The organism is Streptomyces sp. NPDC050121, assembly GCF_044460385.1.
Classification (GTDB): domain Bacteria; phylum Actinomycetota; class Actinomycetes; order Streptomycetales; family Streptomycetaceae; genus Streptomyces; species Streptomyces soliscabiei.
In genome coordinates this window covers 459122-516215 of sequence record NZ_JBITJV010000003.1, presented here as the reverse complement: position 1 = coordinate 516215, position 57094 = coordinate 459122, and the positions used below count along the sequence as shown (strand labels likewise).

The following is a 57094-nucleotide window of genomic DNA, read 5'->3' as shown; positions in this document are numbered from 1 at the left end:
GCGGCGACGGTCTCGGCTCGGGAGACGGTGTTGAGGATCCAGGCCGTGGTGTTGCGCAGGTACGTCGTGGTGGTGCACTTCTCGTCACCGACCGCCGTCTCACTTCCGGTCTTGGCGGTGTCGCCGTGTTCGGAGACCTGGGTGACCATGCCATAGGCGTCGAAGCCACGGGTGGTCTTCGTGATGCGGGTGCCGCCGGTGACAGTGGTGCGGGTCTCCTCCGCCGCGGTGCCCGTGTGGTAGGCCTCCAGGGCCGGAAGTTCTGCCTCTTTACGATCTCTGGTCGCGACCGCGGCCGAGCGCCACGGGGTGTAGGAGGTGGCCGAGACCAGCGGGCCTCCGTCTCCGTTGTATGTCGCGCTTTCACGGACCGCGCCGGCGAACTGTTCCCTGTCGGTGACAGCGACGCCCGCCGAGTCCTTCACCTCAGCACCGTCGATACCCCGGAAGTAGCGGGTCTCGGTCAGGGTTCTGGCATCCGAGCCGGCGCCCTTGCGGGTCTGTACGCGCTCATAGCCGCGGGAGACGGAGTAGGTGCGGTCCTTGGGCTTGGTGAACTCGTCCGTGCTCTTGGCCCACTTGGCACCGCCGACGTACGTGTACTCAGTGATGATGTCGGGGGATTCCTCAAGGTTGTCGTTTTCGACGACCTTCTTCACCGGGTAGGTGTTGAACCAGTCCTGCTTGGCGTCATCGCCTTCGAAAGGCCACTTGACCCCGTAGCAACGGGTGGTGTTGGTGCTGTCGGTCGGCGGCAGGGCGGTGTTGGTGCAGTCGGGGTCGTAGTAGTAGACGCCGATGGCACCACCGGTTTCGGTGATGATCTTCGACATGCGCAGCCGAACGAATGGGGCCAGGCTGTCGTGGAGCTTGTCGACCCGGTTCGGCTTCTGCTCTCCCTCGAAGGTGACTGCGGGCAGTGCCACGCTGCTGCCGGCCTTCCCCGTGTGCTGGATCGACTTGAGCCACATCGGGGTCGAGATGCCGTCACCGGCGGCCGGGAAGTTCTGGTCGAGAGTCCAGGTGTCGACGTCCTTGTAGGCGCCGCCGGTCAAGATCTTGGTGGTAATGGAGGTCAGGCGCTTCTGGGACCAGAACGTCGGGGAGTACTTGTCCTTGCACTCGGTGGAGCCGTCCTTGCAGTACTGGTCGTACGGGACGTCCGGCCAGTTGACGGCGTTGGCGTCGTCGAAGGTGCAGTTGGTCAGACACCGGGAGGTCACGCCGAACTGGACCTGGCCCGCGGCCTTGCCCGAGTAGACCTTGTCGTCGCGCAGGCCGTAGTCGATGCGCTCCAACCAGCCGCCGCGCACGTATGGGGTGACGGTGGCCTTGCCGGTGGTCTCGGAGACGTTCCGGCCGTAGTTGTTGGACTCTTTGGACCAGTAGTAGGCCATCGCGTTGCCGCGCGGGTCGACGACGTAGTCCAGCTGCCAGCGCCAGGCCTGCTGGCACCAGGCAGAGGCGAAGGAGGAGTTGTAGCAGGGCTCGCCCGAGTGGTTGCCGAAGACCGGTGCCGTCCAAGTCGAGTTGGTCACCGGGTCGTCGGCGGCGGTGCCGTTGTCGCTCCAACCCGGGAGCTTGTTACGGCCGAAGAAATACTGGGTGCCGTCGGCCGTGGTGACCTTCCAGTACTCGCCCTTGCCGTCGACGCCGTCCGTGCCGTCGTCGCCGTTCGCGGCGCCGGTGAGCTTCTCGATCTTCTCACCGTCGTCCGAGACCGCGTGCCAGCCTTCGTTCTTGTTTTTGAAGACGAGGTCGATGGTCTTGCCGCCCAAAGACATCACGGCGTTGTCGTTGTACCAGCACTGGTCGCCGACCTTGGTGGTGTTGGTGGCGCCGGCCTTGTCCTTGTCGTCCTCGCAGGACTTGTAGCGGCGTTCCACGTAGCCGGGCTGCCAGTCCCAGCCGTCGCCGATCCAGGAGGGCTGGTTGTTGGATGCCGAGGTGCGGCCGTCGACGGCCTTGGAGTCGTAGCCCAGTGACACGTTGGGCTTCAGGCCGCCCGGTACGGCCGGCGTGTCGATCGGGTACGACCAGGAGAACCCGCCGGTCGAACCGCCCGCCGTCCAGGAGCCGGAGGCTTGTAGGGAGGTCGCCTTGTAGTCGCCGCTGGCGCCTGACGCCTGGGCGGTGGCCGCCAGCACCGTCGCCGCGGACAGAGTCGCCGACTTGGCGGCCGTGGACGTACTCGTGGACGAACTGGACGTACTCGAGGCCGCGGACAGGGGGGCGTTCGCGGTCAGGGTGCCGGTCTTGGTGTTGTTCGTCGTGGGCAGGGGCTTGCCGACCCGGCAGGCAGGCTTGTCCGGGGTGGTCAGCGCGCAGGCGGGCAGTTGCACCAGGCGCAGGCGGGACGCCCAGTCGCCGCCGTAGGCGCCCCTGAAGGAGTTGTAGTCCACCTGCACCGAGGCGGCGCCGGCTGCGGTGCTGCCGTCCGCGCGAGCCAAGGAGAACAGCAGGCCGTCGACGCCGGCCCTGCGGGCGGTCTTCTGGTCGGCGAGCGTGACGGTCGCCTTGGTGGGTGTCGTGGCAGCAGTCCGCTGCTTGACGAGAGGGGCCGCCAGAGCGAGGGGAAGCGAACCCGCTCTCTGCGCACCGAACTTGGCGGTCACGGAGTTCAACTTCACCGTGGCCGAGCCAGGTTCGGGCCAGGCGACCTTCGGTACCTTCCAGGGGCGCGCCTCGTCATGGCGCTCGTCCGTGCTGCCGACAGCCATCGGCTTCACCGCCACAGTCGGCGGCTGCTTCGGCTCGGGAACACTGGCTCCCTTACCGGACGATGTCGCTGCCACGCTGTTCGCAGGAAGCATTCCCAGTATGAGGGCAGCAGAAATAAGGCCGCCCCATCTACGCGCGCCGTACCGGCTCACGCCCCACCCCTCGTGAAGGTAAACAAAGCCTCCAGAAGGTAACAGGAAGATCGGCCGCGAGAAATAGGTTTCCCGCCTTGATGTGCACCGAAACAACTAGAAATCACGACCCCTCGACGTCACATTTGAGCGACTTGTGAGTTTTCTATGGATCGGTAAAGTCGCAGTTCAGGCCACTGCAGCGAGTTTTGGCCATGATGGCGATTTGCCCACCTTCACATCGAATACGCACGTTCTCCACGTTTTCCTGTTGCTGCCAGACCGTGCAGCCGTGTGAAATACCTGGACGCGCCGCCGATAGAGTTGCGCGAAATCAGGGCGCAGGGATTGGGGATTGAAGTCGTGTCCAGAGAACACGAGGGTGGGGCACTTTTCCGAAGGCGTAGATTCCGCTTGCTGACCGGAATCCTGACCGCCGGTATTCTGGTGCCGATACTGCCTGCCAATGCGTCCGCAGCTGCACCGGAGGGGCCCGCCAAGGCGCTTACCGCAGCGTCCGACCCGGTCGCCGACGGCTCGATGACCGAGGAGGACAAGGCCCTCGCCGATGCGCAGGCCTCCGGTCAGCCGGTCGAAGTGGTCTCCGCCCGCACCGAGTCGAGTGACACGTGGGCCAAGCCGGACGGTTCGGTGTCGGTGCAGCAGTACGGCAGTGCCGTGCGGGTGTGGCGGAACGGGGCATGGGTCGGGACCGACCCTACTCTGGCGTTCGCTTCCGACGGTTCCGTGGTGCCAAAGGCTGCCGCGGTCTCCGTCCGGTTCTCGGGCGGTGGCACCGGTCCCATGCTCACCGGGAACCGTGACGGCCGCACGCTGTCGCTGACCTGGCCCAAGGCGTTGCCCAAGCCCACGCTGGCAGGGAACGTCGCCATCTATGCCGAGGTGCTGCCTGGCGTGGACCTGCAACTGAAGGCCGAGGTGGAGGGGTTCTCCCAGCTGCTGGTGGTCAAGAACGCGGAGGCCGCGAAGAACCCGGAGCTGGCCCAACTCCAGTTCACCATCGGCACCGTGGGCCTCGGTGTGTCCAAGGACAGCGAGACCGGGGCCCTGGAGGCGACCGACCCGGCGGGCCAGACCGTGTTCACCAGCCCCACCCCGATGATGTGGGACTCAAGCCGGCCCACCACCGCCCAGGCGAAGCAGCTGCTCTCCTCCCTGACCGCGACCGCCTCCACCACGCAGGGGACCTTCGACCCCGGAGCCGGAGCCAAGGACGCGGCCATGGCCACAGCCGTGAGCGGCGACACGCTGACGATCACCCCGGAGCAGGGTCTGCTGACCGGCGCCGGGACCACCTACCCCGTCTACATCGACCCCACCTGGTCCAGCAACGTCCGCACCCACTGGACGAGGGTCTATCAGGCCTACCCCAACACGTCGTTCTGGGATGCCAAAGAGGTGGTACGGGTCGGCTACGAGGCCGAGACCGGCGGTCGCGACCGCATATCGCGCTCCTTCTTCCAGATGGACACCAGCGCCGCTCAGGGGGCGCAGGTCAAGTCCGCGACCTTCCGGATCCGCAACACCTGGTCCTGGTCCTGCCAGGCCCGCGAGGTCCAGTTGTTCGAGGTCGGCGGCATCTCCGACAAGACCACATGGAAGAACCAGCCCGGCAAGGTCGGCTCGGCGCCGCTGGACACCGTCAACGCCGCCAAGGGATGGAGCAGTGACTGCCCGGCCGGCAACCTGGAGTTCAACGCCACCGGCGTCGTCCGCAAGGCGGCTGCCAACGACGCTGCCAACGTCACTTTGGGCATGTACGCCGCCGACGAGACCGACACCTTCGGCTGGAAGAAGTTCGACCCCAAGACCGCAGTCCTGGAGATCGTCTACAACAACCCGCCGAAGACCCCGACCGAACTGGGCACCTACCCGAGTACCAGTTGCACCGCGGGCGGCACCATCGGCAACACCTCGGTCAGCCTGCACGCGAAGGTCGACGACCCCGATCCTGGAAACCTGACCGCCGAGTTCCAGCTCTTCGCGGCCGGTTCAACCACCCCTGTCTACCTAAGCAGCGTCCCGGCGGTGCGCGGACGCGTCCCCACCGTCGTGCTGCCTGCGGACAAGACCCCGAGCGGGACGTACACCTGGAAGGTTCGGGCCAAGGACTCGGACGGCGCGTTGTCGCCGTACAGCAAGACCTGCACGTTCACTATCGACCGCGTCCGTCCCAGCAAACCGCCTGTCATCACCTCCCAGGACAACAAGTACCCCTCAGGAGACAAGGGCTGGCCGGAGCTGACCGGTCCGGCCCGTGCCACCGCACGCTTCCAGTTCGCCCCGAACGGCGTGACGGACGTGAAGGCCTACTTCTGGTGGACGGACACCAAGCCTGATCTCGAGGACGTACCGCCGGACGCCGCCTGGGCGCAGTTCACGGTTCCTTCCTACGGTCCGCACCTGGTGTACGCCTACAGCGTGGACTCGGCCGGCAACCGCTCCGACACCGCCGTCTACCTGTACTACGCCACGCGCGCCACGGACCGCGACGAGCCCGGTGACCTGAACGGAGACAAGTTCAAGGACATCTGGAGCACCGACGCGAACGGCACTCTCCTCACCCACGCCGGCCAGGAAGGCGGCCACTTCTACGCCGCCACCAACGCGGGCGGCACCTTCCCCGGCCGACAGGTCGGTCTCTCCGGCGACTGGGGCCGGGACGGCTACAACGATCTCGTCTCCCTCGAGTACGCGGAGAACGAGCAGAGGAACAAGTTGCGCGTCTACGTCAACAACGGCCAGGGAAGTATCGACAGGGACCGACCGCAGACCCTGAAGGTGAGCTCAGGCAGCGACGATCACTGGTTCAACGCCGAGCAGGTCAGCGCAGGCGGCGATGTCAACGGAGACGACCGCCCCGACGTCTTGGTCAGGCAGGGCGGAAGCCTCTGGGTCTACTACGGCAACCGCACGGACCGCCTCGACCGGGTAGAGCTCCACCCACCCCTCGCCGGCGGAACCGACTGGAGCAAATACACCGTGATCGCCCCCGGTGACCTGAACGCCGACACCGTCCCCGATCTGATCCTCCGCGAGGACGCCACCGGCAAGGTCTTCCGCTCCTACGGGACAAAGAATCCGGACACCGGCAAGCTCAACCTCGCCACTTGGGGAGCCTCACTCACCCAGATCGCCACCGGCTTCAAAAAAGCCGACTACCCCACCCTCGGCACCTCCGGTGACCTCACCGGGGACGGTGTCCTCGACCTCTGGACCCGCAAGGCCGACAACACCATGACCGGCTGGCCCGGCAAGGCAACCAACGGTCAACTCACGGGCCTCAGTGCCGCGTTCAACATCGACGGCATCACCGGCGGCGCCCGTATCGCGGCCGGCACCCAGCTCGCCTCCGGGCAGTCCGTCACGTCGAACTCCGCCACCCTGACCATGAAGGGCGACGGCAACCTCACAGTCACCAACAAGGCGGGGAACGTCGTGTGGTCGTCCAAGACCTCGGGCAACCCGAACGCCACCGCCCGCGTCGAGGCGGACGGAAACCTCGCCGTCTACAGCGCCGACGGTCAGGACCCGCTCTGGAGTACAGGGCTGACCGCCATGAACACCCCCAACCTCACCGGCGAGGGCTACGTCCTGCTCCAGGACAAGGGCAACCTGGTCGTCTACAACGCCAAGAGCCAGGCCCTGTGGTCCAACGGCTCCGGGGTGCGTCACGACTACAACGGCGACGGCCGCAGCGACCTGGCCTGGTGGAACGACTTCGACGCCGGCAGCGACGCCGCCTACAGTCTGCTGACCAACTCCGACGGCTCTTTCAAGGAACCCCTGAAGTCCTACGCCGCTGCGGCCGGTCTGTACGAGGCCAAGTACATGAAGTTCGTGACCGGCGACTTCAACGGCGACGGGCGCGGCGACATCGCGGCCCTGCACCCGCAGAGCGACACCAGCATCAAGATGCTGACGTTCCTGGGACAGGCGGGCGGAGGCTTCGCCGCGCCGTTCTCCTCCTGGAAGGTGGGGGCCAACGTCATGCACGGCACCTACATGACCCCGGAGGCCGGCGACTTCAACGGCGACGGCCGGGACGACGTCGCGATCTGGTACGCCTACCCCGACGGCACCACCAAGCTGTTCACCCTCACCGCGGACGTCCGCGGCGGCTTCAACAACCACTTCGAGTCGTGGTCGGCACCCTCCGGCACCTGGCTGCGCAGCCGCTGCAAGTTCACCACCGGCGACTTCAACGCGGACGGCCGCGACGACATCGCCGTCTTCTACGGCCAGGGCGACGACACGATCCGCACGTACACCTTCCTCGCCAACGTCACGGGAGGCTTCGAGAAGCCGACGTCCTGGTGGTACACCGCTTCCCTCGACTGGGACCAGGCCACCCCGCACGCGGGTGACTTCAGCGGCGACGGCCGCGACGACATCATGATCTGGTACGACTACGCCGACGGCAGCGACAAGGTCTCCACCATGTTCGCCGAGTCCCTCAAGGGCAACCAGTTCGGCTCGGCGAAGGTCACCCTTGACGGAAAGAAGAGCTGGGACATCAACGCGACGCAGCTCGCCACCGGCGACTTCAACGGTGACGGATACGACGATCTGGCCGCCCTGCGCAAGCAGGACTCCAGCATCCAGACCTGGACCTGGAACTGGTCTGCCGCGGACTCGACCTTCAAGGGCGGCCTCGCCGGCTGGACCGCTCCCACCAGCACCTATCCCTACGAGCCCATGAAGCTCGTCACCCCCTACAACTGACGTCAACGCAGCAAAGCAGGGCGGGGCACGCGGTACCTCCGTGTGCCCCGTACGTCCGAAGCAGTACTCGTCGGTTCTGCTTGATCTACGATGACGCGGTGAAGTTCGTCATGGTGCCGGGCGGCTGGCAAGGCGGGTGGGTGTTCGACTCGGTGGCTGCTGAGCTGCACCGAGACGGTCACCACGTCGAGGCGGTGACCCTTTCGGGGTTGGAGCCGGACGGCCCAGTCGATGTGGACCGTCCGCCGAACCTCGACACCCATATTGCCCAGGTAGCCGAGGTCATTGACCGTGGCGATGGAACGCCCGTCGCACTGTGCGGGCACAGCTACGGCGGGATGGTGATCGCCGGTGTCGCGGATCGGCTCAGCGACCGCCTCGATCAGCTCGTCTTCATCGACGCCTACGTCCCGGACGACGGGGATTCGTGTTGGTCTTTGACCAGCGACAGCTTCCGGGAGTTGTTCATAGCCGGCGCCCGCGCCGACGGTCGATGGGTCGCAGTCCCCGAAGGACTCGACCCTCGCGCGCGACCGCACCCACTGGCGAGCTTCGTCCAGTCGATCAGGCTGGGAGGCAAACCCAGCCGCGAGCTCGGCCGAACGTTCATCAGCGGAGGCGCGTGGCCTGGTAGCCCGTTCGTGGGCCTGACCGAACGGTTGCGCAACGACTCAGGCTGGCGGGTTCACGAGATCCCCGTCGGCCACAACATCGCCCGCCGCGACCCGCATGGCCTCGCAGCCGTTCTCGGCGCGTTGCCGCCCGACTCCGCCTGACGGACAGCCGTTCACCATGCGAAGTTTCAGCGGGCGCCGGGCGCCTTGTCGTCCGGGGCCGCCCGCTCGCGGAATGTGCGCGAGGTGCGCTGGCCGTTCAAGCGCGCCTGCGGCGGCGCTCCACGCCCGCCTCCGGCCGCCTTGGACAGTCCGTCCCGCCTCTGGACCTGACCGGCTGACACCATGTGTGCCGCCGGGTGAGAACTCTTGCCGTGCGCGGGCTGGTGGGGCTTCAGAACGGGCGATCAGTCGTGCCCAGGACGACGAGTTCGGTGCTGTCGAGCACCTCCGCGAGCGCCTGCGGCGCGCCGCGCATGTGGAAGTAGTCCCACTGCGCGCGGCGGATCACCTGGTCCGGGTGGCTGAGCGCGCGCAGCACGTCCCAGTGCAGGGCCTGGGCCCAGACGTAGCCCGGTTCGCCGTCGACGTCCATGTCCTGCGCATCGATCGGGGTGTCCGCGAGCGCGGAGGCCAAGCGGTGGCTGTCCACGGGCCCGACCGCGAAGTCCAGGAACGCAGTGGGGTCGGCGCCCAGGGGCGCATCGTCGGCGCTCTCGTCGTCCCGGGCCGGCCATGAGTCGTAGCGGTGGGCCCGCACTCCGTCCCGCCAGACCTCCAACTCCAGTCGGTCGCCGTCGTACTGGAAGGCAGCCAGCACTGGTACGCCCAACCCGGCGCTGATCGGCCCGGCGAGCGCGAAGACACTGTTGTCGTCGAGGGACCGGTCCGGATGGACGAGGCAGAATCTCGGCCCGGCGGGGATCGCATAGCCAGCCGCACACACCTCGCTCAGGACGGGGGCCGCCTGTTCGAGCGGCACGGGAATCAGAATCGTGCCGTACGTGGTCACGGCCTCACCTCCTGGAACGCGGTGACCCTACGCGGCGGTGAAGCTGCGAAGCAAAAGAAATGGGCGACCCTTGCCTTGCGGCATCCGTCCCCAGGCCAAGAGCCGCATAGAGGTGTCGAGGTCTCCCGAGGAAGGGGGCCGAAGGCCGCTCCAAGCAGGCCCTACGAGCCCGTGAAGGTCGTCATCCCCTACAACTGACGTCAACTCAGCAAAGGCAGGGCGGGGCATGCGGTGCCTCCGTGTGCCCCGTACGCTCTCCCCTCGATGACCTCGATGACCTCGATGACCTCGATGACCTCCATACCCGCCCCCGGTCGTGACCGGCTGCCTTCCCTGACCGGGCTGCGTTTCTGGGCGGCGCTGCTTGTCGTGCTGTATCACCTGTCCCGGCAGGTGGGGACCGTGCCCGGGGTCAGTGACGCCGTCTGGTACGGGCGTAGTGGGGTCACGTTCTTCTTTGTGCTGTCGGGCGTCGTTCTCGCCTGGACCTATGACGGCGCCGGCGTTCCCGCCCGGGTGTTCCTGTGGCGGCGGTTCGCTCGTATCTGGCCGATGCTTGCCGTCAGCGTCGCGGGGTCCGTCGCAGTGTGGGGCGTCATGGATCGTGCCGTGTCGCTCAAGGCCGTCGTCGCGACGTTGCTGCTGGTGCACGCGTGGTTTCCGCAGCCGGTCATCTTCACCGGCGGCAATCCGGCCGCCTGGTCGCTCAGCGACGAGGCCTTCTTCTATCTGACCTTTCCCGTGCTGCTGGCGCTGCTCGCCGGGCGGCGGGCCAGGGTCTGGGGCTGGACGGCCGTCGCGGTCAGTTGTGCCGCCCTCCTGCTGTGGCCCGCTGTGTCCGGGCTGTCGCCCACCGACCGGACCTGGGCACTCGACTATCTTCCGCTGACCCGGTTCCTGCAGTTCGTGCTCGGTGTGGTCGCCGGGCTCGCGCTCAAGCGCGGCTGGCGGCCTCCCGTGTCGCTGCCCCTCGCCGTCGGGCTCGTCGTCGGCTGGCATCTCGTCCTGATTCCCTGGTCGAACCGGGTGCCGGACGCCCTCTGGTACAGCCCTTACTCCGCCTCGCAGTTGCTCTCCGCGCCCCTCTTCGCGGCCCTGATCTGCGCCGCCGCCCGCGCCGACCTGGACGGCAGGCGGACCGGGCTGGGCGGGGCCTGGATGATCAGGCTGGGACACTGGTCGTTCGCCTGGTATCTCATCCATGAGGTCGTGATCCGCGCGGCGGTCTTCAAGTGGGGCAAGCCCGGCCCCGGCAGCGGCAGCGGCAGCGGCGAGACGCTCTTGTTCTGGGCGGGCGTGGTGGTCGTCAGTCTCACCCTCGCGGCGCTGGCCTATCAGTGGGTGGAGCGTCCTGCGGAGCGGTGGCTGCGAGGTCGGGTGGGCCGGCCGTCGGCCGTTCACGCGGCCGGTAACGCGCGACCGTCAGCACGACGGCCGCGATCAGGCTCCCCACGGTGATGAGCGCCAGACAGACCAGCGTGGGGTTGATCCAGAACGGAACGAGGTCGTACGACGCGTTGCACTTGTTGTGCAGAGGGAACGCACGCGACGGCTCACGCCAGTGCTCGGTGCGGTAGGCGTCATCGTAGACCTGGCCTTTCATGAGCTCGCAGGTCTCCTCTGGATCCAGGCCGCCGGAGAACGCTCCCCAGAGCCAGACGAGGGGGATTCCGGCGCCGGACAGCGCGGACAGCAGGAGCCAGAACAACGGCCGTCGCCGCCTGCGGTTCAGGACAGCCTTCCCGATCATGATCTGGTCTCCCCCGTCCGTCCCCGACAGATCAGCCGCTCGGCGTGCGTTGCTTGCCCTCCACCGACTCGACCGAGTCCACCGACTCGACCGAGTCCGCCGACGTCGGCGCATCCGCCGACTTGGTGCTCGCCGTCGCCGTCGCGAGCCGCGCTCTCGGGCCCATCAGCAGATACGACAAGCCGAAGCCGCCGCCCACCACCACCGCGCCGCCGACCGCGTCCAGGACCCAGTGGTTGCCGGTGGCCACGATCGCCGAGACCGTGAAGAAGGGGTGGAGCAGGCCCAGGGCCTTCATCCACCACTTCGGGGCGACGATCGCGATGACCAGGCCGCACCACAGGGACCAGCCGAAGTGCAGGGACGGCATCGCCGCGTACTGGTTGGTGAGGGCCGTCAGCGTGCCGTAGTCCGGCTTGGAGAAGTCCTGGGCGCCATGGACGGTGTCGATGACGCCCAGGTTCGGCATCAGGCGGGGCGGGGCCAGCGGGTAGAGCCAGAAGCCGACGAGGGCCAGCAGGGTCGCGAAGCCGAGCGACGAGCGGGCCCAGCGGTAGTCGACCGGGCGGCGCAGGTACAGGACGGCGAGGACCGACAGCGGCACCACGAAGTGGAAGGATTCGTAGTAGAAGTCGAAGAAGTCACGCAGCCAGCCGACCTTGACCACCGCGTGGTTGGCCCAGTGCTCGATGTCGATGTGCAGGAAGCGCTCGACGTCGAGGATCTGCCGGCCGTGGGCCTCCGCGCGGGCCCGTCCGCCGGAGTTCGTGCCGCCCGTCGCCGCCAGCCGGACCTGCTGGTAGGCCGCGTACGTCACCCGGATGAGCAGGAGCTCCAGGAGCAGGTTCGGGCGGGTCAGGACGCGCTTCATGAACGGCAGCAGCGGGACGTGCTTCCAGCGCGTCGGGATCGGGGCCGCGTGCTCCGTGGGGATCGGGGTCCGGTAGTGCGGGGAGGTGCGTGGGAGGAAGGGGACGACCGTGGCGGCGGCGAGCGCGGCCAGCAGGACAGCGTTGTCGCGCAGGGGGTACAGAGTCGCCATGTTCGGCAGCAGCATGTTCGCCGGGAGGGTCATCACGAGAATGACGGCCACCGGCCAGACATAGCGGTCGGAGGCGCGCTTGCCGCCCCTGCCGACCACCGCCAGCAGCACCCACAGGAGCTGGTGCTGCCAGGACGCCGGGGAGACGACGATCGCCGCACAGCCGGTCAGGGCCACCGCCAGCAGCAGCTGGCCGTCGCGGGCGTAGCGGACGGCGCGGCGGATGCCGAGGACGGCCACGGCCGCGCCCAGCGACAGGAACAGGACGATCTCCAGCGGGCCGGCGACGCCGAGGCGCAGCAGCGCGCCGTGCAGGGACTGGTTGGCCAGCGCGTCGGCCTCGCCGCCGAGGCCGACGCCCGCCGTGTGGTGCACCCAGTAGGTGTACGAGTCGTGCGGCATCGCCGCCCAGGCGAGCGCCGTGACTGCGGCGAAGGCGGCGCCGGTGGCGGCCGCGGCGCGGCGGCGGCCGGTGAACCAGAGCAGGGCGGCGAAGAGCAGGACCGTGGGCTGCAGGGCCGCGGCCATGCCGATCAGGGCGCCGGCCGCCCGCCAGTCCCGGGCGACGAAACAGCCGAGGAGGACGAGGAGGACGGGGAGGATGCTGGTCTGGCCGAGCCAGAGCGCGTTGCGCACCGGCAGCGACAGCATCAGCAGGCTGATGGCGACCGGCGCGGCCAGCAGCGACGTCCGTCTGTTGACCGGCTGGGGCAGGGAGCGGGCGACGACCAGACCGAGGGCGGCGACGAGCAGCAGGGTGCCGAAGGTCCAGCCCCAGCCGAGGGCCTGTTCGGCGGCCCGGGTCAGGGGCTTGAGGACGAGTCCGCCGAAGGGGGTGCCCGTGAAGCGTGTGGAGTCGTAGAGCGAGCCGTTGACGTGCAGCACTCCGTTGGGTCCGACCCAGGTCTCCAGGTCCGTCAGTCTCTCTCCGCGTGGGGTGCCGAGGACGACGGCCACCTGGCGTACGGCGAGGACCGCCGCCACCAGCCAGAGGCCGAGGCGGGCCGCGCGCAGCCGCGCTCTCGTCGTGTCGACCGCCGTCGACCCGAAGGCCTCCGTCGGCCGCCCGCTGTGCTCCGCATTCGCCACGACCGGTCGGCCTCCGCCCCGTTCGTTCCACACGTCTCGTGCGCGGGTTCCTGAGCGCACCTTACGAGGAGCCGAGACTCCCCCGGACAGAGACGCAGGCCACCCCTGATTCACCTGACGTCCGCTCTCCTTTTGTCCGGAAGACGATAGTGCTCCTGCGGCGGGGCCGCCGCCGCAGGAGCGGCTCGATGGCTGGATCAGGACGGCAGGTGGGCGACCGGCGACAGCCCCGTCGCACCCTTGTTGCGCAGCGGCTCTCGCCCCGTGCGCCGAACGGCTGAATTCCTCGGGCGGGGGGCCGTGGCACGCGGCGGAAGGGAAAACCGTGCGCGGCGGGTGGCGTTGACCTGTTCTAGTTAGCATTCCTAACGAGGTATGCCGACCATATGTCAGGCACACGATCAGGAACATGATCAAGCACACGATCAGGCACACGAGAGGCAGAGCGCATGAGCGAGTCGCAGGTCTGGGACGCCGTCGACGCCTACTTCATTGACCTACTCGCCCCGGACGACGAGGTGACGGCCGCCGCGCTGCGCGAAAGCGAGGCCGCCGAGCTGCCGCCCATCAACGTCACGGCGAACCAGGGCAAGCTGCTCCAGCTGTTCGCCGAGATGCAGGGCGCGCGGGCGATCCTGGAGATCGGCACGCTCGCCGGTTACAGCACGATCTGGCTGGCCCGTGCGCTCCCCGCCGACGGCCGTCTGATCTCGCTGGAGTACGACCCCCGGCACGCGGAGGTCGCCACCCGCAACATCGCCCGCGCGGGCCTCGACAAGGTGGTCGAGGTGCGGGTCGGGCCGGCCCTGGAGTCGCTGCCGCTGCTGGCCGACGAGAACCCGCCCCCGTTCGACCTCGTCTTCGTCGACGCCGACAAGGCCAACAACGCCCACTACCTGGAGTGGGCGCTGAAGCTCACGAGCGCGGGCAGTCTGATCGTCCTCGACAACGTCGTACGGGGCGGCCGGGTCATCGACGCGGGCAGCGAGGCCGGGGACGTGCTCGGCACCCGCGCCGCGATCGAGCTGATCGCCTCGCACCCGAGGCTCAGCGGCACGGCGATCCAGACGGTCGGGGCGAAGGGCTACGACGGTTTCGCGCTGGCGCGCGTCCTGGCGTAGCCGGCAAGCGGGAACGGGGAGCCGGGACGGGAGCCCACAGCCGTCACGCCTCGTGGTAGAAGCCCACGTTGACGCTGCGCGGCCCGGTGCGGTCGAGGACGATGATCTCGCCGGAGCCCGCCAGCGGCACGGTCCCGCCGTACGCGAGCTGCTGCGCGTACTCCCCGATCACCAGTCGCACCTCGGAGGACGGCTCGTCCTGCGAACCGCGCAGCCAGGTCACCTGCCAGGTGCCCTCGGGGCCGCACAGGAACTCCAGGTGCACGCGGGAGACGAACAGCCAGTCGTCCGGGGTCGCGAGACGGCACACGGACTTGTCCCGGCCCACCCGCAGCACGGCGCCCGGATCGCTGGGCGAGTCGGCCATCAGCATGCCGGCCGTGGCGCCCTCTTCCGTGCCGGAGACGGTGGCCATGGTCAGTTCGAGCACGTGCGCTCCCCTTGAGATGTCTGTGACATGCCTGTCGGCGTCCTGGGTCCTAAGTGTGCTTGTGCAGCCGCCGCATGATAAATCGCCCGGCCCCACCGCGTCCGGCACAATGGACGCATGACCGAGCGAAAGCCACCGGGTGTCCCGTTCGAGTCCTGGGTCGACAAGCAGATCCGTGACGCGGAGCGGCGCGGCGAGTTCGACCAACTCCCGGGCGCGGGAAAGCCGTTGCCGCCGGGCACGGACACCACGTACGACGAACTCTGGTGGATCAAACGCAAGATGGCCCGCGAGGGCCTTTCCGTCCTGCCGCCGACGCTCGCCCTGCGCAAGGAGGCGGAGGACGCGCTCGCGGCGGCGTACGCGGCGCCCTCGGAGCGCATCGTCCGGAAGATCATCACGGACGTCAACGTCAAGCTCCGCGACATGATGTTCAAGCCGCCGCCCGGCCCCCCGCTGGGCATGAAGCCGTACGACGTCGAAGCGGTCGTACGGGAGTGGCGGGAGCGCCGGGCGACGGCCGGGGAGTCCGGGACGTCACAGGTGTAGCAGTCGCTCCGTCAGGGCGCGGTAGTCCCGCAGGGCCAGGCGGAGTTGCTCGGTGTCGACGGTCGGCGCGGACGTGGCCGCCGTCGCCGCCCGGTCCTTGCCACCGTCACCCTTTCCGTTCGCCGACTCCTGCCAGGACCCGCGCAGGGTACGGCGGCGCCGGTCCACGGCGTCGGTGAGGCGGGCGGCGAGTTCTTCCAGCACCTGGTCCGCCTCCTCCACGGCGTCCCGGGGCCCGTCGACGAACCCGACGACCGCGTGCCGCATCCGAGAGGCGATCCGGTCGCACTCGTCCTCCGGGAGGAGAGGCGCCCCTTGACCGCCGGCGGGAGGCGCGGTCGCGGTGGCGGCGGGGGTGGCCGCGGCTGTCCCGGAAGCGACAGGAGCCCTGGAACCGGCCGTCGTGCGCCCGCGGGGATCGCCCTCGGCCGGCTCGGCCGGCTCGGCCGGCTCATCCGGCAGGACGCCCTCGCCGGGCGACACGGCCCCGGCCGCCGCGACGGTCCCGGCCGGGGATGGGGGCGGCGGCGGGGCAGGGGTCGGAGCCGGGGCGGGGGCCCGCATCGGGTCGTCCGGCCTGCGGCGGTTCCCCGGCCCCGTGCTCGTGCTCGTGCCCGTGCCCGTGCCCGTGCTCGTGCCGTGGTCCGTGCCCGGGTCGGGTGTCACGTTCGGTGTCGTGTCCGGCATGGTTCAGCCCTCCTTCGCCTGGTGGCGGTGGAAGCCCCACGGCAGGTGGTGGCCGGAGCGGGAGCGGTCCCCTCGTGCGGGCTGCTGAGCGCGGTGCCGGCCGGAGTCGCGGTGGGCCGGGCCGACCAGGTCGTCGAAGAGCGCGCGGGCCTCGACCATGGCGGCCCGCATGTCCTCCGTGCCGGGCGCGCGACCGTCGTCCACGCCACCTGCATCAGTCACCCCAGTCGCACCACCCCTATTGCCCGCGCCGGTCATATGGACGCGTGCGACGCGGTGGACGCGTCGGTAGCCGTGGACGTGGCGGGCGTGGTGGACGGAGAGGGCGGCGAGCTGCTCGTCGTACTGGGCGCCGTCCGGGAAGCCCCGGGCGCCCGCCACCTCCGCGAGGAGGTGGTCCGCCTCGGCGACCGCCTCCCGGGGCGAGTCGACGAAGCGCTCCTGCGCGGCCGTCCAGCGGGCCGTGAACCGATCGCGTTCGGCGGGCTCCAACGGCCGCTCGTGCAGCCCGCCGTGCCGCTGGACGAGAGCCTCCAGTTCCCGTTCGGCGGCCTTGACGTCCCCGTCGTGCCGGGCCACCGCCCGGTCGTACTCGGGTCCGAAGCGGTGCTTGAGGCTCCGTCCGCCGTGCGAGCCGCGGGCCCGTACGGCCAGGACGGCCGCGACGGCGACGACGGCCGCCACGATCACGATCAGAGCGATGATCACTCCTGTGGACATGCCTTGCCTTCCGGTGTGTCGGCCCCACGGGCCGGTTCCCGTTTCGGGTTGCCCGGACGGCCCCTCCCAAACGGCGAGCGGCGCACGGCGCACGGCACCCGAGGTCCTCGGAATTGAGGTGCGCAGCGTGTCTATTCGGCGGCGGACCGATCGACGCAGGGGTTGTGAACTGCTGGCGATCGAGTGCGCACGGGCGTGTTCTGGCGCGCATGGGTGGGCGTCCGGGCTGCGACGGGCCCGGCGCCCGGGAGGGGAACTGGAGTTTCCCTGTCGAATGGGTGACCTTTGCCGGTGGTGGTCGTTGGGTGTGGTGAGGGGTTCTGCGACTGACGCGGGAGGGGGCGGAAGGGATGGGCGGGTTGCGTGAGGTGGCGGCGCCGTCGTCGCCCTGGGGCCGTCCGGTGTGGCGGTGCGCGACCGGCTCAAGGGTCTGACTGTCAGGGACGAGGAGGTGCTGCGTCTGGTCGGTGACCATCTGGGCACGCTCGCCTGCCGGGACCTGAGGGCCCGCTGCGCGGCCGGGCTGGAGCACGACGGCGAGCGGTGGGCCGAACGCAAGCGCGCCCTCACACCGGAGTCCTCCTCGCGCTGGGCGCCCGGACGCGGAGCGAACGCGGCAGACCAGGACGCCCAACACCGTTCGGGACGTCCGGCTGAGCACGAGCCCTGGCACCAGGACTCACTCCCGCTCAGTCTTTAGGAACGGTGACGCATATCCGGTTGCGCGCCCCGCACACCGTCGCCGCAGAATGACCGGATGACGCTGACGTCCTGGACCATCGCCCCCGAACCCCACGACTCCCCGGTCGCCGGCGCGCTCTGGCGGGAGTACTACACGGAGGTCAGCGACCGCTGGTACCTGCTGCACGAGGGCCGGCGGACCGATCCGGACGAGCTGGAGCGGGAGATCGCCGCCCAGAGCTGGGCCGAACTCACCCCGCCCGGCGGGCAGTTGCTGGTCGGGCGGTACGACGGTGAGCCGGGCGGCTGTGCGGGTGTGCGGCTGCTGGACGCGACGACGGCCGAACTGAAGCGGGTGTTCGTGCGGGAGGGGCTGCGCGGGAAGGGCGGTGCGGCGCTCCTCGTCCGGGCCGCCGAGGACGCCGCCGTCGCTCTCGGCGCCGCACGGATGATCCTGGACACCCGGGGCGACCTCGTCGAGGCCCGCGCTCTGTACGCCCGGCTGGGCTACGCGGAGACCGAGCCGTACAACGACGAGCCGTACGCCGAGCACTGGTTCGCCAAGCCGCTCGGCCAGGACCTCAGCTGAGTCGGTGGTCGGTCACCACCCGTCCGCCGTACGGCTGTTCGCGGTCCGAGCCGCACAGTTCGTCGTTCAGTTCCTTGACCAGTTGGACGAGGTCGGTGGGCCGGTCCGGGCCCCACCAGTCGCCGAGCAGTTCGGCCAGCGACTCCTCACGGGCCTGCGCGAGCCGTTCGGCGACCTCGTGGCCCTCGTCGGTCAGCAGCATGTCGAGCCCCTCGCGGGCGGCGAGCCGGCGCTCCTCGACCTGCCGGGCCCCCTCGATGATCACCGGGAGCGGGACGGTGCTGCGCTCGGCGAGCACGCCCGGCTCGACACTGCCGTACCGCTTGATCCGCAGGAGCAGCCAGCTCGCGGCCGGGAGGAGGTCGTAGCCGGCCCGCGCGGTGATCTTCACATAGATCTCGCGGCGGCCCTCGCGGGTGCCGAGGACGGACAGCGCGCGGCACACCTCGTCGTACGACGACCGCTCGACCGGGTTGCTGGCGAGGGTCTCCGTCACGTCGGGGGCGGTGACCGAGCCGCGCAGCGGGTCCTCCTTGAGCAACCACGCCAGGACGAAGCCGAGGAGCGCGACCGGCGCCGCGTACAGGAAGACGTCGGTGATGGAGGAGGCGTAGGCGTGCAGAACGCGCGGCCGCAGCGCGGACGGCAGGTCGGCGATGCCGCGCGGGTCGGCCTCCAGCGCGCCCGGCGAGACCCCGGGCGGGAGCGGGACGCCCCGGAGGGCGTCGGCGAGCTTGTCGCCGAGGCGGCCGGCGAAGACCGTGCCGAAGACGGCGACGCCGAAGGAGGCGCCGATGGAGCGGAAGAAGGTCGCGCCGGAGGTGGCGACGCCGAGATCCTCGTAGGCGACCGCGTTCTGCACGATCAGCACCAGCACCTGCATGACCAGGCCCAGTCCGAGGCCGAAGACGAAGAAGTAGGCGCTCATCTCGCCGGTGGAGCTGTGCTCGTCGAGCCGGTGCAGGAGGAGCAGGCCCAGGGCGGTGACGGCGGTGCCCGTGACCGGGAACACCTTCCAGCGGCCGGTGCGGCTGACGATCTGCCCGGAGCCCGTGGACGACAGGAGCATGCCCGCCACCATCGGCAGCATGTGGACGCCGGACATGGTGGGCGAGACGCCCTGCACCACCTGGAGGAAGGTCGGCAGGTAGGTCATCGCGCCGAACATCGCGAAGCCGACGATGAAGCTGATCACGGCGGAGAGGGTGAAGGTGCGGATGCGGAACAGCTTGAGGGGGAGGACGGGTTCGGCCGCCCGCCGCTCCACCGACACGAACGCGAAGGCCAGTAGCACGCCCAGGACCGCCAGTGCGACGATCTGCGGCGAGCCCCAGTCCCAGGTGGTGCCGCCGAGGGAGGCCACCAGGACCAGGCAGGTGGCGACGGAGGCGATGAGGAAGGTGCCGAGGTAGTCGATGACGTGCTTGGTCGCCTTGAGCGGGATGTGCAGGACCGCCGCGATGACGGCGAGGGCGACGACGCCCACGGGCAGGTTGACGTAGAACACCCAGCGCCAGCTGAGGTGTTCGGTGAACAGGCCGCCCAGAAGCGGGCCGAGGACGCTCGTGGTGCCGAACACCGCGCCGAACAGGCCCTGGTAGCGGCCGCGGTCGCGCGGCGGGACGAGGTCGCCGACGAGTGCCATCGACAGCACCATCAAACCGCCGCCGCCCAGGCCCTGAAGGGCCCGGAAGGCGATCAGCTGCGGCATGTTTTGCGCCATTCCGCACAGCGCCGAACCGATCAGAAAGAGGACGATCGCGATCTGGAACAGCCTCTTGCGCCCGTACTGGTCGCCCAGTTTGCCCCACAGCGGGGTCGCGGCCGTCGACGCCAGCATGTAGGCCGTGACCACCCACGACAGGTGCTCCATACCACCCAGGTCACTGACGATGGTGGGCAGGGCGGTGGACACGATCGTCTGGTCGAGGGCGGCGAGGAGCATGCCGAGCAGCAGGGCGCCGATCGAGACGAGGACGTTTCCGGACACGTGTTCCTGACGTGGATCCGCCGTCCTGCTGTGCGCGTCCAAGGCCATGGATGCCTCCTGAGGCTCTGGTGACCCTTTCCATCGTGATCGGTGTGACCCGTTATGGCCTCTTGAGTCTCGTAAGCCCCCCTGATTCCTGGCGGAATATGACATTCCGGGGGGCGCGGGCGGCCCACTGTGTGGAGGATCTGCATAATCCTTGAAGTTTGGATGGGGAGGGACGAACACGTGATCGATCCGACGGGGCGGCAGGGGCCACCGGGGCAGCGGGGGCTGCCCTGCCCGCAGTGCGGAGCGCTCCGCGCGCCCGACAACACCCCGTCCTGCTCGTGCGCCCAGCGCGCCGCCGAGTCCCTGCGCGACACCCGCACGGCGGAGGCGGCCGCGGCGGAGGACTTCGATCCACTGCGGATACGGCCGTACGTGGAACTGGAGGGACAGCAGCCGCCCGCGGAGGGGGGCTCGGGTACGCCCCCGGAGGGGGGCTCGGGTGCGGCCGGGGGTGTGGCGTGGGCCGCGGTTTCGCCGGACGGTGAGCTGACCATGCCGCTGCCCGCGGTTTCGGCCGACGCGACGATGCCGTTGCGCGCGGTGGATCCCGCCGGGCCACCGCCGCACACGACGGCGGTGCCGTTCGCCCCTCCGGCCCCGCCCGCCGCCGGGCCCGGCGCCGGCGACCTGAGCCTGTTCGAGGCGGCGGCCGCCGGTGCCGCGCACCCCGACGACGAGGAACCGCGAAGCCCACGCCGTCGCCGGACGCTGCTGGTCGCGACGGCCACTGCCGTCGTGGCCGTGGTGGCCGCGGCCGGGTTCGCGAGCGGGCTGTTCTCCTACGACAAGCCGACGCGCGACGGGGCTGCTCCGAAGGACGTACGGGCGGCCGTGCCGGTCTCCTCGACGAGCGCGTCCTCCGGGACGCCGTCGGCGAGCACGTCCGCGCCCCCATCGGCCTCCGAGGCGTCGGCGTCCCCGTCCGAGAGAGCGACTCCGTCGCCCTCCGCGGCGAAGGAGAGCGCCTCGCCCTCGCCCTCGGCGTCGCCGTCGTCGTCGGCGGAGGCGGCCGCGAGACAGGCGACGCCGACCGCCCCCGTCAGCGCCTCCGCGAGGCCCGGGAACGGGGCCGACAAGAGCGCGCCGATCTCCGAGGGCACGGTCCTGCGGCGCGGCGACACGGGCGCCGAGGTGACCGAACTCCAGTTGCGGCTACGGCAGGTGTTCTTCTACAACGGCGAGGCCGACGGCACCTTCGGCAGCGAGGTCGAGGAGGCGCTGCGCAACTACCAGTGGTCCAGGGGGACGACGGCGGACGGGCTGGGCGTGTACGGGGCGGCGACGCGGACGAAGCTGGAGTCCGAGACGAAGGAACCGTGACGCGGGAGGTGGCGCGTCCTGCGCGGGGGACCCTTGGGGACCCCTACGAGCTGAAGGACAGCCGAACCCCGTCCGCCGCGACCTCCACCCGCACCTGCCGCAGATCCCGCACCACCACGTCCGGGCCGTGCACGGCCGCCCGCGGCCCCACGCCCACGACGCGCATCCCCGCGGAACGCCCCGCCGCGATGCCCGCGCCCGAGTCCTCGAAGACCACGCAGTCCGCCGGGGCGACGCCGAGCTCGGCCGCGCCCTTCAGGAAGCCCTCGGGGTCCGGCTTGCTCGCGCCCACCGATTCCGCGGTGACACGCACGTCGGGAAGTTCCAGTCCCGCCGCGGCCATCCGGGCGGTCGACAGGGGGACGTCCGCCGAGGTGACCAGCGCGTGCGGGACGCCCCGCAGGGAGGCGAGGAACTCCGGTGCGCCGGGCACCGGCACGACGCCGTCCAGGTCGGCGGTCTCCTCCGCGAGCATCCGCGCGTTGTCCGCCAGGTTCAGATGCATCGGACGGCCGGGCAGCAGCACGGCCATCGAGGCGTGTCCCTGACGGCCGTGGATCACCTTCATGACCTCGTCCCCGTCGAGCCCGTGCACGTCGGCCCAGCGCCGCCAGATGCGCTCGACGACGGCGTCGGAGTTCACGAGGGTGCCGTCCATGTCGAGCAGGAGGGCGCGGGCGGTCAGGACCGGCATCATCAGCTCCAGACACGTAGAAACAAGGCGGCCCCGCCCGCCGGTCAGGGAAAACGGGCGGGAGCCACTTTGTTTTCCCACGGTACAAAACAATCACCGCCCACCGCCACCCCCCACAGGAACCTCCAGCAACCGTTCACCATCCGTTCAGCCCAGCGACCCCGCCCCCGACTCCCCCCGCCCCCGGCTCAGCCGGCGGTTGCCTCCCACAGGCTCCATGCGCCGAGGGTCAGCATCAGGAGTGCCGCCATCCGGGTGATCAGTTGCAGCGGGACCCGCTTCATCAGGGCCTTTCCGCCGACGATGCCCAGGCCGGCGACCGCCCACAGCGCCAGCACCGCGCCGAGGCCGACGGAGAGGGGGTCGTCGTAGCGGGCGGCGAGGTTGGCCGTCATGATCTGGGTGAGGTCGCCGAACTCGGCGACGAGGATCAGCATGAAGCCCGCGCCGGCGACCTTCCAGAAGGACTGGTTCTCCGGCCGCCGGATCTCTTCGTCGTCCCCGTCCTTCTTCAGCAGCAGCACGGCCGCGCCACCCAGGAACAGCACGCCCGTCAGCACGTGCACGAGCCGCTGCGGGAGCAGGGTCAGCACGCTGCCCGCCGCGACGGCCAGCGCGACATGCAGCGCGAAGGCGGCGGCGACGCCGGCGAAGACGTACGAGGCGCGGTAGCGGGTGCCGAGGACGAGGCCGGCGAGTGCGGTCTTGTCGGGCAGCTCGGCCAGGAAGACGACGCCGAAGACGAGTGCCGTCACGGTGATGCTGATCAAGGTTCCTCAATCGGTCGGGGGCCGCCCCACCGAGAGTCCCGACTCCTCGGGAATGAGACACCTCGGCACGGCAGCACACAAGTCATCCGTGCCGTACGGCACGGATGTGCACTGCTTGCCGAAGGTCTCGCCGGCCGACCCGCCATGACGGGTCCGCCTCCGGGCGCCGGCTCAGACGAGCTGAGCAGTATGTCGACGGTCCGGCGAAGAGCTACTCCCCTTCTGCGCATCCCATTGTACGAGATCGTTCTGCCATAAACCTTGTCGTGTCATGAGCACGTCACTAACTTCTAACCGGACGCACACCTCCCCGCAATGCGACACGGCGAGCATTCCAATGCTCGCGCTCCAACACCCCCGCCTCCCCAAGGGAGTTCGCATGTCGAAGTTCTACGCGCGTGGACGGCTGAGCATACTCGCCGCCCTCACGGGTCTCATAGCCTCGGTCGGACTGTTCACCTCCCCGACCGCCTCCGCCGCTCTCCCCACCCCGGTCAGCGCCGCCACCGCGCGCAGCTACCTCGCCTCCCTCACCGTGGCGAGCGAGGTCAGGACCGGCTACAGCCGGGACCTGTTCCCGACCTGGATCACCATCAGCGGCACCTGCAACACCCGTGAGTACATCCTCAAGCGGGACGGTACGAACGTCGTCACCAACTCGGCCTGCACCGCCACCAGCGGCAGCTGGTACTCCCCCTACGACGGCGCCACCTGGACCGCCGCCTCGGACCTCGACATCGACCACCTCGTCCCGCTCGCCGAGGCCTGGGACTCCGGCGCCCGGAACTGGACCACCGCCCAGCGCCAGGCCTTCGCCAACGACGTCACCCGCCCGCAGCTGATCGCCGTCACGGACAACGTGAACCAGCAGAAGAGCGACCAGGACCCGGCCGAGTGGATGCCGTCGCTCACCTCCTACCGCTGCACGTACGTCCGCGCCTGGGTGCAGGTGAAGTACTACTACGACCTCTCGGTCGACTCCGCCGAGAAGAGCGCGCTGACGAGCTACCTCGCCAACTGCTGAACTTCTCGCCGCGTTGACGCCGGGGAGTCGAGGGTCCTGGCGCCGGCGGCCGGCCGGGGCTGTCACTCGCACGGGTGACAGTGATCGATGAGGTGCGCGGACGGGGAACGTGTGGTCTACGTTCACGGCATGGCACGGTTTCGGATGTACCCGACGGGCGAGCAGGAGCGGCAGATGCTGCTGCACTGCGCGCACGCCAGGTACGTCTGGAACCTTGCCGTGGAGCAGCATGCGCACTGGCGGAAGGGTCGCAGGTCCGCGCCCGGTTTCGCGGAGCAGTGCCGTCAGCTCACCGAGGCCCGGCGCGACAACGAGTGGCTGGGTGCCGGGAACGCGGACGTGCAGCAGCAGGCGCTGAAACGTGGCGCAGAAGTCGGGCCTGAACCGGTCCATCCTCGCCCAGGGCTGGGGTCTGCTGCGGCAGCGCACCGGGCACAAGGCCCCCGGCCGGGTCGAGGACGTTCCCGCGCCGTACACGAGTCTGCGGTGCAGTGCCTGCGGGTGGATCGAGAAGAAGTCGCGCAAGAGCCAAGCCGAGTTCGTCTGTTCGTCCTGCGGCTTCACCTGCAACGCGGACACCAACGCAAGCCACAACGTCGCGGCAGGACAGGGCGGGATCCCCCGCCCCCGGCGGACAGCCGGTACCGGAGGGACGACACCGCCCACGCGGTCGAAGAACGTCCGTGAACCTCAACCCAAACCGGCTGAAATCCCCCTCTTCTAAGAGGGAGAGGATGTCAAAACTCCATCCCCCTGTCGATACGGGTGGGCTTCCGCTTCGGCTGGAGCGCCGTGGCCCGTGCGCTCGGGCGGCGCTTCCGTCGGCACGGGCGCTGTCCGCGACCGCCCGCCGACTGGCGCAGGACCGGCGGGCCGTGGTTCGGCAACCAGCTCATGTCCCTGACGCTGAACGGCCGTTCGGCCCGGCTGCGGCTGGAGCAGGCGCGGGGGAACCGTGTGCTGGCCACCGTGGAGGAGTCCGACCTCACCACCTGATGCGGGACAACCGGGGCGTGTGGGGCCCACGTTGGCTTCCGTGACGGTGGGGGTCCTCCCGTTCTCGAAGAGTTCGGGGAGCATGATGAGGCGGACCGTCCGCTTCCGTCAGGGCCTCGCGGGCGGCCAGCTCCATCGCGCCCCACACGCCCGGGAGTCACCCCCTTGCCCTCAGTGAACGCCGGCCACGCCGGCCCTGCCGCCGATCTCGCCGTCGCCCTCGTCGGCGCCGGGCCGCGCGGCACCAGCGTCCTGGAACGTCTCTGTGCCTCAGCGCCCGAGCTGTTGCCGCCCGGGGTACGGCTGACCGTCCATGTCGTCGATCCCGCCCCACCGGGACCGGGGCGCGTGTGGCGGACCGCGCAGTCGCCGGAGCTGCTCATGAACACGGTGGCCTCGCAGGTGACCCTGTTCACCGACGACAGCGTGGACTGCGCGGGCCCGATCCGCCCGGGCCCGAGTCTGCACGCGTGGGCGGGCGGCGAGCTGGGACCGGACGAGTACCCGACCCGTGCGCACTACGGCCGCTACCTGGCGTGGGTGTTCGCGCGGACCGTGCGCCAGGCCCCGCCCTCGGTGCGCGTCGAGACGCACACGGCGAGCGCGGTCCGGCTCGACGACGCCGCCGACGGCCGGCAGGTCCTCACCCTGGACGACGGCCGTGTCCTGCCCGGCCTGTCCGCCGTCGTCCTCGCCCAGGGGCATCTGCCGGTGGTCGCCGACGCCGCCCGGCAGCGCCACGCCGCCCACGCCGAACGGCACGGCCTGCGCCATGTCCCGCCCGCCAATCCGGCCGACGTCGACCTCGGCGCGCTCGCCCCCGGTGAACCGGTCCTGCTGCGCGGCCTGGGCCTGAACTTCTTCGACCACATGGCCCTGCTGACCACCGGCCGGGGCGGCCGCTACGTCCCCGTCCCGCACGGCCTGCGCTACCTGCCCTCCGGCCACGAGCCGCGCCTGTACGCCGGCTCCCGGCGCGGCATCCCCTACCAGGCGCGCGGCGACAACGCCAAGGGGCCGTACGGGCGTCACACCCCGCGCGTGCTGACCCCGGAGGTGATCGCGGGCTTCCGCAAGCGCGCGGACTCCGGTGAGGCGCCCGACTTCCTCGCCGAGATATGGCCGTTGGTGGCGAAGGAGGTGGAGACGGTGTACTACGCGGCCCTCGTACGGCATGCGGAGTTCCCGGACCGGTTCCTCCCCGTCCCGCACCGCGCTCCCCAAGAGGCTCTGATACTCGACGAGTTCGGGGTGCCCGAGGCCGCCCGCTGGAACTGGGACCGGATCTCCCGGCCGTACGGGGAACGCCGGTTCGCGCATCCGGGGCAGTGGCGGGACTGGCTGCTGGCGTATCTGCGCAGGGACGCGGCGGAAGCCGCCCGGGGCAATGTCGACGGCCCGTCGAAGGCGGCCCTGGACGTGCTGCGCGACCTGCGCAACGAACTGCGGCTGATCGTCGACCACGCGGGGCTGGCCGGCGCCTCCCGCCGGGACCACCTGGACCGCTGGTACACACCGCTGAACGCCTTCCTGTCGATCGGACCGCCCCGCCGCCGCGTCGAGGAACTGGCCGCCCTGGTGGAGGCGGGGGTGGTGGAGGTGCTCGGGCCCCGGCTGGAGGTGCGGGAGGTGGACGGGGCCTGGCGGGCGCACTCGCCGCAGGTGCCGGGCTCGGCCGTCCGCGTGAGCACCCTCATAGAGGCCCGGCTCCCGGAGACGGACGTGCGCCGCACCGCCGACACCCTGCTGGCCCGGCTGCTGAGGACCGGACAGTGCCGTCCCCACACGGTGGACGGTTACGTGACCGGAGGACTGGATGTGACACAGCGCCCCTATCACCTGATTGACCGTCAGGGACAGTCGCACACAAGGCGATTCGCCTTCGGGGTGCCCACGGAAGGCGTGCACTGGGTCACCGCGGCGGGCGCCCGCCCGGGGGTGGATTCGGTCACGCTTTCGGACGCGGACGCGGTGGCGAGAGCCGTTCTACGTGCCGCGAAGGCGGAAACGGAGCCCCAAACGGAGCCCAAGTCATGGCCAAAAGTTGAACTTGAAAGCATCTATTAGGTCCACCTAACGTGAGTCGCTCGTTCGGTACCGCCGCCCCACCGGCCCGTCAATTCCCCTTGTACGGAACCGGCCCAGACCGACACCGAAGGAGCACCCCCCATGTCCGCTCGCCTCAACACCGCACAGCCCTATGCGGTCGGCCTCTTCCGCATCGTCGTAGGCCTGCTCTTCGCCTGCCACGGCGCGTCCTCTGTCCTGGGCGTCCTCGGCGGCGTCCCGGGCACCGACGGCGGCACCATCGACTCCGGCACCTGGCCCGGCTGGTACGCGGCCGTCATCCAGCTCGTCTGCGGCAGCCTGGTGCTGCTCGGCCTCGGCACCAGGGCCGCCGCGTTCCTGGCCTCGGGCTCCATGGCGTACGCGTACTTCGACGTGCACCAGTCGGCCGCCCTGTGGCCCATCGAGAACGGCGGCGAGGCCGCGGCGATGTTCTGCTGGGCCTTCCTGCTGCTGGTCTTCACCGGTTCCGGCGCACTCGGCCTGGACCGCCTGATCGCACGCCGCTCGGCCACCGAGCGGGAGCCCGCGGAGCAGCAGACCACGGTCGCCGCCTGACCGCCCCGGCCGAACGACGCCTTGCTCCACGGCCTGGACCCTGCCGCGGAGCATGGCGTCGGTTCCGGCGCAGGTGAACGTGCTGTGCCGAACACACGAGCCCCCCGTGAATCCGCTGTCACACCCCACGCGTACGCTGTACGGCTGTCATTGGCCGCACCTGCCGCTCCCCCGCTACACAGCGGCACGGTCGGCTGGCACGGGGGAGACACGGGGAGTCTGCGGTGTTCGAGAGTGTGGGGGCTTTGCTCGGCAGCCCCTGGATCTACGCGGTGGTGGGCCTGTCGGTCCTCCTCGACGTGTTCCTGCCGGTGCTGCCCAGCGGAGTGCTCGTCATCACCGCGGCGACGGCCGCGGCGGCGGGCTCGGGCGCGGCCACCGGCCAAGTGCCGAACGACGTCCCCGACATCCTGGTCCTGATCCTCTCCGCGACGACCGCCTCGGTACTGGGCGACCTGGTCGCCTACCGGCTGGCCTGGCGCGGCGGTGAGCGCCTGGACCGGGCGATCTCCCGCTCCCGCCGGCTGACCACCGCGCAGGAACGTCTCGGCGACGCGCTCGCCCGGGGCGGCGGCGCCCTGGTCGTGCTGGCCCGCTTCGCCCCGGCCGGCCGTTCCGTCGTCTCCCTCATCGCGGGCGCCGCCCATCGCCGCCCGCGCGAGTTCCTCCCCTGGTCCGCGCTGGCCGGCCTGTCCTGGGCGGGCTACAGCGCCGCCCTCGGCTACTTCGGCGCGCACTGGCTGGGCACGACCTGGCTGGCGACGGGGGTGTCGGTGCTCGCGCTGTTCGGCGCGGGCGCGGGCGCGGCGTACGTGATGCGACGGCAGCCGGCGTAACCGGGCCGTTCCCGGCCCGCGGGCAGCTTTCAGCGCCCGCGCCCGCGCCCGCGCGCGTACCTCATCAGCGCCCGCGCGGGTACGTCGACGTCATGCCGCCGTCGGGCGGTGCGACCCTCGCACCTCCAGGTTGTCCAGCAGTTCCGCGGTGGCCGCGGCGATGACCTCGACCGCTCTCTCGAACACCTCCCGGTTGTGTTCGGCCGGCGCCCGGAAGCCGGACACCTTGCGTACGTACTGCAGGGCTGCGGCACGAATCTCGTCCTCCGTGGCCTCTTCGGGCAGGGCGGGGGGACGCAGCGTCTTGATACTCCGGCACATGTGCCCAGTCTGCCCCGGGACCCCGCCCGCGTGCCATGATCATGTCCGAGGCGGCCACCGCACCCTTGGGGCCGACCGACGAGAGGACGACATCAGCTTGACGAACGACACTCTCCGCGTTGCCGTGCTCGGCCCCGGCGGGGTGGGCGGCCTGCTCGCGGCCCTGCTGTCCCGGGCCGGACACCGGGTGACCTGCCTGGCCGGCGAGGAGACGGCCGCGGCCCTGCGCACCGACGGCATCCGCGTCCACAGCACGCAGTTCGGCGACTTCACGGCCCGCGTCGACGCGGACACCGAGCTGCGCGTCCCGGTCGACGCGGTCCTGATCGCCGTCAAGCACACCGCCCTCGACGCGGCCCTGACCCGCATCCCCGCCCCGGCGCTCGGCGACGACACCCTCCTCGTACCGTTCCTGAACGGCGTCGAGCACCCGGACGTGCTGCGCGCCCTCCACCGTCCGGACCGGGTGGCCCCGGCAGTGATCCGCGTCGAGTCGACCCGGGTGGCGCGGGGCGTGATCGAGCACGCGAGCCCCTTCACGGAGATCGACCTGGCCGGCGACGCCGTGCCGCGGCCCCGCCTCGACGCACTCTCGCGGACGCTGACGGCGGCCGGCCCGACCGTCCGTGTCCTGCCGGACGAGACGGCCGCGCTGTGGGCGAAGATGGCGTTCCTCGCGCCGTTCGCCCTGCTCACCACCCGGTACGGCCTGCCCCTCGGCGAGGTCCGCACCCGGCACCGCGAGGAGCTGATCGCCCTCGTCGAGGAGAGCGCGGCCGTCAGCGGCGTCTGCGGCGCCCCCGCCGACCCGGCCCAGGCACTCGCCCTCCCCCACTCTCGACTCCGCTCGAGCGGGGGGACCCCCATCGACGCCTTCGCACCCACCACCAAGTCCTCCATGCAGCGCGACGCCGAGGCGGACCGCCCTCTCGAACTCGACGCGATCGGCGGGGCGTTGCTGCGGGCGGCCGAGCGGCACGGCATACCGGCGCCGGTGACGACGCGCCTGGTACGGGAGTTGGCGGCCGCTACACGCTGGGCAGCGTCGTGCCGATGCTCCGCAGGTCGACGTACCAGTCGTTGGACCGGATCGGGTTCCCCTTCGGGTACTCGAGGTCGATCTGCCCGAGCAGGGTGAAACCGGCCTTGCGGCACACCCCGTTGGACGCCGTGTGGTCGACCTTGGGGAAGGCGTGCAGGGACGGGTGACCGCCGTGACCGGCCGCCTGTCCCGCGACCTCTATGAGCGCCCGGGCGGCCCGCACAGCGAGGCCTCTGCCCTGGAACTCGGGCAGGGTCGCCCACCCGGTCTCCCACACCGTGCCGCCCCGCACCTGGGTCTCCCAGTAGCCGATCGACCCGATCGTCTCCCCGCTGTCCGCCAGCGCGACGCGGTACATACCGCCCGGGGCCACCGCAAGGTAGCGGCGGTGTCGGTCGGCGAGCTTCTCCTCGCTCTCCGGCCCGCCGAGATGCGCGGTCATCTCGGGGCTGTTGGACCGCTGCAACAGCCAGAAGTCGCCCTGCGACCATGGCACCAGCCGCACCTGCTCCACACCACTGTGATCCATACGGCAACCGTAGAACGAGGGTCTGACAACGGGCCGTCCGCCAGCGGGCGACCCGGTCCGTACCGGTCCGTACCGGTCCGTACCGTCCCCTCGGAACGGTTGTCCTGACGGAAGGGAACGCCCATGCCCGCCTCCGCACCCCCCGTTCTCGCCTACGACGGGGACTGCGGCTTCTGCCAGACCTCCGTCGACCGCGTCCGGGCGCTCGCAGCGCCGACGCTGGAGGCGGTGCCCTGGCAGTTTCTGCCCGCCGAGGAGACCGCACCGCACCTCGAACGGCTGGACCAGGAGGTGCTGTTGCTGCGCGGCGGCACGGTTCTCGCGGGCGGGTCGGACGCGTTGGCCCGCTGGGTGGGCACCTCGCCGTCCGGCGTGTACCGCGTGCTCGCGGCCGTCGTGCGGCTGCCCGGCATCCGGGCCGGCGCCCGCGTGGTCTACCGGTGGGTGTCCCGCAACCGGCACCGGCTGCCCGGCGGCACTCCCGCGTGCGCGGTGCCGCCGCGCTGATCCGGACGAGCGGTGACTTCGTGAGTCCCCCACGACCCCTCTCGAACGCACGTTCACACGAACACCCCAAAGGAGCTCGCCACTCAAATTCGAACAGGCGTACCATTGTCGTGTGGCTAAGACCTATGACTTTCCCAGCGACCTGCGCGCCGGTCAGGAGGAGCTGCATCAGGTCCGGGCCGAGCTGGCGGCCCTGCTGAAGCGGCTGCCCTGGTCCGTCGAGCCGCTGGACGGCTTCAGTGACGACGGGGGCTGGCGCAAGGTCGAGCGCCCCGCCTCCCCCGGCTGGACGGCCGACGAACAGGCCGAGGTGGAGAAGCTCCGGCGCCGGGAGCACGAGCTGGCGGTGTTCGTGAGCTGCCACCGCTTCTGGGCGGAGGTCGCCGAGGCGGACCGGGTCGAGGCCCGTATGAGCCTCAAGCACGCGCATCCCGACACGTGAAAGGGCCCCCGGATCGCTCCGGGGGCCCTCTCGCTCTCCTGGTGGGCGCGGACGGTTTCGAACCGCCGACATCCTGCTTGTAAGGCAGGCGCTCTACCCCTGAGCTACGCACCCAGGACGAGTCGACAGCCTACATTGCCGGTGCCTGTGTCCTGCAAACCCGTATCCACCCGAAGACTCCCCCGAGCATTCCCCCGAGCATTCCCCCGGGGGCTACCCCCACCCCGGATCCGGGAGCCCACCGGATCGTCCGCCCGCCCGCGGCTGCCTACGGTCGTCAGTGCGCATCAGTACGCATCAGTGCAACGTCAGGCAGCAGCCCAGGGGGAGACCGACATGGCCCGCAGGACCCGCACGACCCGCACGACCCGCACGACCCGAACGCGCCGTTCGACCCGTGGGGCGCTCGCCGCCGTCGTCGTGGTCCTCGCCGCGGGAGCGACCGCCTGTGCCTCCGCCGACGACGACGAGCATCCCGACCACCGGTCCTTCGGCCTGCAGGGCCGCACGCTCACGATCGACTCCGACGACTCGGCGCTCGAGATCGTCGCCTCGGACACGGCCAAGGCGGGCACGGTCGACGTCACCCGGTGGTTCCAGGGGTCGGTCACCGTCGGCAGCGGCCCGAAGGTGACCTGGTCGATGAAGGACGACCGGCTGACGCTGCGCATGCACTGCTCCGGCCTGGTCGCCGACTGCGCCGCCAAGCACCGCGTCGTGGTGCCCCGGGGCGTCGCCGTGAAGATCGACAGCGACGACGGCAGCGTGCGGGCGCAGGGCTTCCGGGACGCGCTGAGCGTGCGCACCAAGGACGGCTCCGTACGCGTCACCGACTCCAGCGGGCCGCTGGAGCTGCGCAGCGACGACGGCTCCGTACGCGCCGAGGTCGCCTCGCGCACGGTGAACGCCCACACCAAGGACGGCTCGGTGCACCTGACCCTGAGCGCCGTACCGGACCGGGTGGAGTCGGTCAGCGACGACGGCTCGGTGACGATCGCGCTGCCCGCGGCGACGTACCGGGTGACCACGAAGACCGACGACGGCGGGGTGCATGTGTCCGTGCCGCGCGACGAGTCCAGCGCGCATGTCGTGGACGCGCGCACCGCCGACGGCGAAGTCACCGTCAAGAACGCGAACTAACGGGCCCGAGTGTTCGTCGCTGCCGGGGGCGGGGGATTCCGCCCTGTCCTGCCGCGACGTTGTGGCTTGCGTTGGTGTCCGCGTTGCAGGTGAAGCCGCAGGACGAACAGACGAAGTCGGCTTGGCTCTTGCGCGAGTTCTTGTCGATCCACCCGCAGGCACTGCACCGCAGACTGGTGTACGGGGCGGGTACGTCCTCGACCCGGCCGGGGGCCTTGTGCCCGGTGCGCTGCCGGAGCAGGCCCCAGCCCTGGGCGAGGATGGACCGGTTGAGGCCCGACTTCTGCGCCACGTTCTTGCCGGGCTGCTCCACGGTTCCCTTCGCGGAGCGGGTCATGTTCTTGATGTTCAGCTTCTCGAAGCGGATCAGGTCGTAGGAGCGGGCGAGCATGGTGCTGGTCTTCTCGCACCAGTCCTTGCGTCGGTTCGCCTCCCGCGCCTTGAGCCTGGCCACCCTTGCGTGCCCGGCCGCCTTGGCTTCGCTGCCTTTCGGCGCGCGGGCGGCACGCCGCTGGTGCTTGCGCCCCGACGACGACCCGGCGACGCCTGCCCCACTCCGCGGGAGCAGGCATTCACCCCGGCTTTGAAGGACCGGGCCCCCTCCCCGAAAGCCAGGTGGGAGAATGGGACCGGGCAGGGCGGATCACAGTACGGGAGAGGGATGTGACGGCGACACCAGCGCAGCCGTACTCGCCGTTGGTGCCGCGTGCACGGCGTCCCGTGCGAAAAGCGTTGCGTTCAGCGCTCCAGGACACCGTCACGCTGGTCGCCCTTCCTCTCGTGGTCGCCCTCGCGCTGCCCGCCGCGTTCGCCGGCGGCGGCACCCGGCGCTGGTTCGGCGGGCGGGCGGAAGGTCAGCGGGCCGAGGCGCAGGCCGCGAAGGACGCCGCGGCGGCCGCGTTCTACGAACTGGACACCGCCCAGCGCGACCTGCGGATCTCCATCGAGACGATCATGGCGGTGGACGACACACCGGCCGCCCGGCGCGCGGTCTCCGACTTCGAGGCCGTCGGCCGGCGCATCGACGAGGCCAGCAGCCAGTACATCAACGCCGTCGACGCCCACGATCTCGACCGGGACGACCTGGAGGCGTCAGTGGCCGCCCGGGCGCGCGCCGAGCTGACCCGCGCGAAGGACGAGTTGGGGCGCGTCAAGCAGGAGCTGGACCGGTTCGCCGACGGGCTGGGCCCGCTGCTCGGCAAGGCCGAGACGCAGCTGGCCCGGCTCGCACCCGCCGTGGAGCGGGCCCGGCAGGCGCTGCTGGCCGCGTCCCAGGCGCTGGACGCCGTACGGGAGAGCGGTCTGCGGGCGGACGATCTCGCGGCGCGGCTGGCGGCGCTCGCGCCCGAGCTGACGATGCTGAACCAGGGCGCGGGGCAGCACGGGGTGCCGCAGACCTTGGAGCGGGCGGAGCGGGTGTCGCGGGAGGCCGAGGCGGTCCGTGTGGAGGCGGAGCGGCTGCCGGAGCGGGCCGCCGAGATCGACCACCGGCTGGTGTCGCTGCGTACGCGCGCGCAGGCGCTGGAGACCCGCTCGGGGCAGGTGGAGCCGATCCTGAGCGAGCTGCGGCGGCGGTTCTCGGCGGCCTGCTGGCAGGACCTCCAGCACGTCCCCGAGCAGGCCGGGGAGAACGTCCGGCAGGCGGAGGCGAAGCTGAAGGAGGCGCAGGCCGCGCGGGACGCCCAGCGCTGGGCGGACGCCACCGCGCTGCTGTCGACGGTGCGGGCGCTGCTGAACGGCACGGACGAGGCGGTGTCGGCGGCCGGTGACCGGCTGAGCAGGCTGAACGCCGTGCAGAAGGATCCGCAGGCGGAGATCGACCGGACCCGGTTCGCGATCCGGGACGCGCAGCGGCTGGCCATGTCGGGCCGCAACACGCCCGATCCGCGGCATGCGCGCCCGCTGGACGACTCGGTGGCCCGGCTGGAGCGGGCGATCGCCACGCTGGAGGGCCGGCACCCCGACTACTGGCACTTCCTGACCGAGACGGAGGGGGTGCGGCGGGCGGTGGCGGACACGGTGGCCCGGATCCGCGAGGAGCGCGGCACCGGGCACTGACACCTTGGCCGCCGTGGACGTCCCGGACGCTCCGACATTGCCCTCGGCGGGCGGCGGGCGGATATTGAGAGGTACGTACGGCCCCCGTCGGCACGTCCACCCCCAGGGAGGCGGAGATGGCCACACACGTACAGCACGGCCGGTCCGGGCGGCGGATCAGACTCGACGACCACCTGCCCGTCGACCATCGCCTGAACCTGGTCTACCGGATCGGCGCCGGGCTGATGGGTCTGGGTCTCGTCGTCTTCGGGATCTTCGGGGTCATCGACAAGATCGGCTTCTTCGACACCGGCGGGGACGAGGTGTGGAGCCTGAACACCGACGGCGCGCTGAGCTGGCTGTCGATCGGGGTCGGGCTGCTGCTCTTCGTGGGCATGGTGATCGGCGGGAACTTCGCGTCGACGCTGAACATGACCCTCGGCGTCCTGTTCATCCTCAGCGGCTTCCTGAACATGGCGCTGCTGGAGACGGACTACAACTTCCTGGCCTTCAAGATCCAGAACTGCATGCTCAGCTTCGTGATCGGGATCCTGCTGATGGTCTTCGGGATGTACGGCAGGGTGGGATCCGCCCTGCCGCACGACAACCCGTACTGGCGGGCCCGTCATCCCGAGGAGTGACGGAGCGACGGGCCGGCCGGATCAGGTGCGGTAGGCGTAGTAGTACGCGTTCGGGTACGACGCGACGAGGCTCGCGACCGACCGGCGGAAGGTGTTGTTCGAGTGGTACGTCACGTACGGGATGCCGTTGCTCTTCGCCGTGACGATCATCGTGTGGTCCTTGGACCCGTCCCGGTCGAAGTCCATCTGGAGGACGTCGCCGACCTCGAGCTGGTAGACGTTGGCGAGCGGGGTGGTCCGCTTGGAGTTCTGGGCGAACCAGGACCACTCGTTGACGCCGACGAACGAGTCCGACTGGATGTCGGCGTTGCCGAACCACTTGGTGTAGTCGTACACGTAGCCGGGCACGTGCTTCCAGCCGCCCGCCTTCAGGGACTGGCTGACGAAGTTGGTGCAGTCGCCGCCGGCGGTGTGGTTGTTGAAGTCCGGGTAGTCCTTGTTGTAGACGTTCCAGTACTTCTCGGCGTAGGCCGCCATGGCCTTGTAGTCGTACGCGGTGCCGGTCTTCGGGACAGCGGGCGGGTTCCAGCTGGTCGCCGCGCGCGCGGCGTTCGGCATCGGGTTGTCGTCGGCCGCGGTGTTCACCTTGACGGACGTCGGCTTGGACAGCGTGTTCACGGCGAGGCCACCCTGGTCGGTGTCCGTGATGCCGGTGAGCTGCCAGTTGCCCTGCCGGTCGGCCTTGAACGTCAGCTCGTGCCTGGCCTGGAACCCGGTGGTCTTCGGTGCGTCTCCGCGGGCCTGCGCGTAGGTCAGGGTCGTCGTCTCGGTGACCGCGGCCTTGGCCGTGCGGCCCGTCACGCGCGTGGCGTTCAGGGTGACGGTGGTGGCGGCCTTGCTGTACTTCTCGCCGGTCTTCGCGAGCTTGTCCTTGCGCTGCCCCAGGGAGGACAGCGTGGCGCCCTCGCTGCGGGCGGTGCCGGAGGACAGCTTGACGCCACCGGAGAAGCCGTTGGTCAGCGGCTGCTCGCGGTCGCCCTGAGCGCCGGTGACGAGGGCGTCGGTACGGTCGGTGAAGACCGCGTCCGCCAGCCGCTGGAAGGTGGCCTTGGTCTTGGCGTCGACCGTGGGGTCGTCGACGACCGCGGCGCCGGCGGACCAGTTGGGCAGCAGCGCGACTCCGGCGACGACCGAGGTCGCCGCTGCCCCGAGTATCGTGACGCGGCGGCGCGTCCCGCTCAATTTCCTTGACTTCACTGATGTTTCCCCTCTTGACCCGGCGGGGGGATGCCGGGCAGGGGCATCTTTGCATGACATGTGCAGCTCGTGTGAAGAGGGTTGCGGTTGAGGTTTGGTTACGCCGTACCCGGGATCCGGCCGTCACTTCACGACGGTCGACCAGTCCGGATTCTGCGCCGGGTCCAGGGTGCGCATCCGCTCCAGCGTCGCGGGCGACTGCACGTCCATCCAGTCGGCCAACTCCCTGAAGGACACGCACTTGACGTCCTTCTTGGTGCACACGTTCTCGATGACCTGGTCGACGGCCTTCATGTAGATGCCGCCGTTCCACTGCTCGAAGTGGTTGCCGATGAACAGCGGGGCCCGGCTGCCGTAGTACACCCGGTTGAAGCCGGCCATGTAGGAGTCGAGGGTCTCCTGCTCCCACTGCGTGTACTTGGCGGGGTCGCCGTCGGGCTGGCCGTCGGACTGGTTGGCCAGGAAGTTGAAGTCCATGGACAGGGACTGGACGTCGCCGTTCGGGAGCGCCTGGAGCGGGAAGTCCCAGAGGCCGTTCTTCTTCGTCGGCCAGATCTGGAAGCCGCCCGGGTTGGACGCGTCGTAACGCCAGCCGTAGCCCTTGGCGGCCTTCAGGAGGTTCGGCTGGCCCTCCAGGCAGGGCGCCCGGCCGCCGGTGACCTCCTTCTTGAAGTCGAAGGGCAGCGGGGGGATGTCCTTGTAGCCGGTGTTGGTCTTCCAGTTCTCCACGAACTTGTAGAACTGGTCGATCTCGCTCTTCCACTCCGCGACGCTCCAGTCCTTGCCGCCCTTGGCGCCGCAGAAGTGGCCGTTGAAGTGGGTGCCGATCTCGTTGCCCTCCTTCCAGGCCTCGGAGAGCTGCTCCAGGGTGGTGCGGATGTGGTCGTCGGTGGGGTAGCTGATCGCGGCCGAGCCCCTGGGGTGCTGCGGCGGGGAGTACAGGTCCTTCTTGCTCTTGGGCAGCAGGTAGATGCCGGTGAGGAAGAAGGTCATGTCGGCGTTGTACTTCTCGCCCAGCTTCCGGTAGTGCTCGAAGAGGCCGTCGTCGCCCATCAGCGCGCCGTCCCAGGAGAAGACGACGAACTGCGGTGGCTTCTCACCGGGCTTGAGCGGGACCGGCTTCAACTGGCCCGTCTGCGGCCCGGTGTACGAGGTGGAGCCGTCCCCCAGGACGTGGGTCTTGCCGTCCCACGCCGGCTCCTTGGTGGCCTCCGACGACGCCTTTTTGCTGTCCCCCGAGGACGCCGTCGGCTGGGTGTCGTCCGTGCGGTGGAGCACCAGGTAGCCGGCCATCAGGGACGCGACGACGAGGAGCGCCGCCAGTGTCAGGAACCCCGGGTGGGTGGCGGCGGGGCGGCGCGTGGCTGCCGGGGCCTTGCGGCGGCGGCCCGACGGTGACTTCATGTGCGGATCATTTCTCCGGATTCGGGGGCGCGGGTGCCCGGGGTCGGTGGTCAGCCGAGCGGGCTCATGGCACCTGACCAGATGCCGTACGGAACGCTGTCGTCGGTCGTGCCGGCGATGCCCTTCAGAGGAAGCGGTTCGAGGCTCTTGGCGAGGTCGATGCGGTAGACGACGACGGCGGTGGACACGGCCTTGGCCGAGCCGACGTACCAGGCGGCGGTGTCGTCCTGGGTGGTGCCCGCCTTCCCGGTCACCCGGCCGAGCGAGCCGGACCGGGCGGCCTGCAGCTGCGAGGAGGGCACGTCGTCGGGGTGGGCGAGGCTGAAGGAGTCCGCGAGCGCGGAGTTGACCTCCTCGGCCACGTCGGCGCCGAACGCGCGGTCGGTGGCCGGGGTCTCCAGGCCGACCTTGGTGCCGTTCTTGGTGATCATGCGCACCGAGTACGGCTCGGTGTGCTTGCCGCCCGCGGCGAAGGTGGAGTAGCCGCTCGCCATGCGGATCGCGCTGGGCGTGGCGCTGCCCGTGGACAGGGCGGGCACCTGAGCCCCGAAGCTGGAGGACAGCAGCCCGGACTTCTCGGCGGTGGAGCGCACCACGTCCAGGCCGGTGTCCATGCCGAGCTGCATGAACGGCGTGTTCACCGACCGGGCCAGGGCCCGGTGCAGGGAGATCTGCCCGTAGGACTTGCCGCCGTCGTTCTCGGAGACGACCCGCTTGCCGTTGCGGTCCCAGTAGTAGCCCTCGGGGGTGGTCAGCAGCACCTTGTTGTCGCCGTCGTAGAGCGAGTCGCCGGTGATCTCGGTGGTCTCCCCGTCGCGGGTCTTGTGGGTGCCGTGCTCCAGGCCGGCCGCGTACACGAACGGCTGGAAGGCCGACCCGGCGGACACGGTGGTGGCGTTGGACTCGTTGTAGCCCTGCGTCCGGTGATCGGGGCCGCCGTAGACGGCGAGGATCCGGCCGTCGGCGGCCACCGAGGAGGCGCCGTAGTGCGCGGTCGCGGCGCTCTTCGGGTCGTCCTTCTGGGCCTGCTTGCGGGCCTTGGTGACGGCGTCGGTGAGCTGGGTCTCGCGCTTCTTGTCGAAGGTCGTGTAGATCTGGTAGCCGCCCAGGTCGAAGTCCTTGTCGGAGATGTTCCCGGCCTTCTTGGCGTACTGGGAGGCGAGTTCGACCAGGTAGTCGCTCTGCTCGCCGGTGTCGTACAGCGGGTTGGCCTTGAGCGGCTCGGGGAACTTGGTGTACTTGGCGCGCTCGGCCTTCGACAGCTTGCCGATCTCGACCATCCGGTCCAGGGTCCACGACCAACGCTCCACGGCGCGGCCGCGGTTGGCGGGGTTCAGGGTCGGGTCGTACAGGCCCGCGCCCTTGAGCAGGGAGGCGAGGAACGCGGCCTCGCTGGCGTTGAGTTCGCCGACGTCCTTGCCGTAGTAGGCCTGGGCGGCGCGCTGGATGCCGTAGGTGCCGCGGCCGAACCAGCTGGTGTTGAGGTAGCCCTCGAGGATGTCGTCCTTGCTCATCTGGTTGTCGAGCTTGAGGGCGATCATCGCCTCGGTGAACTTGCGGCTGACCGTCTGGTTCTGGTTCAGGTAGACGTTCTTCACGTACTGCTGGGTGATCGTGGAGCCGCCCTGGGTGTCGCCCTGGCCGATCGTGCGGAACAGGGCGCGGCTGATGCCCTTGAAGGAGATGCCGGGGTCGCTGTAGAAGCTCGCGTTCTCCGCGGCGAGCACCGCCCAGCGGACGTCCTCGGGGATGTCCTTCAGCGGCATCGCCTGCCGCTGCACCCAGCCGGTGCGGGCCATCGGCGTCCCGTCGGCCCAGAAGTACACGTTGTCCTGCTGGGTGGCGTACGAGTTGATGTTGTCCGGTATGTCGGTGGCCGCGTAGGCGACGACCAGCAGCAGGCTGCTCAGGCCCATCGACGCGAGGAAGCCGCCGAGCCACTGCCGCCAGGAGGGTATCCAGCGCCGCCAGCCGGTACGGCCCGGGCGCGGGTACTGCGGGCGCAGCTTGCGGGCGTACGGCGTGACACGAGCCACATACGGGGCCAGTGCCGCGAGAAGCGGGGTCAGCCGGGGACCCAGAGCCGCGGATATTCGGGCAAACAAGGAAGGACGGGGGGCTTTCCGCCGGTTTTTCGACGAACGTGCTTTCTTGTCGTCGCCGCCTTCACCACCCCCCTCGGATATGTCCGGCAAGGCCGGTATATCCGATACCCGCAGTTGCATGGTCTCGTCCGCCCGGAAAGAGGCAGGGACCTTCAACTGCATGGTGGCATCTGGCTCCTGGGGCTCCTCCCCCTGCCCCGCCTGGGTCACGACGCGTCTCCCTCCCGCACTCCGTATTGCTCGCAGGCAGACGTACAGACTTACGAGGGCCTGACATGGTTGCCGTTGACGCGGCCGCAAACCGTGAACCCTTCCGACCTCGGAGTTCATGCGGCGCTCTCAAATTACCAGCGCCCTTCGCAATTTCTCCACATAAGAAAACGACAGAAGTGAACAACGGTCAAACTGCTGACGCCCCGTCCGAGCATAAGGCCCTAATCTGGGGCCATGCCTCGCTACGAGTACCGCTGCCGGACCTGCGGCGACACCTTCGAACTGAGTCGGCCGATGGCCCGGTCCGCCGATCCCGCGTCCTGCCCCGCAGGTCATGACGACACAGTGAAGCTTCTCTCAACCGTGGCCGTGGGCGGCACCGCCTCCGCCCCCGCGCCCGGAGCGGGCGGCGGGGGCGGAGGCGGAGGCGGTTGTTGCGGCGGCGGCTGCTGCGGCTGACGGCCGGCCCAGGGCGCATTCTCAGGAGTTCTTCAGAAACTCCCGCAGGATGCGCTCGCCGGCCAGCACGCCCCGCTCGGGCAGGGCGGTGATCGCCGGGGCCGTCCAGGCCGCGTCGGCCAGTTCACCGTGCCCCGGGCGCCAGCCCCGGTCGGCGGCCAGCAGCAGGTCGGCGTCGAGCAGCGAGTCGCCCGCGGCCAGCGTCAGTTCGGCGCCGGTGCGGCGGGCCACCTCGCGCACGGCCGCGCTCTTGGTCAGCGGCTTCGGCACGGCGTAGATCTTGCGGCCCTGCAGCGACACGGTCCAGCCGCGGTTCTCCGCCCAGGCCGCGAGCTCCTTCACCCACTCCTCGGGCAGCAGCTCGCGTTCGACGACGAGGTAGGCGAACAGGTCCTCGGCGATGCGCTGTTTGCGCAGCCAGAGCGGGTCCGCCGTCTTCGTCAGGTACTCCTGCACCTCGGCGAGCGGCGCGCACTCGTCGGCCAGCCGGGCGAGCACGGACCCGTGCCAGTCCTGGTCGGTCGCCCCGTCGACCAGCAGATGACCGCCGTTCGCGCAGATCGCGTACGTCGGCTGCGGGCCGGGAAGGTTGATGCGCTGGTACTGCTTGCGCGTCCGGGTCGTCGTCGGCACGAACACCGCCGTGTCACCGAGGTCGGTGAGCAGCTGCGCCGCCGTCTCGGTCATGAACGACAGCGGCCTCGCCTCGTGGACCTCCACGCACAGCAGGCGCGGCGCGCGGGCGTCCGGCATGGTCAGCGCCAGGGCGGCCGCCGAGTAGATGAGCGTACGGTCGAGGTCGCTCGCCACCAGAACCGGCATCAGACCGTCACCGCCCTGCCGTCGGCGCCGGTCGCCCCGCGCGTGAACTGCGGGTGGATCAGCCCCACGCAGGTGTACGGCAGATCGTCGACCTCCTCGACGGGCACCCCGCGCTGCCCGGCGAGCAGCCGCACGTGGTCCAGGTCGGCGCCCGCCCCGGCCCGCGCGAGGATCTTCCAGGGCACCCGGCGCAGCAGCACCCGGGTGGTCTCGCCGACGCCGGGCTTGACCAGGTTCACGTCGTGGATGCCGTACTCCTCGCTGATCCGCTCGACGGCGGCCCAGCCCTCCCAGCTCGGCGTGCGGTCACTGGCCAGGAGCTCCTTCGCCGCGCCGTCGACGGCGTCCGCGACCTCCGGGAAGCGGGCGGCGACGGCGTCCAGGAAGGCCACCGAGACGTCCGCGCCGGCGAGCTCACGGTAGAACTTCGCGCCGTGGAAGTCGTCCGGGCCGACAAGGTCGGCGCGCAGGACGGTCCGTGAGATCAGCCCCGACACGGTCGAGTTCAGACAGGCGGACGGGATCAGGAAGTCCTCCCGGGTGCCGTACGTCCGCACGCACGAGCCCGGGTCGGCCAGCACCGCGATCTCCGCGTCGAAGCCGGCCGCGCCACCGCCCGCCTCGAACTCCTCGATCGCCGCGGCCAGTTCCCGGGTGATCGCGCCCTTGCCGGTCCAGCCGTCGACGAAGACGACGTCCCGCGGGTCGTGATGGGCGGCCAGCCAGCGCAGCGCGTTGGCGTCGATGCCCCGGCCGCGCACGATGGACACAGCGTAGTGCGGCACGTCGAGCCCGTGCCGGAACCGCGCCCAGCGCCGCATCAGCACACCGATCGGGGTGCCGGCGCGGGCGAGCGAGACCAGGACGGGCCGCGGCGACCGCTCGGCGATCACGGTCTCCGTGACGACGCCCACGGCCTGCGCGAGCCGCGCCGCGGAGGTCTCCAGGGCCGCGTGGAACAGCTCCTGGTACTGCTCGCTGGGCTGGTACTCGACGGGCAGCGACTCGGCGTAGTGCGCGCCGCCGCTCTGGATGGCCTCCTCCCGCTCCTCGGTCGGCGCCTCCAGCGTCACGTCCGAGAGGTCCTGGAGCAGCCAGCCGACCTCCTCGGGCGCGTACGAGGAGAAGGCGGGGCCGCGAAGGGGCTCGGGCAGCATGGCGGGTCTCTCTTCCGACAGGGCGGCTGCGGACAGCGGCTCGGGGACGTACGACGGTACGACCGCGAGGATCACGTGCGGGGTGTGCGCAGCGAGCTGGGCCAAGAGGCCGTCGGGGGCGTGCAGGTCAGGCGTGTCGGCGACCGAGTCGACGATCGCGATCACGGCGTCGAAGCCGCCGCCCGCGACGTTATAGGCATAGCGCTCGCCGGGGCCGTCAGCGGGGTCGTCGTGCGCGGGGAAAACGATTCGGCTGCGGATCGCGTACCCGGGGTCGTCGACCGCGAGTACGGGCGAGCGGGTGGTGGTGGAGTAGCGCACCTCGGCGGTCACCACCTGCTCCAGCTCCCGCGCCAGCCGCAGCGGCGCGTACATCAGCTCCTCGAAGCCGAGTACATGCACGCGCCCGGCCCCCTCGGGTATCGCCTCGGCGAGCCGCGCGGCCATCGCGGGCAGCGCCCCCTCCAGCCGGCCCCTGTGCCAGGGCGTGAAGCCGTGCCGACCGCCGTCCGGGAGGCCGCGGGGCCAGAGGAGGTCGACGCGGTCGATACGGCCGCGCGAGGACCGCTGTGGGGGCACCGCGAGCCGCTCATGGCGAGCGACCAGCTCCTGCCCCTTCTCCAGCACCCTCTCCGGCAGCCGTACGGTCCCGGAGGCCGCCGCGACCAGGTCGACGCGGGTGCCGATCTCGCGAGCGAAGTCGTCCAGGCGTCCGGCGTCGATGGCCGAGCGCATGTCTACCAGGGCGACGACGACGTATCGTCCGCGCGGGTAGCGCTCGTGAAGATCACGGATGGTGTTCAGGACCGTGCTGCCGGTCGAGAACTCGTCGTCGACCAGGACCAGCGGCCCGCCCCCGGCCAGCAGGGCCGGGTCCTCCGGCAGGAGGAGGTGGGACGTGGCGTGGGAGTGGGACTCCTCGAAGCCGCCCGCCGCCGCGACGCCCGCCACCGGACGGCGGGTGGAGTGCAGGTAGGGGGCGGTGCCGAGACCGTCGGCGACGGAGTGGCCGAGGCCGGTAGCGGTCTCCGCGTAGCCCAGGACGACCGCCTCGGCCGCCTCCTCGGCGCCGAGCAGCTCGCGCACCCGCCGACCGAGGGCGAACCCGTGGCCGTGCACGACGGACGGGGACTGCGGGACGTGCTTGCCCAGCACGTTGGACACCAGCAGGTGCGCCCGCTTGGGGTTGCGGCGCAGAGCCAGCCCCAGCATGTCCGTCAGCGTGTCGTCGCCCACGAGCTCGACCCCGAGCCGCTCGGCGACCCACGTGCCGGACCAGACCCAGTTGTCCCGGCGCTCCCGGGTGTCCTGGCGGTCCTGGCGGTCGCGGTCGTCCCCGTTGTTCGCTGCGTTGTTCATGCGTCCCTTGTGAGTGAGGTGGTGGTTCAGCCGGGTATGCCGGCGGCGAGCAGGTCGACGAAGCTGACGTCCTCGTGCGCGACGCCGAAGACCTCCGCGCGGAGCATCGTGCGCTCGGCCCAGGCGCGGTGCGGTTTCACCTCGTTCATCTTGTTCGTGTACTGCGACCGCAGCACACCCCCGCCGCCGCGTTCCGGCCGCAGGATGTCCGCCGCGTCGCTGTACTCCTCGTGACTGACGACGGACAGCGCGTGCACGGCCGGCACGTGCGAGGGGTGGATGCAGGTCTTGCCCAGCAGGCCGTTGGCGTGGTCGAGGGAGATCTCACGCAGCAGCCCGTCCATCGCGTGCTCGATCAGTCTCTCGCGCAGTTCCACGGCCTGCCCCTCCAGGAAGGGGCTGTGTCGCAGCATCGGCTTGAACATGCGCTCGGGGACCCGGAAGTACTCCCACACCGGGCCCGTGACCGTGAACCCGGTGCCGTCGGCCCGCCCCAGCATGTTCACCACGTCGGCGATCACGGAGGCGACGATCTGGACGTCGTAGGCGGTCATGTCGGGGGCACGGCGCAGGCCGTAGGACGAGCAGAAGTCGGTCACGCCGAGGCGCAGGGCGAGGACCCGGCTGCGGTACTTCTCGACGGCGCGGGCGATGCCCTCCAGCGCGTCCACCCGGGACTCGCGGTACATCAGCTCGGGCGTCTCCAGCACGGGCATGCCGAACAGCCTGCGGCCGCTCGCCGCCTCGGCGCCCGACAGCGCCTCCAGGAAGGGGATGCCCCGCTCCTCGGTGAACTTCGGGAACACGAACCCGCTCAGCAGCTCCGCGCCGGCCCCGAGCCGCCGGACCAGGTCGGGTATCTGCTCGGGCGTCCGCACCCGGATGAAGAGCAGCGGCGGCTCCGGGTCCGTACGCGTCGCCAGGTCGGCGAACTGCCGGACGAGGTTCTCCTCGCCGGCCGCGACGTCCTCGTCGCCGATGGAGTCCTCCAGGCACAGCACCATCGACACCACACCGCGACCGGTCTGCTTGACGATGTCGTCCGCCAGCCGGGGCCGGGTGGCCGGGCTGTAGAGCGTGGCGCCCAGGGCCGCGGAGAGCAGTCTGGCCGGGGAGTGCCTGTCGAAGACGCACGGCTCCCGGTGGAAGAGGCGCTGCCGCACCTCAGGGGCGAGGTGCCCGAAATGACGCATAAAACTCCCCCGTGGTGCAAGGTAAGGCGGTGGATTCGGCAAGAGGTGGCCGGTAATAGTACGTAGGGATCCATGTCTGGGGTTCCCGCCGGGCATGAACTTCAGGTAACTCGCCCGTGAGACTTGTCCGGACCCGCCATGCACCCCGCGTTGTCGTGAGCAGGACCGAGAAGGCAGGATGATCGCATGACGCACGCGATGCTGAAGGGGTCGAACGTCCCGCTGAAAACCACCACGGTACGCGCCGTGCTGCGCTGGACCCCCGGGCAGGGCGTCCCGGACGTCGACGCCTCGGCGCTGCTCCTCGGCCTCGACGGTCGTGTGCGTTCCGACGAGGACTTCGTCTTCTACAACCAGCCCCGGCACCCTTCCGGGAAGGTGTGGCGGCTCGGCAAGAAGCGGGTCGCCGAAGGCCTTACCGACACCATCCAGACAGATCTCTCCGGTGTCGAGTCCGGCGTCGGCCAGATTCTGCTGGTCGCTTCGGCGGACGGCGTCCCGTTCGACCGCGTACGTTCCCTCAGCATTCTGCTGTACGACGCGAAGAGCGACGGCGAGCCGCTGGCCACCTTCGACATCCGTCCCGAGACGGGCGAGGAGACGGCCCTGATCTGCGGCGAGCTGTACCGGCGCGGCGACGGCTGGAAGTTCCGCGCACTGGGCGAGGGCTACTCCAACGGCCTCAAGGGCCTGGCCACCGACTTCGGCATCTCGGTGGACGAGTCCGAGGAGGCGTCCGACCCGACGCCCGCCCAGCCGACCCCGAGCCTCTCCCAGCCCCTGCCTCCGGAGCAGCCGACCTCAGCCGTCCCGCAACAGCAACAGCAACAGCAACAGCAGCCGGCCTACGGCTACCCGTCCAGCCTTCCGACCCACGGCTACGGCTACCCGGACGGCTCCTTCCGGCTGCCACCGCAGGGGCCGCAGTTCGTCGGCCGGTGAGGACGAGGTGGCGCGGGGCCGCGGGGACGTGGGATCGCAGGGCCGCGGGGCCGTGAGCGTTACTTCTCCACCTTCGTCTTGTAGCCCCGCCCCCACTGCAGCCCCCACCCGTACAGCCGGTCCAGCTCCGCCTGGAATCCGTAGACGAACCGCACCTCGCGCCGGACCATCAGCTCCCCCTTCACGTTCTCGATCATCACCACCGCGCAGGACCGGGCCTGCGGATGCCGCTCGTCGAGCCCTATCTCGATCCGCGGCCCGTTGCTCGGGTACAGCGTGACGATGGCGTGGGTGCGGTCGAACGCCGGCGTCTGGTCGTAGATGTAGACGAAGACCAGCAGTCGCTTGATCTCGTCCCGGTGGTCGAGGTTGACGTACATCGTCTCGCCGGACGCCGAACCGAACCGGTCGTCGCCGCTCAGCTTCACGTACGGCGCCGCGTTCACGTCCCCCAGCAGGCCGCCCAGCGGCTGGACGACGCCCTTGGTGCCGTCGGCCAGCTCGTACAGGCAGCCGAGGTCGAGGTCGACGTTGACCATGCTCTGGCTGTGTCCGATGACCTCCGGGGGCCGCAGCGCCTTGAAGGGGTGGCGCAGCAGGCTCTCGCGCTGCGGACCGCCGATGTCGGACGTCCGCATCCGCCAGGTCAGGTTCACCCGTAGGTTCCCCGTCGCGGCGCCCTGCTTGGTGAGGGAGACCTGATGATGCCGCTTGGTCAGCTCGATCGCGTTGCTGGCCGCGCTGCCCGAGTCGAACTCGGCCGTTCGGCTGCCCAGAATTCCGTCGAAGAAGCCCATTCCCGCCCCCTGCCTCCCCATCGTTCGCCACAAGGATCCGCCACAAGGATCCGCCGCAAAGCCGGCGGGGCGGCCGTGGAGGACAGTTTCCTCACCGGCCGCCCCGCACAGAGCGTTCCTCAGTCAGAAGGTGATCACACCCCGGACGAGACCTCAGTCTTCTCGTCCGAGCCCTCCGCTTTTCCCTCGGCGGCCGCGAGTGCCTTGTTGCGGCGAACGGAGGACCAGAAGGACCAGGCGATCAGGACCACGCCGACGAGACCGGTGATGACCTCGTTGATCTGGTGCTGGATGGTGACCAGGAGGAGCACGGCGAGGGCGCCGATGGCGTAGTGGGCGCCGTGCTCCAGGTAGACGTAGTCGTCGAGGGTGCCCTGGCGGACCAGGTACACGGTCAGCGAACGGACGTACATGGCGCCGATGCCGAGGCCCAGGGCCATGAGGACGATGTCGTTGGTGATGGCGAAGGCGCCGATCACGCCGTCGAAGGAGAAGGACGCGTCGAGGACCTCGAGGTAGAGGAACATGAAGAACGCGGCCTGGCCGGCCAGCACGACGGGCGAGCGCTGCTTTCCGCTGCGCACCGCCTCTTCCTCCTCCTCGTGCTCGCGTTCCTCCTCTTCTTCGAGTTTGTCCTCGAAGTAGCCGGAGAGACCGCCGACGATCATGTAGGTGATCAGGCCGGCGATGCCGGAGATCAGCACCGTCTGCGCCTTGTCGACGTGGGCGCCGCCGTGCTGGTGGGCGTGGGTGGCGAAGGTGAAGGAGGTGATCAGCAGGACGATCAGGGCGATGCAGACCGACAGCATGTCGACCTTGCCCAGCTTGGCCAGCGGGCGCTCGATCCAGCGCAGCCACTGGATGTCACGGTCCTCGAAGATGAAGTCGAGGAAGATCATGAGCAGGAACATGCCACCGAAGGCCGCGATCGACGGGTGGGCGTCGGTGACGAGTTGCTGGTATTGGTCCTTGTCGTTCAGCGCTAGATCGACGGCGTCGATCGGACCGATCTTGGCGCTGATCGCCACGATGACGACGGGGAAGACCAGCCGCATACCGAAGACGGCGATGAGGACACCGACGGTGAGGAAGATCTTCTGCCAGAAGGCATTCATCTTCTTCAGGATTCCGGCGTTGACCACCGCGTTGTCGAACGACAGCGAGATCTCGAGGATGGAAAGGATCGCCACGATGCCGAAGGCGGTCCATCCGTCGTAGAGCACTGCGGCGACCAGGCCGAGCGCGGTGACCGCGAACGACCAGCCGAAAGTTTTCAGAAGCACTGGCTACCCAATCGTGTATGTACGGGTCTCCCCCGCGCCGTACTCGGCTTTACGAAACTTTGAAGCCGAAGTCTAGTCCCGCCCCCTTCGCAGCCCACAGGGGAGGGCTTTTTGCTCATAAAGCGCTAGGAGACGTGCACACCGAAGTCCAGGGCGATGCCTCGCAGACCCGACGCGTACCCCTGGCCCACCGCCCTGAACTTCCACTCGCCGCCGTAGCGGTAGAGCTCGCCGAAGATCATCGCGGTCTCGGTCGACGCGTCCTCGCTGAGGTCGTAGCGGGCGAGTTCCTGGCCGTCGGCCTGGTTGACGACGCGGATGAAGGCGTTGGAGACCTGACCGAAGGTCTGGCCGCGCTCGTCCGCCATGTGGATGGAGACCGGGAAGACGATCTTGTCGCACCGGTCGGGCACCTTGGAGAGGTCGACCAGGAGCGACTCGTCGTCGCCTTCGCCCTCGCCGGTGAGGTTGTCGCCGGTGTGCTCCACGGAGCCGTCCGGACTCTTGAGCTGGTTGTAGAAGACGAACCACTCGTCCCCCATGACCCGCCCGCTCGAGCACAGCAGCGCGCTGGCGTCGAGGTCGAAGTCGGCTCCGGTGGTGGAGCGCGCGTCCCAGCCGAGTCCGACCATCACCTGAGTGAGGTTCGGCGCGGCCTTGGACAGGGAGACGTTGCCTCCCTTGGCGAGCGTGACGCCCATTGCTGGTCCTCCCCTAGGTACTGCTTCTTCGGTTGTCCTGCACTCCCCCAGAGGGGGGCGGACCCCCAGGCGCCGCCCGTAAACGGTGCGGCGCCGGAGGGTCGGGCTTTCGGTGACCTCAGGTCCTCCGGGTCAATCAGACGTTGACGCCGAAGTCCTGCGCGATGCCGCGCAGACCCGACGCGTAGCCCTGGCCGATGGCGCGGAACTTCCACTCCGTGCCGTGCCGGTAGAGCTCGCCGAAGACCATCGCGGTCTCGGTCGACGCGTCCTCGCTCAGGTCGTAGCGGGCGATCTCGGTGCCGCCGGCCTGGTTCACGACGCGGATGAACGCGTTGCGGACCTGGCCGAAGGACTGCTGACGGTTCTCGGCGTCGTAGATCGACACCGGGAAGACGATCTTCTCGACGTCGGCCGGGACGGCGGCGAGGTTGACCTTGATCGCCTCGTCGTCGCCCTCGCCCTCACCGGTGGTGTTGTCACCGGTGTGCTCGACCGAGCCGTCGGGGCTCTTGAGGTTGTTGAAGAAGACGAAGTTGGCGTCGCTGCCGACCTTGCCGGAGTTGTTCAGCAGCAGCGCGCTGGCGTCCAGGTCGAAGTCGGTGCCGGTCGTGGTGCGGACGTCCCACCCCAGACCGACGATGACCGCGGTCAGGCCCGGGGCCTCCTTGGTCAGCGATACGTTGCCGCCCTTGCTGAGGCTGACTCCCACGAGTCCTCCATTGGTGTCCTGGGGCGGGGAGCCCCGTGGTGCGTTGGATATCGGATCAACGAGTCGATCCTAGTGACGGGTTCCCGCACCACGCAGGCCTTGGAGCCGAAGAATCACAGGGTGTCGGCGCCGGGCCGGGCCGGCGGCGGGACCGGAGGGGATCAGAGGGTGTCGAGTGCCGTGACGTACTCGCCGAGGTCGCGCGCGTCGGGCAGCGCGTTGACGACCGTCCAGCGCACGACGCCCTCCTTGTCGATGACGAAGGTGCCGCGCACCGCGCAGCCCTTGTCCTCGGCGAAGACGCCGTAGGCGCGGGAGACCTCGCCGTGCGGCCAGAAGTCGCTCAGCAGCGGGTACTCCAGGCCCTCCTGCTCGGCGAAGATGCGCAGGGTGTGGATGGAGTCGTTGGAGACGGCGAGCACCTGGGTCTCGCGGTCCGCGAACTTCGGCAGGTTGTCGCGCACCTCGCACAGCTCACCGGTGCAGACGCCGGTGAAGGCGAAGGGGTAGAAGAGCAGGACGACGTTCTTGCTGCCCCGGAAGTCGGAGAGCTTCACGGTCGCCCCGTGGTTGTCCTTGAGTTCGAAGTCGGGGGCCTTGTCGCCGACCTGGATCGCCATCGCGTGGATGTCCCTTCGGATGGGGCTGTCTGGGTGAGAACACCCTACGCAGCAGGCACCACGGGACGGCGGACGGGCCGACCGGAGTCGGTCGGCCCGTCCGTTTCGAGACCGGATTACCTCGACGAGGTCACTTCTTGGACTTGGCGGCCTTGGGCGTCACCAGCCGGCTGCCGCTCCAGTCCTTGCCCACGCTGACGCTCTTGCTGGCCGACAGACCCGCAGTCGTCGCGGCTTCGGAGATGTCGCTGGGCTCCACGTACCCCGTACGGCCGGTCTTCGGCGTCAGGAGGAGGATCGACCCGCCTTCTTCGATGTACGTGGTGGCGTCCACCAGCGCATCCGTCAGGTCTCCGTCATCGTCGCGGAACCAGAGCACCACGGCGTCGGCGACGTCGTCGTAGTCCTCGTCCACCAGATCGCTGCCGATGACTTCCTCAATGGACTCGCGGAGCTCCTGGTCGACGTCGTCGTCGTAGCCGATCTCCTGGACCACCTGCTCGGGCTGGAACCCCAGCCTGACGGCAGGGCTCGTCCGCTCCTCCGCGTGGTCCGCGGTCGCGCTCACGGGTTGCCTCCTGATCATGATTCGGGAACTAACTCAGCCACGCGCGTGCGCGAAGCATTGGCCGTAGTCCACACGGGCGGGACGGATCGCGCAAGTACCCGGCGGTTCGGACCGCCGAAACGGTGACGATCCTGGCCGTGTCGACGCAACTCCAGGCATGAGATCCAGACGGAAGGTGACATACGCCACACCCATCTGCCCTGTTTGCGTATTTGAGAACCATCCAAGGGTACGAGATTCGAACGAGTGCCGGTTACCTAGGGGTAGAGATGACGTTTGCGGCCCCTAGGTACACGATGGGGGCTGTGCAGGTCACCCTCGCCCAGTCCCCCACCCAATCCTGCACCTAGTCCCCCACCCAGCCCCACACAGCCCTCTGACAGGTAAGGAACAGCGTGGCTTCCGGATCCGATCGCAACCCGATCATCATTGGCGGCCTTCCGAGTCAGGTTCCTGACTTCGATCCCGAGGAAACCCAGGAGTGGCTCGACTCCCTCGACGCCGCGATCGACGAGCGCGGCCGGGAGCGGGCCCGCTACCTCATGCTGCGCCTGATCGAGCGGGCCCGCGAGAAGCGCGTGGCCGTGCCCGAGATGCGCAGCACGGACTACGTCAACACCATCCCCACCAGGGCCGAGCCGTTCTTCCCGGGCAACGAGGAGATCGAGCGGCGGATCCTGAACGCGACCCGTTGGAACGCGGCCGTGATGGTGTCCAGGGCCCAGCGCCCGGGCATCGGCGTGGGCGGCCACATCGCCACCTTCGCCTCCTCCGCGTCCCTCTACGACGTCGGCTTCAACCACTTCTTCCGCGGCAAGGACGAGGGCGACGGCGGTGACCAGGTCTTCTTCCAGGGCCACGCCTCCCCGGGCATCTACGCGCGCGCGTTCCTGCTGGACCGGCTCAGCGAGGACAACCTGGACGCGTTCCGCCAGGAGAAGTCCAAGGCGCCGCACGGTCTGTCCTCGTATCCGCACCCGCGGCTGATGCCGGACTTCTGGGAGTTCCCGACGGTGTCGATGGGCCTCGGCCCGATCGGCGCGATCTACCAGGCGCGGATGAACCGCTACATGCACGCGCGCGGGATCGCCGACACGTCGAAGTCACACGTGTGGGCGTTCCTCGGCGACGGCGAGATGGACGAGCCGGAGTCGCTCGGCCAGCTGACCATCGCCGCCCGCGAGGGCCTGGACAACCTGACCTTCGTCGTCAACTGCAACCTGCAGCGGCTCGACGGGCCGGTGCGCGGCAACGGCAAGGTCATCCAGGAGCTGGAGTCGGTGTTCCGGGGCGCCGGCTGGAACGTGATCAAGCTGATCTGGGACCGCTCCTGGGACCCGCTGCTCGCGCAGGACCGGGACGGCATCCTCGTCAACCGGATGAACACGACGCCGGACGGCCAGTTCCAGACCTACGCCACCGAGTCAGGCTCGTACATCCGCGAGCACTTCTTCGGCGACGACCAGCGGCTGCGCGCGATGGTCGAGGGCATGAGCGACGACCAGATCCTGCATCTGGGCCGCGGCGGTCACGACCACAAGAAGATCTACGCGGCGTTCAAGGCGGCCGTGGAGCACACCGGCCAGCCGACGGTCATCCTGGCCAAGACGGTCAAGGGCTGGACGCTGGGCCCGAACTTCGAGGGCCGCAACGCCACGCACCAGATGAAGAAGCTGACGGTCGCCGACCTCAAGGGCTTCCGCGACCGGCTGCACCTGCCGATCTCCGACAAGGAGCTGGAGTCCGGCGCGCCGCCGTACTTCCATCCGGGCCGGGGCTCGGAGGAGATCCAGTACATGCACGACCGCCGCAAGGGCCTCGGCGGTTACGTCCCGACCCGCGTCGTCCGCTCGAAGCCGCTCGCGCTGCCCGAGGACAAGACGTACGCGAGTGTGAAGAAGGGCTCGGGTCAGCAGTCGATCGCCACGACCATGGCGTTCGTACGGCTGCTCAAGGACCTCATGCGGGACAAGGAGCTCGGCAAGCGGTTCGTGCTGATCGCGCCGGACGAGTACCGCACGTTCGGCATGGACTCCTTCTTCCCGAGCGCGAAGATCTACAACCCGCTCGGCCAGCAGTACGAGTCCGTGGACCGGGACCTGCTGCTCGCGTACAAGGAGTCGCCGACCGGCCAGATGCTGCACGACGGCATCTCGGAGGCGGGCTGCACGGCCTCGCTGATCGCGGCGGGTTCGGCGTACGCCACGCACGGCGAGCCGCTCATCCCGGTCTACGTCTTCTACTCGATGTTCGGTTTCCAGCGCACCGGCGACCAGTTCTGGCAGATGTCGGACCAGCTGGCGCGCGGTTTCGTCCTGGGTGCGACCGCCGGCCGTACGACCCTGACCGGTGAGGGTCTCCAGCACGCCGACGGCCACTCACAGCTGCTGGCCTCGACGAACCCGGGCTGTGTCGCCTACGACCCGGCGTACGGCTTCGAGATCGCGCACATCGTGCAGGACGGGCTGCGCCGCATGTACGGCAGCTCGGCCGAGCATCCGCACGGCGAGGACGTCTTCTACTACCTCACGGTCTACAACGAGCCGATCCAGCACCCGGCCGAACCGGCGAACGTGGACGTCGAGGGCATCCTCAAGGGCATCCACCGCTTCAGCGCGGGCACGGCCGGCCAGATCCCGGCGCAGATCATCGCGTCCGGTGTGGCCGTCCCGTGGGCGGTGGAGGCGCAGAAGATCCTCGCCGAGGACTGGAACGTCAAGGCGGACGTCTGGTCGGCGACCTCCTGGAACGAGCTGCGGCGCGAGGCCGTCGAGGTCGAGCGGCACAACCTGCTGCACCCGGAGGAGGAGCAGCGGGTGCCGTACGTGACGCGGAAGCTGACCGGGGCCGAGGGGCCGTTCGTGGCCGTCTCGGACTGGATGCGGTCGGTGCCGGACCAGATCGCGCGGTGGGTGCCGGGCACGTACCAGTCGCTGGGCGCGGACGGCTTCGGCTTCGCCGACACCCGGGGCGCGGCCCGCCGCTTCTTCCACATCGACGCCGAGTCGGTGGTGGTGGGCGTGCTGACCGAGCTGGCCCGGGAGGGCAAGGTCGACCGGTCCCTGCTGAAGCAGGCCATCGACCGCTACCAGCTGCTGGACGTCGCCGCGGCCGACCCGGGGGCGGCGGGCGGCGACGCGTAGCGCGTACCCGTACCACGGGGGTGGGGCGGTGGGGCTCGTGGCTCCACCGCCCTTACTCGTTCTTTACGATGCGAGCATGCAAGAACAATCGGCGCAGGGCCGGTGGGAGTTGTGGACCCAGCGGCCGCTGTTCGCCCTCGCCGTGGTGTTCGCCGTCGCCTACGTTGTCCCGATCGTGGACACCTCGGCGGACCATGCGCTGACGAGCCTGTGCACCACGGTCGAGTGGGTGGTGTGGGGGGCGTTCGCCACGGACTATGTGATCCGGCTGGCGCTGACGTCCGACCGGCGGCAGTTCGTCCGTACACACTGGATGGACCTGTGCGCGGTGGTGCTGCCGGTGGTGCAGCAGCTCAAGCTGTTGCGGCTGGTCGCGACGCTGCTGCTGGTGGGGCGGCGGGCGCGGATGGCCTCGCAGATCCGGATGACGACGTATGTCGTGGGGGCGGTCGTCGGGCTGCTGATGTTCGGCTCGCTCGCCGTGCTGTCGGTGGAGCGGGACTCGCCGGACGGGAACATCCGCACCCTGGGTGACGCGCTGTGGTGGTCGTTCACGACGATGACGACGGTGGGGTACGGGGACCACTCCCCGACCACCGGGCTGGGCCGGATCATCGCCGTGGGGTTGATGCTGTCCGGGATCGCGTTGCTCGGTGTCGTCACCGCGAACATCGCGGCGTGGTTCATCGAGCGCTTCGAGAAGGACGATGTCGAGGAACGCGCCCAGACGGAGGCGATCCTGGCCCTGACGGAGGAGGTACGGGCCCTGCGCGCGCAGGTCGCGGCACTGCAGCCCGGTCCGCTAGGGCCTGTCCGGCGGATCGAGTCGCAGGAAGCAGCGGCGCCTGATCAACGCAGGTGAGCGGGGAATGGTGCGTCCAACTGCAAGGCGGAGGAGGGCGTCGACGCGGAGCATCGGCAACCGACGACAACGCCGGTGGGGGCACCTCCCGCTCGAGCGAAGCCGAGAGTGGGGGAGGGCGTGCCATCCCCCACGTCTGCGGCACGATCCGCCGGACAGGCCCTAAAGCAGCCCGTTGCCCGTGCCCGCCGCACCCGCCAGCCAGATGATCGCCAGCAGTGTGTCGATCGCGCCGAGGACGACGGCGACCAGGGCCGGTACCGGGCGGGAGCCCGCCCAGGTGCGGCCCATGGCCAGCCAGCCGCAGACGATCGCCGCGGGGCCGAGGACGATCCCCAGCGCGAAGAACCCGGCGACCGCACAGACGAGGCCGACAAGGCCGAGCGTCGCGCGATCCGGCCCGGTCCGTGACCCCATGCGGCCACGTGAGCGGGGGTACCTGCGCGTGCCGTGTCCGAAGCCGGCCATCATCAACTCCCTGGTTTCCGGGGATGTTTCGATGGCCGGGTACCCACGGCGCGCGGTTCATGCCCGCCGAACCGGTCAGGGCCGCGGCGCGCTGTCCCCCTCCGGCAGCGCGCCGCGGCCCTGACCGCCCTCCCATCCGGAGGGCTTGACTAACTGTGACCTGCGACGCGTGCCGGATGCGAGGAACCTTTAGCGTTGTCACCCTGATAGGGGAAACTTCTTGAAGTCCCGTCAGATATGACCGACGCCCGCGCCCGCCTCCGCGTTCTCCCCGCGCTTGGTGAGCAGCGCGACGAACACGGCGACGACCGCCACCCCGGCCGCGACCAGCGACGCGAGGCTCATGCCGGAGATGAACGTGTCATGGGCGACGTCCGTGATCTTCGCGGCGACCGCCTCGGGCGTTCCCTTCGCCACCGGCGCGACGCCGACCTGGACGGCCTCGGAGGCCTGGTCCAGCTGGGCCGGGGTGAGCTCGGGCAGGCCCGCGCCCTTCCAGTTGCCGGGCAGGTCGCCGTCCACCTTGGACGCCATCACCGCGCCCAGCACGGCCGTGCCGAGGCTGCCGCCGATCTGCATGGCCGCCTGCTGCAGTCCGCCCGCGACGCCCGACAGCTCCATCGGGGCGTTGCCGACGATGACCTCCGTCGCGCCGACCATGACCGGTGCGAGGCCGAAGCCCAGCAGGGCGAACCAGATCGACATCACAGCGCTGCCGGTGTCCGTCTCCAGCGTGGACATGCCGTACATGGCGATCGCGGTGGCGGCCATGCCGCCGGCCAGCGGGATGCGCGGGCCGAGCTTGGTGATCGCCGCGCCCGCGAGCGGGGAGCCGACGATCATCATGCCGGTGAGCGGGAGCAGGTGCAGGCCCGCGTCGATCGGGCTCATGCCGTGCACGTTCTGCAGGTAGAACGTCACGAAGAACAGGCCGCCCATGAAGGCGATCGCCATCAGGACCATGAGGACGACGCCCGCCGACAGCGGGACGGAGCGGAACAGCCCCAGCGGGATCAGCGGCTCCCCGACCTTCGTCTCCCAGAGGGCGAAGGCCGCGAAGAGGACCACCGAGCCGATGATGAACGCCCATGTCAGGCCGTCGCCCCAACCCCAGGTCGGGGCCTTGATGAGGGCCCAGACCAGGCAGAACATCGCGCCCGAGAGGAAGGCGATGCCGAGCAGGTCGAAGGAGCGCGGAGCGTTCTCGGCGCGGTGGTCGAGCAGGATCAGCACACCCAGGACGAGCGCGATGGCGCCGACCGGCACGTTGATGAAGAACACCGACTGCCAGTTGACGTGCTCGACGAGAACGCCGCCGAGGATCGGACCGCCGGCGGTCGAGGCGCCGATGACCATGCCCCACAGGCCGATCGCCATGTTGAGCTTCTCGGCCGGGAAGGTCGCCCGCAGCAGCCCGAGCGCCGCCGGCATCAGCAGCGCGCCGAACAGGCCCTGCAGTGCCCGGAAGGCGACGACCGCGCCGATGCTGCTGGACAGGCCGATCGCGCCGGACGCGGCGGCGAAGCCGACGACGCCTATCAGGAACGTCTGACGGTGGCCGAAGCGGTCACCGAGCTTGCCCGCGGTGATCAGGGAGACCGCGAGGGCGAGGAAGTACGCGTTGGTGATCCACTGGACCTCGGCGAAGGTGGCGCCGAGGTCGCTGGCGATGGCCGGGTTGGCGATGGCCACGATGGTGCCGTCGAGGGCCACCATCATGACGCCGACGGCAACGGTGATGAGGGTGAACCACGGGTGGCCGCGCAGCCCCTTGGCGAGCGGCCCCTCCGACGGGTCTGCCGGCGCCTTGCCCCCCGGACCCGTCGAGTCGATGGTGGTCTGACTAGTCATGCGTTCGAGGCTAGTGACAGCCACTGACAATTGACAAACGAGTTCACAAGTCGGTAACTGACACCTATGGAAACACTGCGCGAACGCAAGAAACAGCGCACCCGGGAGGCGCTGCTGCGGGCCGCGGTGGAGCTGTTCACCTCGCAGGGATACGAGCGGACGACCGTCGACGAGATCGCCGAGGCCGTCGACGTGTCGCAGCGCACCTTCTTCCGCTACTTCGCCGGCAAGGAGGAGGCCGCGCTGGCCCTGGTGGAGATGACGGTGGCACGGTTCGTGGCGGCGGTGCGCGAACGCCCTTTGCACGAGGCGCCGCTGGAGGCGCTGCGCCAGGCCGTCGTGGAGGGCTGGTACGCGATCAACGACGTCGTCGAGTCCGTCGTACCGGTCG

General features: G+C 69.8%; 49 protein-coding genes, 1 tRNA gene and 3 pseudogenes (2 of these 53 cut by a window edge). 26 read left to right on the top strand and 27 right to left on the bottom strand.

Annotated elements, in window-relative coordinates:
- Positions 1–2720, bottom strand: the start of a protein-coding gene (locus tag ACIBTS_RS07105) for a polymorphic toxin-type HINT domain-containing protein (protein ID WP_399317159.1). The gene continues 3886 nt to the left of window position 1, outside the view; 2720 of the gene's 6606 nt are visible here — the first part of the coding sequence; its start codon is at positions 2718–2720; its stop codon lies beyond the left edge, outside the window.
- 579 nt (positions 2721–3299) lie between these two features.
- Between ACIBTS_RS07105 and ACIBTS_RS07100 the strand changes: the two genes are divergently transcribed.
- Both ACIBTS_RS07100 and ACIBTS_RS07095 read left to right on the top strand, forming a co-directional pair.
- The gene (locus ACIBTS_RS07100) at positions 3300–7598 is read left to right on the top strand and encodes an FG-GAP-like repeat-containing protein (RefSeq protein WP_399317158.1); all 4299 of its coding nucleotides are present in this window, start codon (positions 3300–3302) and stop codon (positions 7596–7598) included.
- 98 nt (positions 7599–7696) lie between these two features.
- The gene (locus ACIBTS_RS07095) at positions 7697–8374 is read left to right on the top strand and encodes an alpha/beta fold hydrolase (protein WP_399317157.1); all 678 of its coding nucleotides are present in this window, start codon (positions 7697–7699) and stop codon (positions 8372–8374) included.
- Positions 8375–8606: 232 nt separating this feature from the next.
- Here the strand turns inward: ACIBTS_RS07095 and ACIBTS_RS07090 are convergent, their stop codons facing one another.
- The gene (locus ACIBTS_RS07090) at positions 8607–9224 is read right to left on the bottom strand and encodes a hypothetical protein (protein WP_399317155.1); all 618 of its coding nucleotides are present in this window, start codon (positions 9222–9224) and stop codon (positions 8607–8609) included.
- A gap of 264 nt (positions 9225–9488) precedes the next feature.
- Here ACIBTS_RS07090 and ACIBTS_RS07085 point away from each other — a divergent pair, with 264 nt between their 5' ends.
- Positions 9489–10682: an acyltransferase family protein gene (locus ACIBTS_RS07085; protein WP_399317154.1), complete on the top strand. Its 1194-nt coding sequence runs from the start codon at positions 9489–9491 to the stop codon at positions 10680–10682.
- A gap of 323 nt (positions 10683–11005) precedes the next feature.
- On the opposite strand, the gene ACIBTS_RS07080 is transcribed toward ACIBTS_RS07085, so the two are convergent.
- Complete coding sequence (locus ACIBTS_RS07080; RefSeq protein ID WP_399317152.1) at positions 11006–13105, bottom strand: phosphatase PAP2 family protein; 2100 nt, start codon at positions 13103–13105, stop codon at positions 11006–11008.
- Positions 13106–13554: 449 nt separating this feature from the next.
- Between ACIBTS_RS07080 and ACIBTS_RS07075 the strand changes: the two genes are divergently transcribed.
- Entirely contained in the window at positions 13555–14226 is a 672-nt protein-coding gene (locus ACIBTS_RS07075; protein WP_399317150.1) for an O-methyltransferase, read from the top strand.
- A 43-nt stretch (positions 14227–14269) separates the two neighbouring features.
- On the opposite strand, the gene ACIBTS_RS07070 is transcribed toward ACIBTS_RS07075, so the two are convergent.
- Positions 14270–14656, bottom strand: a complete 387-nt coding sequence (locus ACIBTS_RS07070; RefSeq protein WP_319340182.1) for a hypothetical protein — start codon at positions 14654–14656, stop codon at positions 14270–14272.
- Positions 14657–14773: 117 nt separating this feature from the next.
- Here ACIBTS_RS07070 and ACIBTS_RS07065 point away from each other — a divergent pair, with 117 nt between their 5' ends.
- Complete coding sequence (locus ACIBTS_RS07065) at positions 14774–15205, top strand: DUF1992 domain-containing protein (protein WP_079662650.1); 432 nt, start codon at positions 14774–14776, stop codon at positions 15203–15205.
- Here ACIBTS_RS07065 and ACIBTS_RS07060 read toward each other — a convergent pair.
- Positions 15194–15892: a hypothetical protein gene (locus ACIBTS_RS07060; protein ID WP_399317147.1), complete on the bottom strand. Its 699-nt coding sequence runs from the start codon at positions 15890–15892 to the stop codon at positions 15194–15196. The genes ACIBTS_RS07065 and ACIBTS_RS07060 overlap by 12 nt on opposite strands.
- A 3-nt stretch (positions 15893–15895) precedes the next feature.
- Positions 15896–16612: a hypothetical protein gene (locus tag ACIBTS_RS07055; protein ID WP_319677412.1), complete on the bottom strand. Its 717-nt coding sequence runs from the start codon at positions 16610–16612 to the stop codon at positions 15896–15898.
- A 350-nt stretch (positions 16613–16962) separates the two neighbouring features.
- Here ACIBTS_RS07055 and ACIBTS_RS07050 point away from each other — a divergent pair.
- Positions 16963–17267: pseudogene (locus ACIBTS_RS07050) on the top strand (IS200/IS605 family accessory protein TnpB-related protein); the annotation flags it as partial.
- A 102-nt stretch (positions 17268–17369) separates the two neighbouring features.
- On the top strand, positions 17370–17882 hold the full coding sequence (locus ACIBTS_RS07045) for a GNAT family N-acetyltransferase (protein ID WP_399317145.1): 513 nt from the start codon (positions 17370–17372) through the stop codon (positions 17880–17882).
- On the opposite strand, the gene ACIBTS_RS07040 is transcribed toward ACIBTS_RS07045, so the two are convergent.
- Positions 17875–19920 (bottom strand): DHA2 family efflux MFS transporter permease subunit, encoded by a 2046-nt coding sequence (locus ACIBTS_RS07040; RefSeq protein ID WP_399317142.1) that lies wholly within the window; start codon positions 19918–19920, stop codon positions 17875–17877. The two genes, ACIBTS_RS07045 and ACIBTS_RS07040, sit on opposite strands and share 8 nt — an antisense overlap.
- 180 nt (positions 19921–20100) lie before the next feature.
- On the opposite strand from ACIBTS_RS07040, the gene ACIBTS_RS07035 reads away from it, so the two are divergent.
- Positions 20101–21243: a peptidoglycan-binding protein gene (locus ACIBTS_RS07035; protein ID WP_399317140.1), complete on the top strand. Its 1143-nt coding sequence runs from the start codon at positions 20101–20103 to the stop codon at positions 21241–21243.
- Positions 21244–21286: 43 nt separating this feature from the next.
- On the opposite strand, the gene ACIBTS_RS07030 is transcribed toward ACIBTS_RS07035, so the two are convergent.
- Positions 21287–21937, bottom strand: coding sequence for an HAD family hydrolase (locus ACIBTS_RS07030; RefSeq protein ID WP_399317139.1), 651 nt, complete (start codon positions 21935–21937; stop codon positions 21287–21289).
- Between the two features lie 188 nt (positions 21938–22125).
- A complete protein-coding gene (locus ACIBTS_RS07025; RefSeq protein ID WP_399317137.1) occupies positions 22126–22707 on the bottom strand; it encodes a TMEM165/GDT1 family protein in 582 nt (193 codons plus the stop codon).
- A 379-nt stretch (positions 22708–23086) separates the two neighbouring features.
- Here ACIBTS_RS07025 and ACIBTS_RS07020 point away from each other — a divergent pair, with 379 nt between their 5' ends.
- From ACIBTS_RS07020 to ACIBTS_RS06990, 7 genes and pseudogenes are all read left to right on the top strand, one after another.
- Positions 23087–23731, top strand: a complete 645-nt coding sequence (locus ACIBTS_RS07020) for an HNH endonuclease family protein (protein WP_079662644.1) — start codon at positions 23087–23089, stop codon at positions 23729–23731.
- Positions 23732–23818: 87 nt separating this feature from the next.
- A pseudogene (locus ACIBTS_RS07015) lies at positions 23819–23926 on the top strand (hypothetical protein); the annotation flags it as partial.
- 166 nt (positions 23927–24092) lie between these two features.
- The gene (locus ACIBTS_RS07010; protein WP_399317135.1) at positions 24093–24455 is read left to right on the top strand and encodes a zinc ribbon domain-containing protein; all 363 of its coding nucleotides are present in this window, start codon (positions 24093–24095) and stop codon (positions 24453–24455) included.
- A gap of 17 nt (positions 24456–24472) precedes the next feature.
- Positions 24473–24727, top strand: a pseudogene (locus ACIBTS_RS07005) (alkaline phosphatase family protein); the annotation flags it as partial.
- Positions 24728–24892: 165 nt separating this feature from the next.
- Positions 24893–26794: an FAD/NAD(P)-binding protein gene (locus ACIBTS_RS07000; protein ID WP_399317133.1), complete on the top strand. Its 1902-nt coding sequence runs from the start codon at positions 24893–24895 to the stop codon at positions 26792–26794.
- Between the two features lie 102 nt (positions 26795–26896).
- Complete coding sequence (locus ACIBTS_RS06995) at positions 26897–27352, top strand: DoxX family protein (protein ID WP_399317132.1); 456 nt, start codon at positions 26897–26899, stop codon at positions 27350–27352.
- 224 nt (positions 27353–27576) lie between these two features.
- Positions 27577–28188, top strand: a complete 612-nt coding sequence (locus tag ACIBTS_RS06990) for a DedA family protein (protein ID WP_399317130.1) — start codon at positions 27577–27579, stop codon at positions 28186–28188.
- A 90-nt stretch (positions 28189–28278) separates the two neighbouring features.
- On the opposite strand, the gene ACIBTS_RS06985 is transcribed toward ACIBTS_RS06990, so the two are convergent.
- Entirely contained in the window at positions 28279–28509 is a 231-nt protein-coding gene (locus ACIBTS_RS06985) for a DUF2277 domain-containing protein (protein ID WP_079662640.1), read from the bottom strand.
- A 97-nt stretch (positions 28510–28606) separates the two neighbouring features.
- Between ACIBTS_RS06985 and ACIBTS_RS06980 the strand changes: the two genes are divergently transcribed.
- Positions 28607–29647 (top strand): ketopantoate reductase family protein, encoded by a 1041-nt coding sequence (locus tag ACIBTS_RS06980; RefSeq protein ID WP_399317129.1) that lies wholly within the window; start codon positions 28607–28609, stop codon positions 29645–29647.
- Here ACIBTS_RS06980 and ACIBTS_RS06975 read toward each other — a convergent pair.
- Complete coding sequence (locus ACIBTS_RS06975) at positions 29538–30080, bottom strand: GNAT family N-acetyltransferase (RefSeq protein WP_399317128.1); 543 nt, start codon at positions 30078–30080, stop codon at positions 29538–29540. The two genes, ACIBTS_RS06980 and ACIBTS_RS06975, sit on opposite strands and share 110 nt — an antisense overlap.
- Positions 30081–30203: 123 nt before the next feature.
- Here ACIBTS_RS06975 and ACIBTS_RS06970 point away from each other — a divergent pair, with 123 nt between their 5' ends.
- Both ACIBTS_RS06970 and ACIBTS_RS06965 read left to right on the top strand, forming a co-directional pair.
- A complete protein-coding gene (locus ACIBTS_RS06970) occupies positions 30204–30587 on the top strand; it encodes a thiol-disulfide oxidoreductase DCC family protein (protein ID WP_399317127.1) in 384 nt (127 codons plus the stop codon).
- 112 nt (positions 30588–30699) lie between these two features.
- The gene (locus tag ACIBTS_RS06965) at positions 30700–31029 is read left to right on the top strand and encodes a hypothetical protein (RefSeq protein ID WP_079662636.1); all 330 of its coding nucleotides are present in this window, start codon (positions 30700–30702) and stop codon (positions 31027–31029) included.
- Positions 31030–31068: 39 nt separating this feature from the next.
- On the opposite strand, the gene ACIBTS_RS06960 is transcribed toward ACIBTS_RS06965, so the two are convergent.
- Positions 31069–31143 (bottom strand) — tRNA-Val (locus ACIBTS_RS06960).
- A 222-nt stretch (positions 31144–31365) separates the two neighbouring features.
- Between ACIBTS_RS06960 and ACIBTS_RS06955 the strand changes: the two genes are divergently transcribed.
- The gene (locus tag ACIBTS_RS06955) at positions 31366–32169 is read left to right on the top strand and encodes a DUF4097 family beta strand repeat-containing protein (RefSeq protein WP_399317125.1); all 804 of its coding nucleotides are present in this window, start codon (positions 31366–31368) and stop codon (positions 32167–32169) included.
- Here ACIBTS_RS06955 and ACIBTS_RS06950 read toward each other — a convergent pair.
- Positions 32153–32737 carry an RNA-guided endonuclease InsQ/TnpB family protein gene (locus ACIBTS_RS06950; protein ID WP_399317217.1) on the bottom strand — a complete coding sequence of 195 codons (585 nt, stop codon included), beginning with the start codon at positions 32735–32737 and terminating at the stop codon, positions 32153–32155. The genes ACIBTS_RS06955 and ACIBTS_RS06950 overlap by 17 nt on opposite strands.
- A 95-nt stretch (positions 32738–32832) precedes the next feature.
- On the opposite strand from ACIBTS_RS06950, the gene ACIBTS_RS06945 reads away from it, so the two are divergent.
- Together ACIBTS_RS06945 and ACIBTS_RS06940 are read left to right on the top strand one after the other, a co-directional pair.
- Entirely contained in the window at positions 32833–34227 is a 1395-nt protein-coding gene (locus ACIBTS_RS06945; protein WP_399317124.1) for a hypothetical protein, read from the top strand.
- Positions 34228–34343: 116 nt separating this feature from the next.
- Positions 34344–34847, top strand: coding sequence for a DUF4383 domain-containing protein (locus tag ACIBTS_RS06940; protein WP_399317122.1), 504 nt, complete (start codon positions 34344–34346; stop codon positions 34845–34847).
- A gap of 21 nt (positions 34848–34868) precedes the next feature.
- Here the strand turns inward: ACIBTS_RS06940 and ACIBTS_RS06935 are convergent, their stop codons facing one another.
- The 3 genes from ACIBTS_RS06935 to ACIBTS_RS06925 form a co-directional block, all read right to left on the bottom strand.
- Entirely contained in the window at positions 34869–36044 is a 1176-nt protein-coding gene (locus tag ACIBTS_RS06935) for an amidase domain-containing protein (protein ID WP_399317121.1), read from the bottom strand.
- A gap of 123 nt (positions 36045–36167) precedes the next feature.
- Complete coding sequence (locus ACIBTS_RS06930) at positions 36168–37448, bottom strand: hypothetical protein (protein WP_399317119.1); 1281 nt, start codon at positions 37446–37448, stop codon at positions 36168–36170.
- Between the two features lie 50 nt (positions 37449–37498).
- Positions 37499–39715 carry a transglycosylase domain-containing protein gene (locus ACIBTS_RS06925; RefSeq protein ID WP_399317216.1) on the bottom strand — a complete coding sequence of 739 codons (2217 nt, stop codon included), beginning with the start codon at positions 39713–39715 and terminating at the stop codon, positions 37499–37501.
- Between the two features lie 285 nt (positions 39716–40000).
- Between ACIBTS_RS06925 and ACIBTS_RS06920 the strand changes: the two genes are divergently transcribed.
- On the top strand, positions 40001–40225 hold the full coding sequence (locus ACIBTS_RS06920) for a zinc ribbon domain-containing protein (protein ID WP_079662631.1): 225 nt from the start codon (positions 40001–40003) through the stop codon (positions 40223–40225).
- Positions 40226–40246: 21 nt separating this feature from the next.
- On the opposite strand, the gene ACIBTS_RS06915 is transcribed toward ACIBTS_RS06920, so the two are convergent.
- Genes ACIBTS_RS06915 through ACIBTS_RS06905 form a run of 3 tightly spaced genes read right to left on the bottom strand, consistent with a single transcriptional unit; the run spans position 40247 to position 44756 of the window.
- Positions 40247–41047, bottom strand: a complete 801-nt coding sequence (locus ACIBTS_RS06915) for an HAD family hydrolase (RefSeq protein WP_319673427.1) — start codon at positions 41045–41047, stop codon at positions 40247–40249.
- Entirely contained in the window at positions 41047–43563 is a 2517-nt protein-coding gene (locus ACIBTS_RS06910; protein WP_399317116.1) for a phosphoribosyltransferase, read from the bottom strand. Before ACIBTS_RS06910 ends, ACIBTS_RS06915 begins: the two co-directional genes overlap by 1 nt.
- Positions 43564–43589: 26 nt before the next feature.
- Positions 43590–44756, bottom strand: coding sequence for an HpcH/HpaI aldolase/citrate lyase family protein (locus ACIBTS_RS06905; RefSeq protein ID WP_399317115.1), 1167 nt, complete (start codon positions 44754–44756; stop codon positions 43590–43592).
- Between the two features lie 186 nt (positions 44757–44942).
- Here ACIBTS_RS06905 and ACIBTS_RS06900 point away from each other — a divergent pair, with 186 nt between their 5' ends.
- Positions 44943–45698, top strand: a complete 756-nt coding sequence (locus tag ACIBTS_RS06900; protein WP_399317113.1) for a TerD family protein — start codon at positions 44943–44945, stop codon at positions 45696–45698.
- Positions 45699–45757: 59 nt separating this feature from the next.
- On the opposite strand, the gene ACIBTS_RS06895 is transcribed toward ACIBTS_RS06900, so the two are convergent.
- The 6 genes from ACIBTS_RS06895 to ACIBTS_RS06870 form a co-directional block, all read right to left on the bottom strand.
- The gene (locus ACIBTS_RS06895; RefSeq protein WP_079662626.1) at positions 45758–46495 is read right to left on the bottom strand and encodes a Tellurium resistance; all 738 of its coding nucleotides are present in this window, start codon (positions 46493–46495) and stop codon (positions 45758–45760) included.
- A gap of 134 nt (positions 46496–46629) precedes the next feature.
- A complete protein-coding gene (locus tag ACIBTS_RS06890) occupies positions 46630–47778 on the bottom strand; it encodes a DUF475 domain-containing protein (RefSeq protein WP_399317111.1) in 1149 nt (382 codons plus the stop codon).
- 125 nt (positions 47779–47903) lie between these two features.
- Positions 47904–48479, bottom strand: coding sequence for a TerD family protein (locus ACIBTS_RS06885; RefSeq protein ID WP_319673423.1), 576 nt, complete (start codon positions 48477–48479; stop codon positions 47904–47906).
- Positions 48480–48615: 136 nt separating this feature from the next.
- Positions 48616–49191: a TerD family protein gene (locus ACIBTS_RS06880; protein WP_399317109.1), complete on the bottom strand. Its 576-nt coding sequence runs from the start codon at positions 49189–49191 to the stop codon at positions 48616–48618.
- A 161-nt stretch (positions 49192–49352) separates the two neighbouring features.
- Positions 49353–49811 carry a peroxiredoxin gene (locus ACIBTS_RS06875; protein ID WP_399317107.1) on the bottom strand — a complete coding sequence of 153 codons (459 nt, stop codon included), beginning with the start codon at positions 49809–49811 and terminating at the stop codon, positions 49353–49355.
- A gap of 130 nt (positions 49812–49941) precedes the next feature.
- A complete protein-coding gene (locus ACIBTS_RS06870) occupies positions 49942–50379 on the bottom strand; it encodes a DUF3052 domain-containing protein (RefSeq protein WP_057583034.1) in 438 nt (145 codons plus the stop codon).
- A 395-nt stretch (positions 50380–50774) separates the two neighbouring features.
- On the opposite strand from ACIBTS_RS06870, the gene aceE reads away from it, so the two are divergent.
- The gene (gene aceE, locus ACIBTS_RS06865; protein ID WP_399317105.1) at positions 50775–53522 is read left to right on the top strand and encodes a pyruvate dehydrogenase (acetyl-transferring), homodimeric type; all 2748 of its coding nucleotides are present in this window, start codon (positions 50775–50777) and stop codon (positions 53520–53522) included.
- A 76-nt stretch (positions 53523–53598) separates the two neighbouring features.
- The gene (locus ACIBTS_RS06860; protein WP_399317104.1) at positions 53599–54384 is read left to right on the top strand and encodes a potassium channel family protein; all 786 of its coding nucleotides are present in this window, start codon (positions 53599–53601) and stop codon (positions 54382–54384) included.
- 162 nt (positions 54385–54546) lie between these two features.
- On the opposite strand, the gene ACIBTS_RS06855 is transcribed toward ACIBTS_RS06860, so the two are convergent.
- Together ACIBTS_RS06855 and ACIBTS_RS06850 are read right to left on the bottom strand one after the other, a co-directional pair.
- Positions 54547–54855 (bottom strand): small hydrophobic protein, encoded by a 309-nt coding sequence (locus tag ACIBTS_RS06855; RefSeq protein ID WP_079662619.1) that lies wholly within the window; start codon positions 54853–54855, stop codon positions 54547–54549.
- 228 nt (positions 54856–55083) lie between these two features.
- Positions 55084–56703: an MFS transporter gene (locus ACIBTS_RS06850; RefSeq protein ID WP_319672876.1), complete on the bottom strand. Its 1620-nt coding sequence runs from the start codon at positions 56701–56703 to the stop codon at positions 55084–55086.
- A gap of 66 nt (positions 56704–56769) precedes the next feature.
- Between ACIBTS_RS06850 and ACIBTS_RS06845 the strand changes: the two genes are divergently transcribed.
- Positions 56770–57094, top strand: the 5' portion of a protein-coding gene (locus ACIBTS_RS06845; RefSeq protein ID WP_399317102.1) for a TetR/AcrR family transcriptional regulator. Its footprint extends 302 nt past the window's final position; only the first 325 of its 627 coding nucleotides appear in the window; it begins with the start codon at positions 56770–56772; its stop codon lies beyond the right edge, outside the window.

What these genes read in the sequence shown, in the direction of transcription:
- ACIBTS_RS07085 (WP_399317154.1), top strand. Translation starts at nt 9,489, where the DNA reads ATGACCTCGATGACCTCGATGACCTCGATGACCTCCATACCCGCCCCC.
- ACIBTS_RS07075 (WP_399317150.1), top strand. Translation starts at nt 13,555, where the DNA reads ATGAGCGAGTCGCAGGTCTGGGACGCCGTCGACGCCTACTTCATTGAC.
- ACIBTS_RS07065 (WP_079662650.1), top strand. Translation starts at nt 14,774, where the DNA reads ATGACCGAGCGAAAGCCACCGGGTGTCCCGTTCGAGTCCTGGGTCGAC.
- ACIBTS_RS07060 (WP_399317147.1), bottom strand. Translation starts at nt 15,892, where the DNA reads ATGCCGGACACGACACCGAACGTGACACCCGACCCGGGCACGGACCAC.
- ACIBTS_RS07055 (WP_319677412.1), bottom strand. Translation starts at nt 16,612, where the DNA reads ATGTCCACAGGAGTGATCATCGCTCTGATCGTGATCGTGGCGGCCGTC.
- ACIBTS_RS07045 (WP_399317145.1), top strand. Translation starts at nt 17,370, where the DNA reads ATGACGCTGACGTCCTGGACCATCGCCCCCGAACCCCACGACTCCCCG.
- ACIBTS_RS07040 (WP_399317142.1), bottom strand. Translation starts at nt 19,920, where the DNA reads ATGGCCTTGGACGCGCACAGCAGGACGGCGGATCCACGTCAGGAACAC.
- ACIBTS_RS07030 (WP_399317139.1), bottom strand. Translation starts at nt 21,937, where the DNA reads ATGCCGGTCCTGACCGCCCGCGCCCTCCTGCTCGACATGGACGGCACC.
- ACIBTS_RS07020 (WP_079662644.1), top strand. Translation starts at nt 23,087, where the DNA reads ATGTCGAAGTTCTACGCGCGTGGACGGCTGAGCATACTCGCCGCCCTC.
- ACIBTS_RS06995 (WP_399317132.1), top strand. Translation starts at nt 26,897, where the DNA reads ATGTCCGCTCGCCTCAACACCGCACAGCCCTATGCGGTCGGCCTCTTC.
- ACIBTS_RS06985 (WP_079662640.1), bottom strand. Translation starts at nt 28,509, where the DNA reads ATGTGCCGGAGTATCAAGACGCTGCGTCCCCCCGCCCTGCCCGAAGAG.
- ACIBTS_RS06975 (WP_399317128.1), bottom strand. Translation starts at nt 30,080, where the DNA reads ATGGATCACAGTGGTGTGGAGCAGGTGCGGCTGGTGCCATGGTCGCAG.
- ACIBTS_RS06970 (WP_399317127.1), top strand. Translation starts at nt 30,204, where the DNA reads ATGCCCGCCTCCGCACCCCCCGTTCTCGCCTACGACGGGGACTGCGGC.
- ACIBTS_RS06955 (WP_399317125.1), top strand. Translation starts at nt 31,366, where the DNA reads ATGGCCCGCAGGACCCGCACGACCCGCACGACCCGCACGACCCGAACG.
- ACIBTS_RS06940 (WP_399317122.1), top strand. Translation starts at nt 34,344, where the DNA reads ATGGCCACACACGTACAGCACGGCCGGTCCGGGCGGCGGATCAGACTC.
- ACIBTS_RS06930 (WP_399317119.1), bottom strand. Translation starts at nt 37,448, where the DNA reads ATGAAGTCACCGTCGGGCCGCCGCCGCAAGGCCCCGGCAGCCACGCGC.
- ACIBTS_RS06925 (WP_399317216.1), bottom strand. Translation starts at nt 39,715, where the DNA reads ATGCAGTTGAAGGTCCCTGCCTCTTTCCGGGCGGACGAGACCATGCAA.
- ACIBTS_RS06920 (WP_079662631.1), top strand. Translation starts at nt 40,001, where the DNA reads ATGCCTCGCTACGAGTACCGCTGCCGGACCTGCGGCGACACCTTCGAA.
- ACIBTS_RS06915 (WP_319673427.1), bottom strand. Translation starts at nt 41,047, where the DNA reads ATGCCGGTTCTGGTGGCGAGCGACCTCGACCGTACGCTCATCTACTCG.
- ACIBTS_RS06910 (WP_399317116.1), bottom strand. Translation starts at nt 43,563, where the DNA reads ATGAACAACGCAGCGAACAACGGGGACGACCGCGACCGCCAGGACCGC.
- ACIBTS_RS06905 (WP_399317115.1), bottom strand. Translation starts at nt 44,756, where the DNA reads ATGCGTCATTTCGGGCACCTCGCCCCTGAGGTGCGGCAGCGCCTCTTC.
- ACIBTS_RS06900 (WP_399317113.1), top strand. Translation starts at nt 44,943, where the DNA reads ATGACGCACGCGATGCTGAAGGGGTCGAACGTCCCGCTGAAAACCACC.
- ACIBTS_RS06895 (WP_079662626.1), bottom strand. Translation starts at nt 46,495, where the DNA reads ATGGGCTTCTTCGACGGAATTCTGGGCAGCCGAACGGCCGAGTTCGAC.
- ACIBTS_RS06885 (WP_319673423.1), bottom strand. Translation starts at nt 48,479, where the DNA reads ATGGGCGTCACGCTCGCCAAGGGAGGCAACGTCTCCCTGTCCAAGGCC.
- ACIBTS_RS06875 (WP_399317107.1), bottom strand. Translation starts at nt 49,811, where the DNA reads ATGGCGATCCAGGTCGGCGACAAGGCCCCCGACTTCGAACTCAAGGAC.
- ACIBTS_RS06860 (WP_399317104.1), top strand. Translation starts at nt 53,599, where the DNA reads ATGCAAGAACAATCGGCGCAGGGCCGGTGGGAGTTGTGGACCCAGCGG.
- ACIBTS_RS06855 (WP_079662619.1), bottom strand. Translation starts at nt 54,855, where the DNA reads ATGATGGCCGGCTTCGGACACGGCACGCGCAGGTACCCCCGCTCACGT.
- ACIBTS_RS06850 (WP_319672876.1), bottom strand. Translation starts at nt 56,703, where the DNA reads ATGACTAGTCAGACCACCATCGACTCGACGGGTCCGGGGGGCAAGGCG.